Below are 46,486 nucleotides of genomic sequence, written 5' to 3' on the forward strand. Positions count from 1 at the left end.
ATCATGATCGGCAACCTCAGCGATGCGGGCGCGCTGCAGCGCACCAAAGATGTGGAGCAGGTGGTGGCGAAGTATCCCAATATGAAAGTGGTGCTGAAGCAGACCGCTAACTATGCGCGCAATGAGGGGATGGATTTAATGCTCAACTGGCTGTCGAACGGTGAGGATATCGATATTGTCGCCGCGAACAACGACGAAATGGCAATTGGCGCCACGATGGCCATTGCTCAGGCGAAGCCGAAGAAAACCATTCTGGTGGGCGGGATTGATGCCACGCCGGATGGCCTGAAAGCGCTGGCCAGCGGTAAACTGGCCGTAACCGTGTTCCAGGATGCCGTGGGTCAGGGCAAAAAATCGGTTGATGTGGCGCAGCAGATGATCAAAGGCCAGAAGGTAGATTCTCACCAGTGGATCCCGTTTGAGCTGGTAACGAAGCAGAATATGCAGCACTACAGCAATAAAAATCCGTAATGCAACATGGAGCGGCAGCGATGCCGCTCCGGTTATCACTGCTCGTGCAGCAGCTTCGCCATCATCACCACGTCGCGGAGCTGACCGTCGCGGAGTGCCGCCTGCCGCATCACCCCTTCCCGCTCAAAGCCCAGCCGCTCATAGAGCCGCAGCGCCCGTTCGTTGTCGTGAAACACCTCCAGCTCCATACGTGTAATGCCCAGCCAGTTGCGGGAGTAGTCCATTGCGGTGCGGATCAGCCGCTCACCGACCCCGCGACCGCCGAAATCGGGATGGACTCCCAGTCCAAAACTGATGCAGTGGCGGGTGCGCGGCTTGTTATCGACAAACAGCGTCAGCTCACCGACCAGCTCACCATCAATTTCTGCCACAAAGGCGATAAACCCCTCGGCGTCCATTCGGGCAATTTTTTTCTCCCAGGTCGCAACGCTGGGAAATGGCAGTTGCAGTGTCCAGGGATAGACATCGGGATGACTGTAGAGGCGCTGATAGGCGGCAGCATCCTGCGGTTCCCGTGCCCGAATAATGATTTCCATATTTTCTCCTTTTAGCCGAACGGGGTTCATGCACTAAGCTGTAGCTCTTTACCGGACGGAAAGAGTATCGCTATGTTGTATCGTCGTTTTGAGCGTTTTATCAATATATTTCATGACGCACCCACCGATTCGCCGCCCTCAACGGTCTGGTCGTTTTACCTCTACTACCTGCGCCAGGTCTGGCCCAGTTTCGCAGCACTGCTGGTGGTGGGGCTGGCGTCAGCGCTGATCGAAGTGTCGCTGTTCAGCTATCTGAGCCGCATTATCGATATGGTGAACCACTCCACACCCGCCAGCCTGTTTCAGGATAACTGGCCGATACTCCTGTGGATGGGGGCAGTGGCGCTGATTCTGCGGCCGATTTTTATCGCCCTGCACGACATGCTGGTTCACCAGAGCATCAGCCCGGGTATGACCAACCTGATCCGCTGGCAGAATCACAACTATGTGCTGCGCCAGAGCCTTAACTTCTTCCAGAACGATTTTGCAGGTCGTATCGCCCAGCGCATCATGCTGACCGGCAGTTCACTGCGTGATTCCGCGGTGCAGCTGGTCGACGCTATCTGGCACGTACTGATCTACGCCGTGACGTCCTTGGTGTTGTTTGCCGATGCCGACTGGCGGCTGATGATCCCACTGATTATATGGATGGTCGCTTACAGCGCCTCGCTGCGTTTCTTTGTGCCGCGCGTCAAAGCCCGTTCGGTGGTCTCTTCAGAATCGCGTTCGAAGCTGATGGGCACCATTGTTGATGGCTATACCAATATTGCCACCATCAAGCTGTTTGCCCACAGCGATCTGGAGCGTAAGTATGCGCGTGAGGCGATGCAGGAGCAGACGGAAAAAACTCAGCACGCTGGCCGCATGGTCACCAGCATGGATCTGACGCTGTCAGCACTGAACGGCCTGCTGATTGTCTCAACATCCGCGCTGGCGCTGTGGTTGTGGAGCCAGTCGCTGATCAGCGTCGGCGCCATTGCGCTGTCGACCGGTCTGGTCATCCGCCTGGTCAATATGTCTGGCTGGATCATGTGGGTCGTCAATGGCATCTTCGAAAATATCGGTACGGTTCAGGATGGCCTGAAAACCATTGCGCAGCCGCTGAGCGTGCAGGATGCGCCGCAGGCTAAACAGCTTAAGGTGACGCGCGGCAACATCCGATTCGAGGATGTGCGCTTTGACTATGGCGGTGGCCGTCAGGTGATTAACGGCTTTAATCTCGACATTAAACCGGGCGAGAAGATTGGTCTGATTGGTCCTTCGGGGGCCGGTAAATCGACGTTAGTGAACCTGCTGCTGCGTCTTTATGACCTGAACGGTGGACGGATTGTGATCGACGATCAGGATATCGCCGCGGTGACGCAGGAGAGCCTCCGTAGCCAGATTGGCATGATTACGCAGGACACCTCGCTGCTGCACCGTTCGATTCGGGAAAACCTGCTCTATGGTCGCCCTGACGCCAGCGAGGAGGAATTACAGCTTGCGATTCACCGCGCCCGCGCCGATGAGTTTATTCCGCTGCTCTCCGATTCACTGGGCCGCACCGGGCTGGATGCACACGTGGGGGAGCGCGGCGTGAAACTGTCGGGTGGTCAGCGTCAGCGTGTGGCGATTGCCCGCGTGCTACTGAAAGATGCGCCGGTGCTGATCATGGATGAGGCCACCTCGGCGCTGGACTCCGAAGTGGAAGCGGCGATTCAGGAGAGCCTGGAGTCACTGATGGAGGGTAAAACCGTTATTGCGATTGCACACCGCCTGTCGACCATCGCGAAGATGGATCGACTGGTGGTGCTGGATAAAGGCGGTATTGCTGAGATGGGCAGCCATCACGAGCTGCTGGCGCAGAACGGTCTGTATGCCCGTCTGTGGCAGCATCAGACCGGTGGCTTTGTCGGCATCGATTAATCGCCGCGTCGATAGGGTAAGGCGTCGCGTGCTTCTTCCGCCCAGCCGCGCACGCCTTCCCGCTCCTGCACCAGAAAATCGGCCACGGCATCGCGCAGGCCGGGATGCAGCAGATAGTGCCAGGAGTGGGTAATCTGCGGCTCAAAGCCGCGCACCAGCTTGTGCTCGCCCTGCGCACCTGCATCAAAGCGCGTCAGCCCTTCATCCAGGGCTAAATCCATTCCCTGATAGAAACAGGTTTCGAAGTGCAGCCGGTCAAACTCCGCCAGACAGCCCCAGTAGCGGCCATAGAGCGAGTGGCTGTCCCGCAGATAAAAAGCCATTGCCGCCGGTTGCTGCTGTAAGCGGGCGATCACCACCACAATATTCTGCGGCATTCGTTCCGCCAGCAGACTGAAGAAGTCGCGCGTGAGATAGGGCCGCTGACCGCGCACCGCATAAGTGTTGGCGTAACAGGTATAGACAAAATCCCACTGATCTTCGCGCAGCTCATCACCGCGATAGCGGTCAAACACAAAACCGCTCTGCGCCACCTGTTCACGCTCTTTACGCAGCTGTTTGCGCTTGCGCGACATCAGCGTGTCCAGGAAATCCTGAAAATCGCGGTAGCCACGGTTATGCCAGTGATACTGACAACCGAGCCGTAAGAGCCAGTCGGGCTGATCGGCCAGCAGCGCGTTAGCCTGCGCATCGGTAAAGTTGATGTGCGCGCCGCTTAAGCCTTGCTGCAACAGGCTTTCCGGCAGGGCTGAAACCAGCTGAGACGCGGCAGAGGCTTCTCCCAGCAGGCGTGCACCGGTGACCGGGCTGAAGGGTATCGCGCCCAGCCATTTCGGGTAGTAGCGGATGCCGGCGCGCTGGCTGGCATCCGCCCAGGCGTGATCAAAGACATATTCGCCCTGTGAATGGCGTTTGCGGTAGCCCGGCAGCGCGGCGCGGGTCACGCCCTCTTCCCGCCACAGCAGATGGTCAGGCTGCCAGCCCGCCTCAAACCGTACGCTGCCACTCTCTTCCAGCGTCAGCAGAAAGGCGTGGCGCAAAAATGGCTGGTCATCAGGCAACAGCGCATCCCACTCGGCGGCCGGAATCTCCGCCAGTGACGTCAGGTGAATCAGCGACATGAAATACTCCAGTGAACGTCGGGCAGAGAATCAGTCAAGCAGGTTTTCCGCGCCAGCGAAAGGGTTAAGGCACGCAAAGTGAAGGCTGCATCGCCTGGCCACAGCCCCTATACTGCGACTTTACCTCCTCAGGACTTCGCCATGGATCGACTCGATTGTGACCGGATGTTTGTCACGGTGCTGGAAACCGGCAGCTTTTCTGCCGCGGCGTTGCGTCTCGGCACCAGCAGCAGTCAGGCATCAAAACTGGTTTCAAAGCTGGAGCAGCAGCTCGGCGTGCAGCTGTTTAAGCGCAGCACGCGCGCGCTGTCGCCCACCGATGTCGGACGCAGCTATTATGAGCGGGTGAAGAATCTGCTCGATGCCTTTGAGGCGCTGGATGCCAGCGTGCGTGAAAGTGCGACGACGCCCACCGGCAGGCTGAAAATCAGCGCACCCGGCTCCTTTGGCACGGCGGTATTGTCTCAGGTGCTGGTGACGTTTGCCCGGCGCTATCCGTTGATTGAGCTGGATATCAGCTTTTCAGACCGGGCCGTGAACATCGTCGATGAGGGTTTTGATATGGCGATCCGCATCGGCACGCTCAGCGACAGCAGCCTGGTGGCGCGCAAGCTGAGCGAAGTACATGTGCGTATCGCCGCATCACCGGTCTATCTGGAGCAGTTCGGCACGCCGCAGCACTGGCGTGACATGGCACAGCATCAGTGCATTATCGACACCAATTTTCGCGATCCCTGGCACTGGCCGTTTACCAGCGGGGACGGCAGCAGTGAAATTGTGACCGTGCCGGTGCGTGGACGTTTGCGCTTCGCCAATACTGAAGCCTGTCTGCAGGCCGCCATCGCCGGTCTGGGCATTGCGCGTTTGCCCGGTTTTATTGTGGCCCCGGCGCTGCAACGTGGGGAGATTGTCCGGCTGCTGGAAAACTTTGAGACGCCACCGCTAGGCTTGTTTGCGGTTTATCCGCCCGCCCGTCATCTGCCACATCGGGCACGCCTGCTCATCGACTTCCTGGTGACGCATTTCACGCACGCTCCACCGGCGTGATTTCTTCCATATTGGAAGAAATCATTGTCTTACAGACCCGATTATCAGTCGTTTAGTCATCAGTTAAGCTGCTTCTCTCACCACAGAGGAGTTGCGCGATGTTAGTAGAAGGCAAATGGAGTAGTGACTGGCATCCGGTGCAGGCTACCGATAAACAGGGCGGATTTGTTCGCCAGACATCCGGTTTCCGGCACTTTATCAGTAGCGATGGCTCGACTGAATTCGCCGCCGAACCGGATCGTTACCACCTCTATGTGGCGCTGATCTGCCCGTGGGCGTCACGTGCACTGATGGCCCGCAAACTTAAAGGACTGGAGTCGCTGATTAGTGTCACGGTGGTTGAGCCGCAGCTCGAGGCTCAGGGCTGGCGCTTCGGCACGTTTCCCGGCGCACAGCAGGACCCGCTGAATAACGCGCAATACCTGCATGAAATCTATACCCGTGTCGCGCCCGATTATACCGGTCGCGCCACCGTGCCGGTGCTGTGGGACAAGAAAACCGGCACCATCGTCAATAATGAGTCCGCTGACATTGTGCGCATGTTTAACAGCGGCTTTGGCGATCTGGCCGATAACCGCATCGATCTCTATCCCGCCGCGCTGCGCCAGGAGATTGACGCGCTGAATGAGAGTCTCTATCCGCGTCTGAATAACGGTGTTTATCGTGCTGGCTTCGCCACCACCGCCCTCAGCTATCAGCAGGCATTTAATGACGTCTTTAGCCAGCTCGATGAACTGGAAGCCCTGCTCAGCGATGGTCGCACCTTCCTGCTGGGGGAACGGCTGACTGAATCCGATATTCGCCTGTTCGTGACGCTGATTCGCTTTGACGCCGCCTACCATGGCCTGTTCAAATGCAACCTGCGCCGGATACGCGACTATACGCTGCTGAATCGCTATCTTAAGAGCATGTTATCGGTCTCCGGGGTACGTGAAACGGTCAGTATCGATCACATCAAACAGGGTTATTACTCGATCAAGGCGCTGAATCCGAACGGGATTGTTCCGGCTGGCCCGGATATGAGTGAATACAATTTGTAAGGGCATAAGCTAAAGGAGCAATGATGGCAAAAGCACTGGTAATTTTTCTGCATGGCGTGGGCAGTAACGGCGACGATCTGGCACCAATTGGCCGTCACTGGGCGACGCTGTTGCCGGATGTGATTTTTGCCTCTCCCAATGCGCCTGAACGTTTTCCCGGTGGTTTTGGCTGGCAGTGGTTCAGCCTGGCGGACATCACACCTGAGAACAGGCCTGCCCGTGTTCGGGCAGCACGGGCGGCATTTGATGCAACCCTTAGCGAGATTATCGCGCAGCACGGCTTCGCGGAACGCTGGCAGGATGTGGTACTGGTCGGCTTCTCGCAGGGATCGATCATGGCACTGGATGCCCTGGCGTCAGGCCGTTATCCGCTGGCTGGCGTGGTCGCCTTTTCCGGGCGTCTGGCGGTTGACGGTGAATTAACCCCGCAGGCTCATGTGCCCGCGCTGCTGATTCACGGTCAGGCCGATGAAGTGATCCCGTGGCAGGAGAGCGAATCTGCCGCAGCACGACTCCGGGCCGCACTGGTGCCGGTCGACGCGCGCTTTGAACCCGCCACCGGCCACACTATTTCCGCTCAGGGTGCCCTGCACGCCGCCGGATTTATCGGCCAGTGTTTACAGGATTAACCCCAGTAGCGGTTTAACGCCTGCCAGGCATGACGTGCTGCGACGTCGGGCGGCAGGCGTTTCAGCGTATCATTAAAGACTTCGATGCCCACCGGCCCCTGATAGCCCGCACTTTTCAGCTTATCGACGAAGCGTTCAACATCAATAATGCCATCGCCGGGCAACTGACGATGGTGTTTTGCCATCGCCATCAGGCTCTGCTTATCCTGCGCGGGAACCGCGGCCATATCACACAACTGCACTTCATAAATACGGTCGGCAGGAATGCCGTCCAGCTGCGAGGCGTCACCGCCCAGTGCGCAGATATGGAAAAGATCAACCACCAGCCCGATATTGGGCTGATCGAGCCGCTGCAATCGCTGCCACGCCAGCGGCAGCGTATTGTCCACGCTGCACCAGGCCATCGGCTCATACATAATGCGCATGTTGTAGCGTGCAGCTTCAGAGGCCATCCAGCGCAGGTCATCATCAATCTGGTCGGCGCAGCAATCTTCACGGGTGCTGGCCGGTGCCTGAATTGTGTCGCAGCCCAGCGTCCGGGCAATCTGTATAAACTGGCGCAGCTCTTCGCGCTTCTGGCACCGTAGCGCACCAGGTGCGCCGGTAAAATCGCGCAACACCTGCAGATTAGTAAAGCCAGGCCCCTTCAGTGCGCTGATCTCAGCCAGTGCTGCTGCACCGCCCTCGTACGCGTCAACATCCTCGCGCCAGATCTCGACCTGATCAAAACCGGCGTCGCGCGCCGCCTGCAGTTTCTGGTCGGGTTCACCGTTTAACAACACCAGGTTAAGGAAGGTAGGATTGGTTCGCATGGCTCGGCTCCTTAATCGTCCGGAATAATCGGTGACGTTCAGCGTTACGCCCGCAATAGCCATGCGGGCGTAAAACCTGAAACAGTATCTACCTCTTAAGCGTTAAGACAAGCGCCGATTAGCCCAGTAGCGTGACCAGCGCAAAACCCGCAAACGCCATCAGCAGTGAGCCGATCACATGCACCAGCGCGCTGGCCATCGCCCACATATATTTTCCGGTCTGAAGCAGCCCCATTAATTCCGCGGTAAACGAGGAGAATGTTGTCAGGCCGCCGCAAAGTCCGGTGACGATCAGCAGTTTCCAGATCGGGTCCACGTCGGGATGGCGGACAAACCAGGCCATCGCCCCGCCGATCACCAGCCCGCCGATCAGATTCACCAGCAGCGTGCCCGGCGGCAGATTGGGAAAGAGCGCATTAAAACGCATCGCGAACAGCCAGCGCAGTACACAGCCGGCAGAGCCGCCGATCATCACAGCCAGTAACGGTTTAAACATGTGTTGCTCCTGATGACAGAGTAATGCCGGGCTGAGGAGGGAAAGGCAGAGATAAACTGCGCCTGACGCCTCAGCTCCCGCGAAAGGATTGAGTGTCAGGCGTCATCAGCCGGTGTTAAGCCCACCGGCGGTTGGGAAAGGTGGCACGCCATCACCTTGAGCCGGTGATAATACGACGCCCGTTTCAGGCTGGCAAGCGTGTGCGCATGGCGGATGAATCGCTTGACGCCCTGCCCGCTGGCGGGGTAATGCTGAGCGTTTACAGCCTGTTGCGGAGAGCCTATGCGTACCCTGATTTTTGATACTGATATCGGCGTGGATGATGCCTTTGCGCTGGCTTATGCGGCGCGGACACAGCATCTGCTGGGAATTACCACGGTGTCTGGCAACGTGGCGGTGGGTCAGGCGGTGAAAAATGCCCGGCTGTTCTGCGACAAAATGGCGATTAATGCGGAGGTCTATCGCGGCTGTTCACGGCCGCTGGCGCTGGCACCCTCTGCGCCCGCCAGGCTGCACGGTGAAGATGGGCTGGGCGATGCGTTTGATAACGCCTGCAGCGATGAGGCGCCAGGCGCGGTGCAGTTTATTATCGACAGCGTGCGGGCGCAGCCGCATCAGATCACCCTGGTGGCGATTGGCCCGCTGACCAACATCGCCACAGCCATTAATCAGGCGCCGGATATTATTCCGCTGGTGAAAGAGCTGGTGATCATGGGCGGCGCGTTTGGCACCGATGGTCACAGCGGCAACGTGACACCCTTCAGCGAATTTAATATCTGGAAAGACCCGCATGCCGCCGATCAGGTGCTCGCCTCGGCGCTGAACGTGGTGGTCATCCCGCTGGATGTCACGCACAAGGTACTGATCAGCAGTGATGAGGTTCAGCGTCTGAACCAGCCGGTTTTGAGCGCTATCTGTCGTCCTTATCTGGCTTACAGCTTGGCAAAAGAGGGGTTTGCCGGTATGGCGCTGCACGATACCCTGGCAGTGGCGTGGCTGACACTGCCGCAGGCCTTTACCCTCACTGAAAGTCCGCTGCGGGTCATCACCGAAGGCATCGCCTGCGGTCAGACTGTGCGTAAGCTGAGTCCACTGGCGTCGCGCGATGATCCCTTTGCCGGTCTGCCCTCCCAGCGTATCGCGCTCGGCGTGGATGCCGACGCGGTGCGGGCGCACTTCTTTGAGACCCTCACCGCGCCCTGAAACGCCGCGTTAGCGGTCGAAATGAATCACGCCTTTGATCAGTTCGCGATTATTGATGACTTGCGACTCAAAGGTTTCATCCAGCGTGGAGAAAGCCAGGTGATGATTCAGCATCATTTCAGCACGCAGCTGGCCGCTGGCCATCAGTGCACTTACCCGATCAAAATCTTCGCGGGTGGCATTGCGGCTGCCCATCAGCGTGGTCTCTTTTTTGTGAAATTCACTGTCAGGGATAACCAGATCGCCTTTGTGCAGGCCGACATAGACGATTGTGCCGCCGTGCCGCATCAGGTTAACCGCATTGTTCATCGCCGCCGGGCTGCCGGTGGCGTCGATCACTTTCAGCGCCAGACGACCACCAAACTGATCCCGTAGCGCGCTGTAAAACGCCTCATCCGCCGGATTCAGTGCCGCCAGACCCAGCTGATCAGCGACATGCTGGCGACGGAATTCGCTGGTGTCCGCCACCACGACCTGCGCGCCACTGGCGGCGGCAATGGCGGCGACACCCAGCCCAATCGGTCCGGCACCCACCACCAGAACCTGCTCATCCGCCACAATGCCTGCACGACGCACCGCATGGGCGCTGATGGCAAAGGGCTCAATCAGCGCGGCCGCTTCCGGGGCCACCTCATCCACCGCCAGCAACGTGCTGACCGGCACGCTTAAGTAGTCGCAGAAACCGCCATCCTGATGCACGCCTATCACCGAGATCTGTTCACAGCAGTTGGTCTTGCCACTCTGGCAGGCGTCGCAGCGCAGACAGGAGATGTAGGGCATTAACGCCACCCGCTGGCCTGCCTGAAAGCCCTCGGCGCCACTACCCAGCGCCACCACTTCCGCACAGATTTCATGGCCCAGCACCCGTGGATAGCTGAAGAACGGCTGATTGCCGGACCAGGCGTGGATATCCGTGCCGCAGATTCCGGCGGTGAGAATTTTAATCAGCGCCTCGCCAGCGGCAGGCGTGGGGGTGTCGCGGGTGGCCCAGACCATCTTACGTGGTTCAGCGATGACCAGTGCTTTCATTGTTGTCATGGTGATTCTCCGGTTGTCCTGCAGGCAGTTACGGCGAATCCTGCCTGATGCGCAGCGTTCGTTTACGGGAAGTGTGAAGCACGGCGATTTTTTTGGGCTTTGAATGGTTTTTAATGCATTAAAAACCGGAGAGTCAGATGAGCCGCAGCCAGAATTTGCGCCAGAACGTCATCAACCAGATGCTGGAGAGTATCGCTCAGCGACATATTCGTTCGCCCCTGCCACCGCAGGCGGCGCTGGCGGAGATGTTCAATATCAGCCGGACCACGGTGCGACATACCCTGCACTATCTGCATCAGTGCGGCGTGCTGGATAAAGTGGATCAAACCTACGTTATCGTGCGTGATCCCCGCGATGAGGACAGTTTTAGCGCCTTAACGCCGCCGATTGAGCAGCAGGCCAGTCACTTTGAGCAGATGTTTTTTAATATGATCAATCAGCGGCAGCTGGTGCCCGGCGACACCTTCAGCGAGCTGCAACTGGCGCAGCAGGTGAAAGTCAGTCCGGTTGTGGTGCGCGAATTTCTGCTGCGCTTTATGCGCTATGACCTGCTGGAGCCGGTGAAACGCGGTCAGTGGCGCATGAAAAAATTCACTCAGGATTATGCCGAGAAGCTGTTTGAACTGCGCGAGATGCTGGAAACCCACGCCCTGAGCCGCTTCCTGAATCTGCCCGCCAGCGATGAGCGCTGGGTGCAGGCGCGGGATCTGCTGGATCGTCACCGATCCATGCGCGACACCATCGCCAGCAACTATCGCCACTTTGCTGCGCTGGACCGTCAGATGCATTCGCTGATTTTATCCGCCGCCAATAATCCATTTTTTAATCAGTCGCTGGAGATCATCTCAGTCATCTTTCACTCGCATTATCAGTGGGATGAAAGCGATCTTAAGCAGCGTAACATTGTCGCGCTGGAGGAGCATATGGCGATACTGACCGCGCTGATTGGCCGTCAGGATATTGATGCGCTCTGTGCATTACATAACCATCTGGCGACCGCTAAAACCTCAATGGTGCGCTCAATCGGTCAGTACAATTAAAAACCGATTAAAAACCACAAAGCATTAGCTCCCGCACGATTCAGAAACATCTTTGCAACATCCTTAACCCTTTGCTCTTAGTCTCGACTGCAACGTCACGGCGGCCTTTTGCCGCTGCGCGCAGACCCCTTCTCACCATAACGATAAGTACCCAGTTTCGGGAGAGTGCAATGGAAAAGACCTCAGTAACCGGTCGCGACAGCGTGACCGGCGACACGCCACCAGGCCAGGATTTCGTGCCAATGCGCAGCGATGTGGTGCGTTCACCGCGTATCCGCAAAGTGCAGATTACGGCGATGCTGCTGTTGCTGTTCGCCGCCATCATCAACTATCTGGATCGCAGCTCGCTGTCGGTCGCGAACATGACCATCCGCGATGAGATGGGGCTAAGCGCCACCGAAATCGGCTTCCTGCTTTCTGCTTTTTCGCTGGCGTATGGCCTGGCGCAGTTGCCGTGTGGCGCGCTGCTGGATCGTAAAGGGCCGCGCATTATGCTCGGCATCGGCATGTTTATCTGGTCGCTGTTCCAGGCCGCCTCGGGTCTGGTGCATAACTTTACCCAGTTCATCCTGGTGCGCATTGGCCTGGGTATTGGCGAAGCGCCGATGAACCCGTGCGGCGTGAAAGTGATCAACGACTGGTTCAACATTAAAGATCGCGGCATGCCAATGGGGATGTTTAATGCCGCTTCAATGATTGGGCTGTCGGTGGCCCCGCCGATTCTGGCGGCGATGATGCTGGTGATGGGCTGGCGTGGCATGTTTGTCACCATCGGTATCCTCGGCATGTTCCTCGCTATCGGCTGGTATATGATTTACCGCGACCGGGATAACAACACCCTGAGCGCCGAAGAGATCCACTATCTGCAGGCGGGCAGCGTGGCGTCGCGGAAAGAGCCCATCAGCTTCAAAGAGTGGCGTGGCCTGTTTAAGCAGCGCACCATGTGGGGCATGATGATTGGCTTCAGCGGCATCAACTACACCGCGTGGCTCTATATCGCCTGGCTGCCGGGCTACCTGCAGTCCACCTATCATCTCGATCTGAAAAGTACTGGCCTGCTGGCGGCGATTCCGTTCCTGTTTGGTGCAGCGGGAATGCTGCTGAATGGCTATGTGGTTGACTCGCTGGTGCGTCGTGGCTTTAACGCCGTAAAAACCCGCAAAGTCTGCATCGTTAGTGGGATGCTGCTGTCAGCCGGATTCACCGCCGTGGTGACCCGCGCGACCGACACCACCAGCGCCGTGACGCTGATTGGCATGGCGCTGTTCTGTATCCACTTCGCCGGGACCTCGTGCTGGGGATTGATCCACGCTAACGTCACCGCCCGCATGACCGCTTCGGTCGGCAGCATCCAGAACTTTGCCAGCTTTATCTTCGCCTCGTTCGCGCCAGTGATCACCGGCTGGGTGCTCGACACCACCAAATCGTTCAGCCTGGCGCTGATGATCTGTGCCTGCGTCACGCTGGTTGGCGCACTCGCCTACCTGCTGCTGGTGCGCCAGCCCATCACCGACGGCGAATAATCGCAGGACGGCGTGGCGGCTACGTCAGCGCCGTCAGCGTGACGCCATGTTTTGCACCGTAACGTTTAATACCTGCCATCACCTTCTCTGAATTAAGCGGAGGCGGCGGTGGCAACAGCGGTGCCCGTTCACGCAGCGCCGAGTCGAAGCGGGCAAACGTCGCGAAGTCACGCGGGTAGCGGGCTTCATCCACACCAATTAAAACTCCCTCGTCACGCGCATGGGACAGCAGCGCCCGCCAGCGATCAATCTCCGCCAGCCCGATACTGTCGGTACCATGAGAAAAGAGCATCATATCGATGTTACGGAATGGCGGCTGTTTTTCCAGGAAACGTTGCAGCGCTAATGCCGAGGATTCGCTGCTAAAGCTCAGCCAGAACGGAATCGACTGCTGCTGCTGCGTACACCACGGATCCATCAGCAGGAAACTGTCCACCGTCAGCCGGGCCGGTAAGATTCCCGCCGCCAGATACCAGTCGCGGTAGATCTCCGCCACCACATAACTCATTGCTTCCGGATTCTCGTAGCGAATCTCCATCAGCTTCCAGCTCTGCGCTTCGGCAAGCTTTTTCAGCGGTGCGATCAGATAACCATCCAGCCCCCACTCCGCTTCCGGCACCCGGTCGGTAATGGCTGGCGGCGTCCAGCGCTCACGATCCACACCGTAACGTGCCAGATATTCCGCCACGCGCGGACCGCCCTGCATAAACTCTTTTTCGCTGGCTCCGCCCGGCGCACCAAACTGAAAGAAAGAGCGATCGCTGGTGCGCGTTACCGGCCATTGCTGGGTGCAGTGATTGATAAACAGCGTGGAACCGGCGGGCAGACTGCCCATCAGGAATTCGTTAAAAGCCAGCGGCAGTTCGCGCAGTTTCAGCCGGAAATAGCGCATCTGGTCGAGCATCAGGCGATCCTGATTCGGATCGTGCATGTGGTGAACCGCCAGCCGTGGCCAGGCAGCCAGCAGCGCGGCGGCCACCTCTTTACCCTGCTCAAAATTCGCTTCTGCATCATCCGGATCGTTACTGGCGGCGCGCACCGGACAGAGAAACGTCTGCGGCAGCCAGGGCACGTTCATTGCCGACGCCAGATGTACCAGCGCGCCGTTCGACGAACCGATAAAGGCCGCCGGATAATCCTGCTGTGGGTACTCACTCACCATCCATTCAGCAATGCCTTCTATATCCAGCTCACCCGCCTGGCGCAGGCTGATGCCTTCTGCCATGCCGCCCAGCGCATAACCCCACTCACGTAGCCCGGTCGGCAGACGATTCAGCGAGGGCAGTAACCGGTCAAGCGTCGGTGACTGGCTCGGACTGGCGAAGGGACGATCGTGAAGCGCATTTGCAAGCGCCAGAAGCATGGCGGCAGCAGAGTCAAAACGGGCGATGCCCTTGGGCGGTTTACTCATGCTGATTCTCCTGCTGAATGCGCGCCACGAACGGGCGGATGGCGTTGCAGAAACTCCACGGATAGACGTAGTGCAGCGTGTGGGTACCATCGCGCAGCGTCAGACGTTCGCTGCGCGGCATCAGCGCGGCGAGCTCATCCAGCCAGCGTGCCGGGCAGACTGGATCACGCGAGCCACGCAGCAGCAGTGTTGGCGCGTTGATGTAAGTGAGGCGATGCTCAATATGGTCGCGCATCATGACGCGTAATGTGCCGAACGCGCGCCATAGCCCGGCCTTGGCGTAGTCGATGCGCGCCAGCGAACCCGGCGAGCGATGCTCCTCCAGACCACGATTGCGCCAGTTGCGCCAGAACTGGCGTGTCAGACTGCGCGCATGGCGATCCACCGTCGGCCCTTGCAAGACCAGCCCCGCTACCGCCTGCGGATATTTCACCGCCAGCGCAGCCAGAATCTGGCAGCCAAACGCATTGCCCACCCAGATGGCACGCTGAAACCCGTTGTGCTGCAGCCAGAGCCAGAGCGCATCAGCCTGCTGATCCACCGTCATGATGGGTGCGGAAGGTGGCAGCGTGCTGGCCCCAAAACCAGGCAGATCCGGCACCAGTACGTGATAGTCGCGGCCCAGTGCCAGTGCGAGCGGCTCCATCGCCCGGCCCGACATCACCAGCCCGTGAATCAGCACCACCGGCAGTCCCTGATCCTCATTAGGTGTGACACGCGTAAACATGCGCCAGTCGCCCACCTGCTGGAAATAACCCGCCAGCCCGGCGTGGTGACTGCGCGGCAACACCGGCGGCGTCTGCTTCAGTTGCTGCCAGCGTTTCATACCCCAAAGCGTAGCCGCTACACCTAATCCCACGCCTGCCACAATCGCTGCCTGTTTTCGTCGATGCTTCTGGATCATCCGCTGCTCCTGATTTGGGGAGGATAATTCAGTGTAGGACGGGATTGGGTTGAAGGCGGGTTAATGGTGGGTTGAAGGTTTGGCGTAAGAGGTAATTTCTTAGAGAATGGCAAAATTTGCTGTGTAGCGTCGCTTGCTGTTTTGCGGACAACATGACCCCGACCGTACACTATATTGCAGATGGCAAGTAGCGCACTGCTGCATAATCCTGTTTACGAGTGCTTCGCGCTTTAGAGCTGGATATCAGACATAAAGAGTAGTTATCAGAAAGAGTGCCCTTTGCGGGATTTTTAGTGCCATTATCAGGTAAAGTTATTTAAGCTACACAGGTAATTTTAAGGATAAAAGTCTATGAAATTGAACGAAAAGGCGCTGCTGGATTCCGGCTTTAACTATGCAGATCTTCAGAAGCTTAAAAACAACATTGCTAACTATGGCGGCTCTCTGGATTCGGTTATCCATGACCTTGCTAACCGCTTTATTGCTGCAAAGTGGATTACTATCGTTGCCTTAGCCATTCTCGTTCTCACGTTAGTGCTGGCATCCTCAGATACCAGCATCACGCTCACAGGTACACTTGCAATTGTATTACCTTTTATATGGTATCTAACGCCAGCAACACTTGCCTATAAGGCATGGCGCTATCGTAAATTAACAACTAATTCTTAACAGCGCCCTTAACAGATATAAGGTCAAATATGACTTTGGCCGTAACACCATAACCGACTATGTGCATTGTGAGTTTGGCGCGGCTCATTGTGTTAACTTTTCGGAAATAATCGGATGGCATGTATCTGAATAAACGCCAGGTTCCGGGGCGCCTGAAGAGGCCAAATACGGTATAAGCATTTGCGACCAGCGAGACTGATTTATAGACTGCCAGCCCGCTGTTTGGACTGAACCCCATAAATTGAGCGGAAGACATGGCAGCATCAGCCACTAAACCTTCGGTGTTTTTTATACCCATAACGTAGTTCGAAAATTCTTTGCTTATGCCGTTAGCGCCGTCAATAACCAGCACTGCACCGGCCAGAATACCCATAGGCGTCATAGAACCTATAAGGGTTAGGCCAGTAGCTATTTCGGCACCGGCCATAACAACATTTACAGCAGAAATCACATACCCAACGATTTTATTGTTTTCCTTAACAAACTCCACTTTGGCGTAGAGTTTCGCAGCTTTCATGCGCAGCATTCTGTCCTGCTCCTGAAGGTTTTCCATTTCTATCCGCAAATTTCTAATACATGCCACGCACTCTTCGTCAGATTTTGCACGTCGTGCAGCGGCAAATTCCTTCTCAATGAGATCTCTAATCTCCTGAACGAAATTTACCTGAGTCATGCCATTTGAAAGATGGGCCGAGGACACATGATTAGCCGTATTGATCAGCTTTCTGGCCTCAAGATTAATCATTGTTTCAGCCCAGTGCTTATTTCGGCCTGAGCGCATCATATCGAGCAATGCTGCATCCATTTATATTCTCCCTGAACATTATATCGCCGATAAGACCTCATATATTCAGCTATAAGCCGTCGATTACGAAAGAATTAAGCTACATGAGATAGCATATTAAAGGATGACCTATCAGAAAAAATTTACAACTTAGAGCGGCACTAAATCATGACACTTTTGCCATGATTCTCACGTTGACGCAGAGACAATCAGCATGAAATCGAAAACCAGGTTACATAAACAAGGAATTACAACCAGCACATAACGCACGGCTGCAAAGGCGTCATTTTGTCGCCAGAAAGTGTTTTTAGCGGAAAGACAACAAGAAGAGTGGCAGAAGCAGATTAGACGCACCAGGAAGTGCAAAACGCGGGTTTACTCAGAAGAAAGCAAAAGCAAAAGGTGATAATCACAGGTCGATCCCTGACCGCGATTATCGAGGGTTTCTTGCGGGGTGCTTAGTACATGGCACCCGGCGGTACGTGTTTGAACGTCTCAACATAAGCGCGGAACACGTGTTTAATGATGCGTTTCATAAAATGCCTGATTCAAATTTAGTTGAACATATACTGAAAAAGTATAGCCGCTGTGCGTTTTAACAGCAAATAAATTTGAAGCAGATCACAAAAATACCGCTTTTATGTGCAAAGGCCCTAGGCGGTGTAGCCAAGATGCTGCAACAGAATGGTGGAGCCGACGGCGATTAACACCACGCCACCCAGTACTTCCGCCCATTTGCCCAGTACCGGACCGATAAAGCGTCCGACTAATACGCCGGTCGTCGCCATCACTGTGGTGGCGGCACCAATGGTCAGCGCGGTGGTGATGATATTCACCTGTAAAAAGGCCAGACCAACGCCGACCGCCAGTGCATCCAGGCTGGTCGCGACGGCAGTGGTCGCCAGGACCATAAAGCCATGACTTTGCGGGGCTTCACAAGGTTCTGCGACGGCTGTCTGACGAAAACCTTCCATCATCATACGGCCACCCAGAAAGGCCAGCAGGGTGAAGGCAACCCAGTGATCCCACGCCATGATGTAACGACTGGCCGCCAGGCCAAGTGCCCAGCCAATCAGCGGGGTCAGCGCTTCAATAGAGCCGAAGATCAGACCGGTACGCAGCGCTTCTTTAAAACCAGGACGATGCAATGTGGCACCTTTGCCCAGCGCAGCGGCAAACGCGTCCATCGACATACCCAGCGCAAGAATTAAAGTGGCAATAAAGGTCATGATTTATTCACCTGGGGCGAAAAAGCGGCAATTCACGCTGAATTCACCACACAAAGTGTTCAGTTATGAAAAAGTGGGCGCAGTCTACCACGCAAACCTCAAGATAAAAAGACAGTAAAATCAGGGATTTAAGTATAGCAAAGGCTATAACTCTTATCATTCGCTATGAATGGCGCTAAGTCGATGGTGGCAAAGCATTTTCTGGCCGTTTTCCCTGCCCTGCACTACGCCGTGTGGGCGGATTGCCGCACACCACCATTGAACCCTGTCGGCGATTACCGGAAAATGCCGGGCTGATAAATATGGGAAACCGGTTATGAATAGCCCTTTTGAAACGTTGGTTGTGCCTGGTGGCATTTTGCTGCTGGGCTTTCTCTCGGCGCTGCTGCTGCCCGCGCCCGCTTTTAGCGTGACAGTAGCGCAGCATCTGTTGCAGATGTTCCATTTACAGGATCTGAATCAGCTCTACACAGTGGTGTTTTGCGTCTGGTTTTTGCTACTGGGCGCCATAGAGTTTTTTGTTATCCGCTTTGTCTGGCGTCGCTGGTTCAGGGGCTGACCGCCTGCGCATCGACCAGCGCTTTTAGCCGTTCAGCGCTGCGCGCGTAACCTTCACGCGGCAGATGCGCCGCACCCAGTACCAGACCCGCACCGCGCTGCCCGGCCTGCTGATACCAGACCGACAGCGGCGAGGGGGCCATGCCCCACTCCACCGCCTGCTGCGCAATGGCCTCATCCGGAGTACCGGCGGGTAAGCGGACAATCACCGCCAGCCCGGCGCGTTGCAGGTCGGGAAAGTAAGGATGGAGCGCCGCGATCATCTGCTCCAGTCGCTCATGATAAACGCGCTTCATGCGCCGCAGATGCCGCATAAAGTGTCCGTCCCGCAGAAACTCCGCCACCGCGTTGTGTAACAATCCTGAGGATGCAGGCGAAAGCAACGCGCAGACCTCACCGAAGCGCGCCGTCAGCGCCGGCGGAACCACCATAAAACCGAGCCGCAGTTGCGGCGTCAGCGTCTTGCTGAAGGTGCCGATGTGCAGCACCCGCCCTTCACTGTCGAGCGCGGCAAGTGCAGGAGCCGCGCGATTACCGGGCTGAAGCTCGCCGAGATAATCATCTTCGATAATCCAGCGCTGCTCCCGGCTGGCCCAGTTCAGCAATTCATGACGGCGTACCAGACTCATGGTGATGCCAAGCGGCGCCTGCTGTCCCGGTGTGACCAGCGCGAAAGCGGCATCCGGCGCGCGGAAAATCCCGGTCGACACCTGCAACCCTTCGGCATCAACCGGCACGGCAACCGGCGTGACGTGTAGCGCTTCAACCGCGCGACGTGCCACCCAGAATCCGGGGTCCTCCAGCCAGGCCTTTTTGCCCTGAAAATTCATCGCCAGCCCAATCAGGCCCATCGCGCCCGCATAACCGCTGGTGATAATGATCTGATCCGCCTGACACCGCAGGCCGCGTGCCACCGCCAGGTAGGCCACCAGCGCCTGACGCAGCGCTAAGCTGCCGCGTGGATCGGGATAACTCGCCGGTCTGCTGACCTGCATGCGCGTCTGACGCTGCAGGATGCGCAGCCAGACTTTTGCCGGAAACGCATCGCTGGCCGGAATGCCCATCTGAAAGGTCAGCGGTGGCGCTTCATACTCTTCAATTCCATCAGGATGGAGTGACTTGCAGTTGGCATCATTGCCGGCCGGTTTTAACGGTGGTAATGGGCTGACGAAGGTGCCTGCTGCGCCTCTGGCCTGCAGAAACTGTCCATCAACCAACATGTCATAGCTGGCACGCACGGTGCCACGTGCCACGCCGAGCTGCGCCGCCAGATCGCGGCAGGAAGGTAAACGCGTACCAGGCTGTAAACGCCCTTCACTAATCGCCTGTTCAATCAGCAGTCGCAGCTGCTCGCTGAGCCCCCGTGATGCACCGCGTTGCAGTGTCAGCGTAGAAAGCGGCGATGGGCCAGTCAGACTCTCATTTTTTGGCACTTTATCTGCTCCATTGAAAGGCCGAAAATCACCTCATCAATCCCAGGAGGCAATAAGATGAGCGAACGTATCGATTTTCATAGTGCAGCACCGACAGGCATGAAAGCGCTGGGCGGCGTATACAGTTATCTGGCACAAACCGATCTGCCACTCACTTTACTGGAACTGCTGTTCCTGCGCATTTCCCAGATTAACGGCTGCGCCTACTGCATTGATATGCATACTAAAGCGCTCAATAAATCGTGTATGAGCTGGGATAAGATCGTGCTGACCCCAGTCTGGCATGAATCGGGGACGCTGTTCAGTGACAAAGAGAAGGCCGCTCTCCACTGGGCTGAATGCCTGACGCTGATTGCTCAGCAGGGTGCGCCAGACGCCTGCTATGCGGCACTGACAGCCGGGTTCAGTGAAAAAGAGATTGTCGATCTGAACATCGCGATTGGCCTGATGAACACCTATAACCGCATGGCGATAAGTCTGAAAAAGCTGCCTGCCAGCGCGAATCAGTCATAGGTGAATCCGATGCGCGGGCCGATGCCCACGCATTTTCACACTCACAAAAATGTAACATTATTTTTACACAAGCGGCTGTTAAGGCCCTGCCATCCTGATTCCTGTTATTCCTTACTGCGCAATAAATCGCTAAATTTCAGCTAATTAAATAATTCCGCACTGTTCACATCCTTTCCGGCACTGCACCAGCATGGGGCTTTTCCGCAACATCCGCTTTTAGTTAACTCACTGACTTCACTCTAAAAAATCACTAATACGCCGCGCATCGTGATGATTAATTCTTATGCTGAATCATTTCTGCATTTAAAAAATAAACTAATGTTTAATTCAGATGCGAGAATGTTATATTCGGATGACTAAGCATAACGTTCAGTTAACGCGTTATCACCGCTTTAACCCTATACCTGAGACTTAACCTTTGAGAAATAGCGCAACGCGCTCGTAAGAAGCGTGACTATTTCGCCTGCGAAACTGTTGGGCTTCAGGTCAACAGAAGAGGAGATGTCGCCTCATGAGCAATTCAGCTGTAAACCTTGCGCTCGCGATGAGTGCCATGGCAAAGGACACCACTACTGCGCAGGAGCGCAAAGACGTTGACGTGCTGCTGATTGGTGCTGGTGTGATGAGCGCTACCCTCGGTGCATGGCTGCAGGATTTAGAGCCGGACTGGTCCATCGAAATGGTGGAGCGGCTCGATAGCGTGGCCGAAGAATCCTCCAACGGCTGGAATAACGCGGGCACCGGTCATGCGGCGCTGGCGGAGCTGAACTATACGCCTCAGCAGGCGGATGGCAGCATCGACATCTCTAAAGCGATAACGATCAACGAATCGTTTCAGATTTCCCGCCAGTTCTGGGCTTATCAGGTTCAGAAAGGCAACCTGCGCAATCCCAAAAGCTTTATTCATAGCACGCCGCACATGAGCTTTGTCTGGGGCGACGACAATGTCGACTTCCTGCGCAAGCGCTTCAAAGCGTTGCAGAAAAGCACTCTGTTCCGCGGCATGGCCTACTCCGAAGATCCGCAGCAGATTGCCCGCTGGATCCCGCTGGTAATGAATGGCCGTGACCGTCGCCAGAAAGTGGCCGCGACCTGGACAGAGATGGGCACCGATGTGAACTTCGGTGAGATCACCCGTCAGCTGATCGCCTCGTTAGAGAAGAAAGCGAATTTCCAGCTGCGTCTGCGTCAGGAAGTGCGGGATCTCAAAAAGCTTGCAGATGGTCGCTGGCAGGTGACGCTGCAGTGTCTGAACAGCGGCACGCGTCGCACGCTGACGGCGAGCAAAATCTTTATTGGTGCGGGTGGCGCGGCGTTACCACTGCTGCAGAAAGCCGGTATCCCGGAAGCGAATGGTTACGCCGGTTTCCCGGTAGGCGGTTCATTCCTGGTCACGGAAAACCCGCAGGTCGTTGCGCAACACATGGCTAAGGTTTACGGCAAAGCCAGCGTCGGTGCGCCGCCGATGTCCGTGCCGCACGTTGACACCCGCGTGCTGGATGGCAAGCAGGTGCTGCTATTTGGCCCGTTCGCCACCTTTTCGACCCGGTTCCTGAAACAGGGATCATTGATGGATATGTTCACGTCCTTGAACAGCAGCAATATGTTGCCAATGGTTAAAGTGGGGCTGAAAAGCTTCGATCTGGTGAAATACCTGATGGATCAGGTATTGCAAAGCGACAGCGACCGGATGGAGGCGCTGCGTGCTTATGTGCCGCAGGCGAAGCAGGAAGACTGGCGCCTTGTCACAGCGGGTCAGCGTGTGCAGATTATCAAGAAAGATGAGAAAGAGGGCGCCGTGTTGCGTCTGGGCACCGAAGTGGTCGCCTCGCAGGATGGTACGATTTCCGCTCTGCTGGGTGCCTCGCCAGGCGCCTCAACGGCGGCACCCATCATGCTGGAGCTGCTGCACAAGGTCTGTCCTGAGCAGATGGCTTCACCGGAATGGCAGAACAAAATCCGTGCGGTGGTCCCCTCCTGGGGACGTAAGCTTAATGGCGACGTGGCGCTGACAGAAAAAGTGTTAGCCGAGACCAGTCGTGTTCTGCAGCTCGACTATTCGCCGGTTACGCCGATGGCGGCCAACGATGAAGGACGGGAAACCGCGTTCGTCGTCGGCAAGTAATACAGTGCCGTTGATAAAAAGGCTCCGCATAGCGGGGCCTTTTTTATTGGGCGGTTGCCTGGTCGTCCTGAGGATTCTCTATTAGGGTTAAGGCATCTTTTAGCCGAACGATCAGGAGGAACCCGCATGTCTTACTCCCCTGCGTCACCCGAATTTACCCTGCTCGACCGCTACTGGCGGGCAGCGAACTATCTCTCAGTTGGACAGATTTACCTGATGGATAACCCGCTGTTGCGCGAGCCACTCAGGCCGGGACATATTAAACCGCGTCTGCTGGGTCACTGGGGCACCACGCCAGGTCTGAATTTTATCTATGCCCACCTCAACCGTGTTATCCGCAAACAGAACCTGGATATGATCTATATCTGCGGGCCAGGCCACGGCGGTCCCGGCATGGTGGCGAATACCTGGCTGGAGGGCAGCTATAGTGAGATTTATCCGCACATCTCGCAGGATGCGGCGGGTATGCAGCGCCTGTTTAAACAGTTCTCCTTCCCTGGCGGCATTCCCAGCCACGCGGCACCGGAAACGCCGGGCTCAATTAATGAAGGCGGCGAGCTGGGCTATTCGCTCTCTCATGCCTTTGGTGCGGCCTTCGATAATCCCGATCTGGTGGTGCCGTGCGTGATTGGCGACGGCGAAGCGGAGACCGGGCCGCTGGCCTCCAGCTGGCACGGCATCAAATTCCTCAATCCTGAACGTGACGGCGCAGTGCTGCCGATTCTGCATCTTAACGGCTACAAGATTGCTAACCCGACGCTACTGGGCCGCAGCAGCGATGAGGATCTGCACCAGCTATTCAGCGGCTACGGCTATGAGCCGCTGTTTGTCTGCGGGCATGAACCGGAAAAAATGCATCCGCTGATGGCGGAGACGCTGGATACCGCCTTCAGTAAGATCGCTGCGTATCAGCGTGAGGCGCGCAGCGGCAACGCCAGCAACGACGTGCCGCGCTGGCCGATGATTATCCTGCGTAGCCCCAAAGGCTGGACCGGCCCTGAAACGGTCGACGGCAAGAAAGTGGAGGATTTCTGGCGGGCGCATCAGGTGCCAGTCGCGGCCTGTCGTGAAGATGAAGGCCATCGCCAGATCCTTGAAACGTGGATGCGGAGCTATCAGCCCGACGATCTGTTTGATGAACAGGGTCGCCTGAAGCCGGAACTGCAGGCGCTGGCACCGGAAGGCGATAAACGCATGGGGGCTTCGCCATATGCCAATGGCGGCCTGCTGCGCCGTGAGCTGGATGCACCTGACATCGCGGAGTTTGCCTGTGATATCAGCGAGCCAGGCACGGAGATAGCGCAGGCCACAGAGCATCTGGGGCGCTATCTCAGCGTGTTGTTCCAGCGTAACCGCGATAATTTCCGCCTGTTTGGCCCGGATGAAACGGCCTCTAACCGCCTGACGCCGGTCTTTGACGTGACCAGCCGCACCTGGCTGGAACGAATAGAGCCGTACGATGAGCAGCTGGCGCGGGATGGCCGGGTGATGGAAATCCTCAGTGAGCATCAGTGTCAGGGCTGGCTTGAAGGCTATCTGCTGACCGGCCGCCACGGGCTGTTCAACTGCTATGAAGCTTTTATTCACATCGTCGATTCGATGTTTAACCAGCACGCTAAGTGGCTGAAAGTGACGCGCAAGCTGGGCTGGCGTAAACCGATTTCGTCGCTGAATTACCTGCTCTCTTCGCACGTCTGGCGTCAGGACCACAATGGCTACAGCCATCAGGATCCGGGCTTTATCGATCATGTTGCCAACAAGAAAGCAGACATCGTGCGCATCTATCTGCCGCCCGATGCCAATACGCTGCTTTGGGTGGGCGATCACTGCCTGCGCACCTGGGACCGCATCAATGTGATTGTGGCGGGCAAACAGCCTGCGCCGCAGTGGCTGGATATGGCCAGTGCCGTGACCCATTGTGAAGCGGGTATGGGCGAGTGGCGCTGGGCGGGCACCACGCCGGCACATGACCAGCCAGATGTGGTGATGGCCTGCGCCGGTGATGTCCCAACTATGGAGACGATGGCGGCGGTCGATCTGCTGCGTGAGATGCTGCCTGAACTGCGCATCCGCGTGGTGAACGTGGTCGATCTACTGGCACTGCAGCCGGAAGATCAGCATCCGCATGGCAAATCTGATGCGGAGTTCGACGCGCTGTTTACCCAGGATAAACCGGTGATTTTTGCTTTCCACGGCTATCCGACGCTGATACAGCGCCTGACCTATTCCCGAACCAACCACCGCAACTTCCATGTGCGCGGCTTTAACGAAGAGGGAACCACCACCACGCCATTTGATATGACGGTACTGAACGAGCTTGACCGCTATCATCTGGCGCAGGAGGCGATTCTGCGCGTGCCGGGCCTGGCCGACGCGCATCCTGAGCTGCTGGAGGATTTACAGCAGCGTCTGGCGGAACATCATCGCTATGTCCGTGAGCATGGCGAAGATTTGCCGGAGGTGCAGAACTGGAAATGGCCGTCGGCCACTGCACCGGGTGTGCCCGATTAAGCGGCCAGCAGCGCGTCGGTCAGCATCCAGACGGTGGTCGCCACCAGCGACAGCGCCATCAGGCTGTTAAACAGCTGGCGCTTCCAGGCAATCTGCAGATGGCTGCGCAGGCGATCGCCCAGTGCTGCCCAGATCAGGATGCAGGGCAGATTGAGCAGCATAAAGCCGATCATCACCGTCAGGACGCCGCTGCTGCCGCTGTAGAGCAGCGCGACGTTGGTGGCCATCAGCCAGGCCTTGGGATTGATCGCCTGGAAGCAGGCGCCGCCCACCATCGTCATAGGCTGAGGACGGGTACGCACTTCGGGTGCGGCAGCGCGAAAAATTTTCCAGGATAACCACATCAGATAGGCACAGCCTGCCAGCGTCAGCGGCAGGCGAATCGCCGCCATCCAGTGCAGCAACACCTCCAGCGCCATCCCGGCAATCACCGTCTGCACCGCACAGCCCACCAGAATACCGAACACCATTGGCAGGGTGCGCCGCATACCAAAATTGACCCCGGAGGTCGCCAGCAACAGATTGTTCGGGCCTGGCGTAATTGACATCACGGTAACGTAACTGAAGAAAGAGGGATCAAGCATGGTGACTCTCCTGAAGGTAGACAGAGTTCTATGCTACGGCGGGGAAAGAGATGGTAACAGTGACACAAAATCACTATTGTTATGGTTACAGTTATCGTTAACAGAAATTGTACCCATTCAGGCCGGAGGCTATTGTGTCCCTTGCTCCCACGACCGAACAACCGCTCTATCAGCAGCTGGCAGAAAGCTTCGCTGAGGCCATCCATCAGGGCACGCTGAAACCCGGTAAACGCCTGCCGGCGATCCGCCGTGTTGCGCAGTCACATCAGGTCAGCGTTAATACGGTGCTGAATGCCTGGCAGATGCTGGAAGATCGCGGGCTGATTGAGGCGCGTCCCCAGTCGGGCTATTACGTGCGTGGCGTATTGCCTGCCGTCACCCGTCACGGTCAGCATAAGACACGGGTGCGCGACCCGAGCAGCGGCAAGCTCGACCTGATCGATAAGGTGTTTGCGGCGCAGAATCATCCCGACTACACCAATATCTCACTGGCCTGCCCGCAGGACAGTGAGCTTTTCCCGGCGGCACGCATCGCCCGGATTACCGCCTCATTGTTGCGTCGTGATCCCAACATGATCGGTCGCTATGCGCTTCCGCCCGGTAGTGAGCGCTTACGGGAGGAGATAGCGCGACGGGCGCTGCACGCCGGACAGACAATTACCGCCGATGAGATCACCCTGACCCACGGCTGCATGGAGGCGCTTCAGCTGGCGCTCAGAGCAGTCACGCAGCCTGGCGACTGCGTCGGGCTGGAGTCGCCGACCTACTTCTTCCTTTTCCCGCTGCTGGCCTCGCTCGGCCTGAAAGCACTGGAAATCCCCACTGACCCGCAGCATGGGCTGTCGCTGGATGCACTGGAGATGCTGCTGCAGGAGCAGCGTATCAAGGCGCTGATTGCGATGCCGAGCGCGCAGAACCCGCTGGGCTGCGGCATGTCACTGGAGAACAAAAAACGGCTGGCAAAGTTAGTGAATACTTACCACGTTCCGCTGATAGAAGATGGGCTGTATGACGAGTTGCAGTTCGACTGGCCGCTCTCACCCGCCGTGAAAGCCTTTGATCGCGATGGCTGGGTGATCTACTGCACCAGTTTCACCAAAACCGTGGCACCCGATTTTCGTATTGGCTGGACCGCCGCAGGCCGTTTTCATGATGCGATTGCCCGACTGAAAGCGGTCTCCTCAATGGCTGAATCTGCCCTGCTCTCCGAAACGCTGGCGGAGTTTCTGGCTTCCGGCGGTTACGACCACCATCTGCGCACGCTGCGCCGTCGCTACGCGGCTAATCTGGATGAGGCGCGGGGTCTTATCGCCCGCTACTTCCCGGAAGGCACGCGCGCAACACTGCCGCGCGGTGGCTTCGTTTTCTGGGTTGAGCTGCCGGGCGGCGTGAATACCACCGAGATGTTTGATCGGCTGCTGCAGGAGCAAATTTGCGTTACGCCTGGCGCGCTCTACTCACTGAGCGAGCGCTACAACCATGCGCTGCGACTCTCCTGCTGCTATCCGTTTGATGCGCGCTACAGCCGGGCGATTCAGCGCGCAGGCGAAATCGCCTGTGAGCTGGCAGGAATACCGTGCGGTGAGGCTCAGGGTGTGCCGTTGCGGCCCCAGACGGTATAGCCGCGACGTTCAGTCAGGCGCTCGTAATAAGTCCGCACCGCAGGGTAATCGGGATGGTCGAGCGGGGTCTCAAACCAGCGGTTCACCGCCAGGCCAATCGGAATGTCTGCCAGCGTGAAATTACGTCCGGCAACATAGCGGCCGGTTTTTTCCAGCTGCTGATTGAGAATGCTCATGGTGTGCGCCCAGCCTTTACTGGCCGCGGCCAGCAGACGCGGATCCTGATGAGCCGGGGAGTTTCGCACCAGCGACATAAATGCGTAGCGCCATGAGGTGTTGAGTTCGGTAGCTTGCCAGTCTATCCACTGATCGACAGGCGCTCGCGTTTGCGGATCATGAGGATAGAGCCACTCGCCGCCATAGGCGTTCGCCAGATAGCGCAGAATGGTATTGGATTCCCACAACACAAAGTCATCATCTTTCAGAACCGGCACCATCGCATTGGGATTCAGTGCCATGAATTCGGGTAGGTGGGTTGAGCGGAAGCCATCGCCCCACTCTTCGCGCTCAAAATCAAGGTCAAGTTCGTCACACAGCCATAGTACTTTGCGCACGTTGATTGAGGAGGCGCGTCCCAGGATCGTTAGCATTCAGAGTCTCCGGTAAAATCTTTAACTTATTGATAACGCTGTTAGCTGTTATAAGCAATCATCCGGCAGAGAAAAGGCCACACTGAACCCAGAGCAAGGAGTCACAATGAAGGTCGCGTTTAAGCAAGTCGATGTGTTTACCTCATCCGCCTTTAATGGCAATCCGCTGGCGGTGATCATGGATGCTCAGGGGCTAAACGACAGCCAGCTGGCGGCAATTGCCCGCTGGACGAACCTGTCGGAAACTACCTTTGTGCTGCCGCCGCAGCACGAAGAGGCGGATTATCGGGTGCGTATTTTTACCGTTGAAGGCGAACTGCCGTTTGCCGGTCATCCGACGCTGGGCACCGCACATGCGCTGCTGGAGGCGGGCTGGCCTACCCGCACGCCGGGTGAAATCGTGCAGGAGTGTGGCGTCGGAAACGTGACGGTGAAGATAGGTGAGGCGGGCGAACTGGCATTTGCCGCGCCGGCGGCCACCCTGATGCCGTGGCAGGATGCGCTGATGGGGAACGCTTTAAACAGCGACGCGTTCGATCTGACGCAAAGCCCGACGGTGGTCGATATGGGGATTCGCTGGCTGCTGGTACCGATGGTCAGTGCCGACGCTGTGCTGGCGCTGCAGCCCAATGTCAGCGATTTGCAGCGTCTGGTTAAGCATGCGGGTGTTTCGGGAGTGATGCCGTTTGGCCGGTTGCCTGAGGGCGAGCCTGAGCAGTATGAAGTGCGTGGCCTGCTGGTAGAAAATGGCAGCCTGACCGAGGATCCGGTGACCGGCAGCGCCAATGCCTGCCTGGCGCGTTACCTGGCCATGGCGGGTGAAACGACGTCCTATCGCGTTCGCCAGGGCACAATCCTGCAGCGTGCCGGTCGGGTGAACGTGACCTTTGCCGGTGAGACCATCTGGATTGGCGGCAATACGGTTACCGTCATCGACGGCACTATTACGCTGTGAAAAGCGGCGGCGTCGTGTTTTCAACGACGCCGCCCGCGGTTAAATCCCCTGCCCGCCTGAAGCCTCAATCCGCTGCGCGGTGATCCAGCCGGTTTCGTCACTGAGGATCGCGCTGATGGCGTCGCCAATATCATCCGGCAGTCCGACCCGACCCAGTGCCGTCAGTCCGGCTATCTGATCGTTAATCTCGCGGGTATCACGCACCCGGCCACCACCAAAGTCAGTCTCTATCGCGCCAGGTGCCAGGATATTGACGCGAATGCGCCGTTCGCCCAGCTCTTTCGCCTGGTAGCGCGTCAGGACTTCCATCGCCCCTTTCATCGACGCATAGGTCGAGGAGCCAGGGTAGACCAGCCGGGTCAGCCCGCTGGAGATGTTCAGGATGCGGCCACCGTCATTGATCAGCGGCAGCAGCTTCTGGGTGAGAAAGTAAGGCCCTTTAAAATGCACATTCACCAACGCATCAAATTCCGCCTCAGTGGTGTCGGTAAACGGCTTGTAGTGTCCGTGTCCGGCATTGTTCACTAAATAGTCAAATCGCTCCCGTTGCCATTGCTGCTGCAGTGCCTGTTTCACCTCTCCGACAAAGCGGTCAAACTGGCCGGTTTCGCCGACATCCAGCGCCAGCGCCACGGCGCGCCTCCCCATCGCTTCAATTTCCTTTACAACCGCCTGCGCCTCATCGGCATGGCTGCGGTACGTCAGAATGATATCGGTGCCTCTGGCAGCAAGTTTTAAGGCTCCATTACGGCCTAAACCACGGTTTCCACCGGTAATTAACGCCACTTTCTGATTCATCGCTCACACCTGTTGAAAAATTGAACACGGGTTAAGGATATTCGCGAATTATTGATCTATAAACAGGGTTAAACGCGCATCACTGTTTCAATAAAAACAACAATCGGTGAACAACATGGACAAAATTCACGCAATGCAGGTCTTCGTGCGGGTGGCAGAAATGGGCAGTTTTACCCGCGCAGCAGAAAGTTTAGGTGTGCCGAAAGGCAGTGTATCCCGGCAGATCCAGGCGCTGGAGAATCAAATGGCAACACGTTTGTTGCATCGCACCACGCGCCGGGTGCAACTCACCCAGGATGGATTAGTCTATTACGATCGCTGTCTGGATTTATTGTCGATGATTGACGATATGGACAGCCTGTTTCAGCACGAACCCGCCTCGCTCAGCGGTAAACTCCGGGTGGATATGTCCGTTGCAATGGCCACCGGTTTTATCCTGCCACGGCTGCCCGAATTTTTGCAGCACTATCCCGGCATAGAGATTGAGCTGAGCAGCAGCGATCGTCAGGTGGATGTGATCCGCGAAGGGTTTGACTGTGTCCTTCGGATTGGCGAACTCAAAGATTCGGGGCTGATTGCGCGAAAAATTGGTACCCATACCTTGATCAACTGCGCCAGCCCTGGCTACCTTTCGCGGTTCGGCATGCCGACCCGTCTGGAAGAGCTGTCGCAGCATGCGATGGTGCATTACAGCCAGCAGCTCGGTCAGGCCTCACCCGGGTTTGAATATTTTGATGGCAGGCAGTGCCATTACGTTCATACCGGCGGCGTGGTGACGGTGAACAGCACCGAAACCTATCGCGCCGCCTGTCTGGCGGGCTTAGGGATTATTCAGGTGCCTGCCGCCGGCATTCAGACATTGCTGGAAAGGGGTGAGCTGGTGGAAGTGCTGCATCGCTTTCCCGCCAGGCCGATGCCGATCCATCTGCTCTATCCGCACCGGCGCAATGTGGCACGTCGCGTGCGGGTATTTATGGAGTGGCTGAGTCAGGTGTTACAGGAGTACGTCACCTGAGCGGCTATACTTTGATTTTAATGATAAACAGGACAGTGAAGGTCTATGACAGACAAGCAGGAAAACCCGCAGGATTTGCAGCCACAAAAGCCGCTTATCGATATTAAAACCGGCAACCACACCGTAGATGAATCTATTGTTCGCGTGTCGCGTTTCGCCACCTGGTTTCAGGCTATTCCGGCGGTGGCGCATTTCATTCGCGCCCTTGACCGCTTTAACGATCGGCTCGGCAGCCAGTTTGGCGCGGCGATTACCTATTTTTCGTTTTTATCGCTGATTCCCATTCTAATGGTGTCGTTTGCCGCCGTGGGTTTTGTGCTGGCATCGAATCCTGATTTGCTGACCGATATCATCAACAAAATCGTCAGCAGCATCAGCGACCCGACACTGGCAACCACGCTAAAAAATACGGTGAATACCGCGATTCAACAGCGTGCCACCGTGGGGATTACCGGTTTACTGCTGGCGCTCTACTCCGGCCTTAACTGGATGGGTAATCTGCGTGAAGCGATTCGTGCCCAGTCGCGCGACGTGTGGGAACGCAAACCGGATGACAAGGAGAAGATCTGGAAGCGCTATATTCGCGATCTGCTGTCGCTGGCGGGTCTGATGCTGGCGCTGGTGATTACGCTGTCGCTGACCTCGGTAGCCGGCTCTGCGCAGGCCTCTATCGTGAGTGCGCTGGGCCTGGATGGCATTGACTGGTTGCGGCCTGCCCTGACCATTATCGCCACCTCGATTTCCGTTATGGCGAACTATCTGCTGTTCCTGTGGATTTTCTGGATCCTGCCGCGTCATAAGCCGCGTAAGAAAGCGTTGTTCCGCGGCACTCTGCTGGCGGCAATCGGCTTTGAGGTAATTAAGTTTGTGATGACGCTGACACTGCCGAAGATGGCGACCTCGCCTTCCGGTGCCGCCTTTGGTTCGGTGCTCGGCCTGATGGCGTTCTTCTACTTTTTTGCCCGTCTGACGCTGTTCTGTGCAGCGTGGATCGCCACCGCCAAATATAAAGACGACCCACAGATGCCTGAAGCGGGCAGCGCGTCACGACACAAATCATCGTAATCCGTTAACAACAGCGGAAAATATCACCCCTCGGCTATTTTTTAATCAGATAACAGGATGAATTGCTGAGGGGTCACTTTTATTTAGCCCTTTCTTAGAGTATCCCGCCATATATCGTCCGGTTTACCCCGGTATCACCCGGTATTCGCAGCACCACAGAAATTATCCTCTTTTTGCCCTCTGAAGCCAGACGCGGCGCGGGTTTTCATCATTGAATGCGCCCTGGCAGATGCGTAAGATTCTTTGTCTGTATTTACAAATAAGAAACAGTTATGCAAGCCTCCCTCACAGACACACTCGACAAACAGCAGGATCCCACGCCGGTTAACTCACGCAGTAAAGTGGTGATTGCCTCGCTGGTCGGTACGGCCATCGAATTCTTCGACTTTTATATTTATGCCACGGCTGCGGTAATTGTTTTCCCGCACATTTTCTTCCCGCAGGGTGATGCCACGGTCGCAACGCTTCAGTCGCTGGCCACGTTTGCTATCGCTTTTATCGCGCGTCCGATTGGTTCAGCGGTGTTTGGTCACTTTGGCGATCGCGTCGGGCGTAAAGCCACGCTGGTTGCCTCGCTGCTGACCATGGGTATTTCCACCGTGGTGATTGGTCTGCTACCCAGCTATGAGACGATTGGCGTGATGGCGCCGCTGCTGCTGGCGCTCGCGCGTTTTGGTCAGGGACTGGGGCTGGGTGGAGAATGGGGTGGCGCGGCGCTGCTGGCGACAGAAAATGCGCCGGCGAAGAAGCGTGCGCTTTACGGTTCGTTCCCTCAGCTGGGTGCGCCGATTGGCTTTTTCTTCGCTAACGGGACTTTCCTGCTGCTTTCATGGCTGCTGACCGACGAGCAGTTTATGCAGTGGGGCTGGCGCGTGCCGTTTATTCTCTCTGCCGTGCTGGTGCTGATTGGTCTGTATGTGCGCGTTTCGCTGCATGAGAGTCCGGTGTTTGCCAAAGTGCAGAAAGAGAAGAAGCAGGTTCGGGTGCCGATTGCGGCGCTGCTGAGCAAGCATCTGACCGCCACGATTCTCGGCACTTTTATCATGCTGGCGACCTATACGCTGTTCTATATCATGACCGTCTATTCGATGAGTTATGGCACCACGGCAGCACCGGCGGGTCTGGGCATTCCGCGTAACAGTATGCTGTGGATGCTGATGCTGGCGGTGATTGGCTTTGGGGTGATGGTACCGATTGCTGGTTTGCTGGCTGACCGTTTTGGTCGTCGCAAGACGATGATTACCATTACGCTGATGATTATCGGTTTTTCGTTCCTGTTCCCGGCAATGCTTGGTTCAGGTTCACAGGCGCTGGTGATGGCGTTTCTGCTGCTGGGTCTGAGCATTATGGGGCTGACGTTTGGCCCGATGGGCGCGCTGCTGCCGGAGCTGTTCCCGACTGAAGTGCGTTATACCGGCGCATCGTTCTCCTATAACCTCTCCTCGATTCTGGGTGCCTCCGTTGCGCCTTATATCGCGACCTGGCTAAATGCCAATTATGGTTTGCAGGCGGTGGGACTGTATCTGGCGTCAATGGCAGTACTGACGCTGATCGCGTTGCTGGCCTGTAAAGAGACGCGTCACCAGACGCTTTATGACGTGTAATCCGGTTGGATGAAGGTCAGTGAAACCCGGCAGATGCCGGGTTTTTTTATGGCGCAGGCTTACAGAGTACAACCGCTCTGAAAGGCTAAACAAAGCATCGCCTTATGTTCAGTCGCCAGGCTCAGGGAGCAGGTTAGCTGTCTGTTTGAAGATCTTGCATAGTGCTAATGAGGCAGGGTGATTCTGGCAGCAATGAAGAAGCTTGATGGCACTGGCAACACGGGGAGAGCAGGAAAGCGTCCCGCGCCAGGGACGGCGCGGGCCGAGCATGCCAGGGATGGCGGGTTTTGCGTCTTTCCGATCTGACCGTATTGCCTGTGCAGACTCGATCTTACAGCGAAGCAGGCAGTGCAGGCACCGTTCCTACAGCGAACCTTCCAGGCAGTGTTCACAAACAAAAAACCCCGGCGAGCCGGGGTTTGTTTTGCTGAAAACTGTGAAGAGGTTTATTAGCCCGCGACAGCGATACGCTTCATGTCGGTCATGTAGCCACGCAGTTTGCGGCCAACGGTTTCAATCGGGTGCTGGCGAACGGCTTCGTTGACGTCACGCAGCTGTGCGTTATCAACCTGCGTGCCTTCAACCGCTTTACCCAGATCGCCTGGCTGCAGCGTGGTCATGAACTCTTTCAGCAGCGGCACCGCGGCGAAGGAGAACAGGTAGTTACCATATTCGGCAGTATCAGAGATAACCACGTTCATTTCATACAGACGCTTACGGGCGATGGTGTTCGCGATCAGCGGCAGCTCGTGCAGTGATTCGTAGTAAGCAGACTCTTCAATGATGCCGGCGTCTACCATGGTTTCAAACGCCAGCTCAACGCCCGCTTTCACCATCGCAACCATCACAACACCTTTGTCGTAGTACTCCTGCTCTTCGATTTTGCCTTCATACTGTGCGGCGGTTTCGAACGCGGTCTGACCGGTCTCTTCACGCCAGGTCAGCAGGTTTTTATCATCATTTGCCCAGTCAGCCATCATACCGGAAGAGAATTCACCAGAGATGATGTCATCCATGTGCTTCTGGAACAGCGGCGCCATGATGGTTTTCAGCTGCTCTGACAGCGCATAGGCGCGCAGTTTCGCCGGGTTAGAAAGACGATCCATCATCAGGGTGATGCCACCAAACTTCAGTGACTCGGTGATGGTTTCCCAGCCGAACTGAATCAGTTTTTCTGCGTAAGCCGGATCGGTACCTTCAGCCACCAGCTTGTCGAAGCAGAGCAGTGAACCCGCCTGCAACATGCCACACAGAATAGTCTGCTCACCCATCAGGTCAGATTTCACTTCCGCAACGAAGGAGGATTCCAGCACGCCAGCGCGATCGCCGCCAGTCGCTGCAGCCCAGGCTTTAGCAATCGCCATGCCTTCGCCTTTTGGATCGTTTTCCGGGTGAACCGCGATCAGCGTCGGCACACCAAAGCCACGTTTGTACTCTTCACGCACTTCAGTACCCGGGCACTTCGGTGCCACCATCACAACAGTGATGTCTTTACGGATGCTTTCGCCCACTTCAACGATGTTGAAACCGTGTGAGTAGCCCAGTGCAGCGCCATCTTTCATCAGCGGCTGAACAGCCTGAACCACAGCAGAGTGCTGCTTGTCTGGCGTCAGGTTAACCACCAGGTCAGCCTGCGGGATCAGCTCTTCGTAAGTACCCACTTTGAAACCGTTATCGGTTGCTTTGCGCCATGAAGGGCGTTTCTCCGCAATCGCTTCAGCACGCAGTGCATAAGCAACGTCCAGACCGGAATCGCGCATGTTCAGACCCTGGTTCAGGCCCTGCGCACCACAGCCAACGATAACGACTTTTTTGCCTTTCAGGAAACTGGCACCATCCGCGAATTCATCACGCGCCATGAAACGGCATTTGCCTAATTGCGCCAGCTGGTTGCGCAGGTTCAATGTGTTGAAATAGTTAGCCATGGGTACTCCAGTAAGGTTGTGTTTGCTTTTTTTGTTCAGGAACGGCGAATCATGCAGCGCCGCGAATGACCCCATCATATGACAGGAATTCTGTTGCTTAAATTGATATATTAACAACGTCACATTGCAATAAATGCAACACCACTCAGAGGCGACGCGCACATGGATTTACGGGATCTGAAACTGTTTCTTCATCTGGCAGAAAGCTGCCACTTCGGGCGCACTGCGCGTGCTATGCACGTCAGCCCTTCCACGCTGTCACGCCAGATCCAGCGGCTTGAAGAAGATGTCGGCCATGCGCTGTTTCTGCGTGATAACCGCACCGTGACGCTGACGGAAGCGGGCGAACGCCTGCGCCAGTTTGCCCAGCAGACGCTGTTGCAGTATCAGCAACTGCGCCATGTGATGGATCTTAACGGCCCGTCACTCAGCGGCGAACTGCGACTGTTCTGTTCTGTGACAGCGGCCTACAGTCATCTGCCGCCCATCCTTGACCGCTTTCGCGCTGAACATCCGCAGGTCGAAATCAAACTGGATACCGGCGATGCCGCGGATGCGGTGGAAAAAGTGCACTCCGGCGATGCCGATCTGGCGATTGCCGGGCGGCCTGAAACCCTGCCCGCCAGCATTGATTTTATGCCACTGGGGCTGATCCCGCTGGTACTGATTGCGCCTGCACTGCCCTGTGCTGTTCGCACTCAGGCCACACAGCCGCAGCCCGACTGGTCAAAAATTCCCTTTATTCTGCCGGTGCAGGGACCTGCACGGCGGCGTATCGATCTCTGGTTCCGTCGTCAGCGCATCCCGAATCCGGTCATTTACGCCACCGTATCGGGGCATGAAGCGATTGTCTCGATGGTGGCGCTGGGTTGCGGTATTGCACTGTTGCCGGATGTGGTACTGGAGAACAGCCCGGACCCGGTGCGAAACCGCGTGCTGCTGCTGGAGAATATTGACTCGGTTGCGCCGTTCGAACTCGGCATCTGCGTGCAAAAAAAGCGGCTCGGAGAGCCGCTGATCAGTGCTTTCTGGAGCCAGCTGTAATCAGTGGCCTGACAGGAAGAAGCGGAACGCCGGGTTCTGGCTTTCGTCATGAAAGTCGTAACCCAGATCGGTGAGATGCTCCTCGAAACGTGGCTCATCGCTGCCGAGTTCAAACGCCGCCAGCACACGACCGTAGTCGGTGCCGTGGCTGCGGTAGTGAAACAGCGAGATATTCCAGTGAGTGCCCAGCGTCTGCAGGAACTTCAGCAACGCGCCAGGTGCCTCCGGGAATTCAAAGCTGAAGAGCCGTTCACGCAGTGGCTTGGAGGGACGTCCGCCCACCATGTAGCGCACGTGCAGTTTCGCCATCTCATCATCTGAGAGATCGACTACCTGATAACCGCCGCTGGTGAGTTCGCTGATGATCTCACTGCGCTCTTCCACGCCACGGGTCAGACGTACACCCACAAAGATGCAGGCTTTGTCCGCATCGGCGTAGCGGTAGTTGAACTCGGTGATGGAACGTCCGCCCAGCGTCTGGCAGAAGCGCAGGAAGCTGCCCTGCTGTTCCGGGATGGTGACAGCCAGCAGCGCTTCACGCTGTTCGCCCAGCTCACAACGCTCGGAGACGTAACGCAGGCCGTGGAAGTTGACGTTGGCACCTGATAACACATGCGCCAGCCGCTCGCCTTTGATCTCATGTTGCTGGATATACTTCTTCATCCCTGCAAGCGCCAGCGCGCCAGACGGCTCCGCCACAGCACGCACATCTTCAAACAGATCTTTCATCGCCGCGCAAATCGCATCGCTGTCGACGGTAATGATGTCATCGAGGTAGGCCTGACAGAGCCGGAAGGTCTCGCTGCCAATCCGTTTGACCGCGACGCCTTCGGCAAACAGCCCGACGCGCGGCAGATCGACCGGATGACCCGCTTCCAGTGCGGCTTTCAGGCAGGCTGAATCTTCTGACTCCACCGCAATCACTTTGATTTGCGGCATCAGCTGCTTGATCAGCACCGCCACGCCCGCGGCCAGACCGCCGCCGCCAACCGGGACAAAGACCCGGTCAAGGTGCGCATCCTGCTGCAACAGCTCCATCGCCAGCGTGCCCTGTCCGGCAATGACAGCCGGATGGTCAAACGGCGGCACGAAGGTGTAGCCGCGCTGTTCAGCGAGCTCTATCGCTTTGGCTTTCGCCTCATCAAAGTTGGCACCAAACAGGAAAGCCTCACCGCCAAATGCGCGCACTGCATCAACCTTGATGTCTGCGGTCGCCAGCGGCATCACAATCAGTGACTTGATGCCCAGTTTCGTCGCGGAGAGCGCCACGCCCTGCGCATGGTTACCGGCTGACGCCGTCACCACGCCGCGCGCTTTCTGCTCTTCGTTCAGACCGGCAATCATCGCGTAAGCACCGCGCACCTTGAAACTGTGCACCGGCTGGCGATCTTCCCGCTTCACCAGAATGGTGTTGCCGAGCCGCGCTGAAATTTTTTCCATAACCTGCAGCGGCGTCACCTGTGCCACTTCATAGACCGGTGAACGCAGCACTGCGCGCAAATATTCGGCGCCGCCAGGCGCGTCAGGTAGCGGTTGAGACTCGGCCATTTTTAGCCTCCCAGCTTGCTCTTATCGCGGACGGCGCCTTTGTCAGCACTGGTCGCGAGTAATGCGTAAGCACGCAGCGCAAAGGAGACTTCACGCTGACGATTGACCGGCGTATAGGCCGCATCGCCACGTGCCTGCTGCTCTTCACGGCGGGCGTGCAGTTCGTTATCCGGCACAGCGAGTTTGATGCCGCGATTAGGGATATCGATTTCAATGGTATCGCCATCTTTGACCAGCGCAATGGTGCCGCCGTTAGCCGCTTCCGGCGAAGCGTGGCCGATAGAGAGGCCAGATGTGCCGCCGGAGAACCGACCGTCGGTGATCAGTGCGCAGCTTTTGCCCAGGCCCATCGATTTCAGATAGGTGGTCGGATAGAGCATTTCCTGCATGCCCGGCCCGCCTTTTGGTCCTTCGTAGCGGATGACGACCACGTCGCCTGCCACAACTTTGCCGCCCAGAATCGCTTCTACCGCGTCATCCTGGCTTTCATAGACTTTAGCCGGACCGGTGAAGGTCAGGATCTCTTTGTCTACGCCCGCCGTTTTAACGATACAGCCATCTTCGGCGATGTTGCCGTAAAGCACGGCCAGACCGCCATCCTGCGAGTAAGCGTTTTCGCGGGTGCGGATACAGCCTTCGGCACGATCATCATCCAGCGTGTCCCAGCGGCAGTTCTGTGAGAACGCCTGGGTGGTACGGATGCCTGCCGGGCCAGCGCGGAACATATCTTTCACCGCCTGATCTTTGGTCAGCATGATGTCGTACTGATCCAGCGTTTCACGCATCGTCTGCTGCAGAATATTACGGGCGCTGCTGTCGAACAGGCCTGCGCGATCCAACTCGCCCAGAATCGCAAAAACACCACCCGCGCGATGCACATCTTCCATGTGATATTTCGGGGTACTTGGCGCGACTTTACAAAGCTGAGGCACTTTACGTGACAGGCGATCGATGTCGGAGATATTAAAGTCGATGTCGCCTTCCTGTGCCGCCGCCAGCAGGTGCAATACGGTGTTGGTGGAACCGCCCATGGCGATATCCAGCATCATGGCGTTCTCGAAAGCGGCCTTGTTAGCGATGTTACGTGGCAGCATGTTGACGTCATCCTGCTCGTAGTAGCGCTTGGTCAGACTGACGATGCGCTTACCGGCATTGATGAACAGTTCTTTGCGATCGGCGTGCGTGGCCAGCAGTGACCCGTTGCCAGGCTGCGACAGGCCCAGAGCTTCGGTCAGACAGTTCATCGAGTTGGCGGTGAACATACCGGAGCAGGAGCCACAGGTCGGGCAGGCAGAGCGTTCGATCTGATCGCTGTCGGCATCGCTGACGTTCGGGTTGGCACCCTGAATCATCGCATCCACCAGATCCAGCTTGATGATTTTGTCAGAAAGCTTGGTTTTACCCGCTTCCATCGGTCCGCCGGAAACAAAGATCACAGGAATGTTCAGGCGCAGTGACGCCATCAGCATTCCCGGCGTGATTTTATCGCAGTTAGAGATGCAGACCATGGCGTCGGCGCAGTGCGCGTTGACCATGTACTCGACCGAATCGGCAATCAGTTCGCGCGAAGGCAGTGAATACAGCATGCCGCCATGACCCATGGCAATACCGTCATCCACCGCGATGGTGTTGAACTCTTTAGCCACACCACCTGACGCTTCAATCTGCTCAGCGACGAGTTTACCCAGGTCGCGAAGGTGAACGTGGCCAGGGACAAATTGGGTGAATGAGTTAACCACAGCGATAATCGGCTTGCCGAAATCGTCGTCGGTCATTCCTGTCGCGCGCCATAAGGCACGGGCACCCGCCATATTGCGGCCGTGGGTGGTAGTGGCGGAACGGTACTTAGGCATGCTCTATTTACTCCAGTAAGAATAAGCTCGCGGACGTCAGATGACGCCCGCGCTGTATCTGATTATGGGTTAACCGGATCTAACCAGCCCCATTTGTCTTCTGTTTCGCCAGTGAACAGACCAAAGAAGGCCTCCTGGATGCGTTTGGTGACCGGACCACGTTTGCCTTCGCCCACCTGAATGCGATCCACGCTGCGTACCGGCGTGATTTCTGCGGCGGTGCCAGACATAAAGACTTCGTCAGCCAGATAGAGCGACTCACGCGACAGCGTCTGCTCACGCACTTCAATGCCCATATCGCGCGCCAGCGTGATGATGGCATCGCGGGTGATACCCGGCAGTGCAGAGGAGGTGAATGGCGGCGTAAACAGCACACCATCTTTAACTTCAAACAGGTTCTCGCCAGCGCCTTCTGAAATCAGGCCATTGGTGTCCAGCGCGATACCTTCCTGATAACCGTGACGACGGGCTTCGCTGCCCACCAGCAGTGAGGAGAGGTAGTTACCACCCGCTTTCGCGGCGGTTGGCAGGGTATTTGGCGCAACGCGGTTCCATGAGGAGACCATCGCATCGATGCCGTTTTCCAGCGCTTCTGCGCCCAGGTATGCGCCCCACGGGAAGGCAGCAATGATCACATCGGTGGTGAAGCCGTCTGGCGGGTTCACGCCCAGGCCCACATCGCCAACAAAGGCCAGCGGACGGATATAAGCACTTTTCAGTTTGTTCACGCGGATGACTTCGCGGCACGCTTCCATCAGCTCATCAACGCTGCTTTTAATCGGGAAGCGGTAGATTTTGGCGGAGTCGTGCAGACGTTGCATGTGTTCGCGATGACGGAACACAACCGGTCCTTTGTGAGAGTCGTAGCAACGCACGCCTTCAAATACCGACGTACCGTAGTGCAACGCGTGAGACATGACGCTGACCTTCGCATCTTCCCACTTAACCATCTCGCCATTGAACCAAATAAAGTCTGCTTTCTTCGTGCTCATTGTTATTTCCTCTCGCGGCTACGCGCGGATTTGTTGTGTTGTCTGTTGTTGAATCTGAACGCATGCAACGTCGATCAATTTACTTAACTGCGAAGACAGTAAATCGACGGAGCGCTGGCTGGCAACGGTCATTTCAATATTAATGTTTTCTGCGTTGGCGACTGAGGCCATGTTCATAGAACAGACCTGAAAACCGCGGTGACGCACGACGCGTAAAATGCGCTCTAATATTTCAGGGCGGAAACGGGCTTCGATAGACAATTGATGCTGGTTCATACGGTTTTCTCCATCATGTTTGCATTGCTGGCACCCGGCGGTACCAGTGGCCAGACGTTTTCATGCTCATCTATTGCAACATGCAGGAAGTAAGGACCTTCGCTGTTCAGCAGAGCATCAAGGGCGGCGTCGACCTGATCTTTACGGGTAATGCGCTGGCCAGGAATGTTGAACGCGCTGGCCAGCGTGAGGAAGTCGGGATTATCGGACAGGTTGGTTTCGCTGTAACGACCATCAAAAAAGAGCTGCTGCCACTGGCGCACCATGCCCAGACGCTGGTTATCCATCAGTACGATTTTAACCGGCAGCTTGCCGCGCTTGATGGTACCCAGTTCCTGAATGTTCATCATGATGGAGCCATCACCCGAGACACAGATAACCGTATCTTCCGGGCGTGCAACCTGTGCGCCGATAGCGGCAGGCAAACCAAAGCCCATGGTGCCTAAACCACTGGAGGTGATGAAGTTCTCCGGCGCGCTAAATGCCATGTGCTGTGCCGTCCACATCTGATGCTGACCAACGTCGGTGGTCACAACAGTATTGGCCGGTTTGCGATCGGAAAGCTGCTTCAGCAACAGCGGCGCATAGATCGCTTCGCCTGGATGGTCATAGCGCCATGAGTGACTGGCTTTAAGCGCTTTCACCTCATCACGCCAGGCGTTGATGTGCAGCGGCTGACTCAGAGCAGGCAGCAATTCGTTGAGATCACCCTGCAGAGAGACGTGTGCGCGACGTAATTTGTTTAACTCAGCGGGATCGATGTCGAGATGAATCACGCTGGCGTGGGGGGCAAAAGTATCCAGCTTGCCGGTGACGCGGTCGTCGAAGCGTGCACCGACCGCGATCAGCAGGTCACATGCCTGTACGGCCAGATTGGCAGCTTTCGTGCCGTGCATCCCCAGCATGCCCAGATAGACCTCACTGTGTGGATCCACGCTGCCTAAGCCTTTCAGGGTAGCCACTGCCGGAATACCGGTCTCTTCTGCCAGCGCACGCAGTGCCGGAACAGCCTGCGCCAGACCGACGCCACCGCCAACGTAGAGCATGGGTTTTCTGGCCTGCGCCATCAGTGCACGTGCTTCGTGAATTGCCTGATGTGGCAGCGCGCTTCCCTCTTCTACCGGCACCAGATGCGGTGCGGGCTCACCCTGCGCAATCTGAATATCTTTCGGGATATCGACCAGCACCGGGCCCGGACGACCCGACTGCGCCAGCGCAAAGGCTTCCGCCATGATAGCGGGCAGCTCATCCAGCGACTCGACCAGGAAGCTGTGTTTGGTGCAGGCCAGCGAGAGTCCCAGAACGTCGATCTCCTGGAAAGCATCGGTGCCGATGAAGGCAGAGGTCACCTGACCGGTGATTGCCACAACCGGAACCGAATCCATCATGGCATCTGCCAGGCCCGTAATCAGGTTAGTCGCGCCAGGGCCTGAAGTGGCGATACAGACGCCAGTTTTGCCGGTTGAGCGGGCATAGCCAATCGCCGCCATCACTGCGCCCTGCTCATGACGACACAGTAGGTGTTCCACGCCGCCATCATAGAGCGCGTCGTATACCGGCATGATTGCGCCGCCAGGGTAACCAAATACGGTATTAACCCCCTGCGCGCGTAAAGCCTGAACTACCCACTGTGCACCTGTCATCGCTATTCTCCTGTGTCCTGACCGGAACAACAGAATTTTATGCTACTGTTCATTGTTTGTTCCTTGTGGATTTACTGATATTTCCTCGGGTCGAAAAAAAACCCCCGGACCTTTCGGTGCGGGGGTTTTTTCGGATTCGAGGCTTGATTTTTAAGCCTTTCTTTCTCCAAGCGTTGCCCCGCACGGTAGGTTAATAACCACCACCACGCTAATCACGACCAGGCTAATCACTTGTAGAAGGGCTTTCATGTGTTGTTCAATTCTTTTACGTGTTCGAAGTAATGCCTACAGAGTTATCATAGTCAGGGGTTATGGCACAACTTTTTTTACAGACTTTTTTTAACCACAGGCGCTGGATAACGACCTATCAATCTGTATTACAAGAAATAATTACATGATGATAATTATTCATCACTTTAGTGGCGTAATCATGTTTTGATGAATTTGCGCGCAGTTTCACAAGGTTTCAATACGCCTTGAAAAAAACGCTGATGAGCTTGACGATGGCTCGAACTGTGCTGATCATCCCCTCGCTTTCGTTTGACGCTGTCACCAGACTGGCGGCAACAAGGAGCGAGTATGTCATTATCAAAAGTTCTGACCCGGGCAGCATTAGGCGTAGAAGCCCCGCTGGTGACCATTGAGGCGCATATCAGTAACGGCCTGCCAGCGTTAACACTGGTGGGTTTGCCTGAAACCACCGTGAAAGAGGCACGTGAGCGGGTCCGCAGCGCAATTATCAACAGTGGTTTTACCTTTCCGGCAAAGCGCGTCACCATCAATCTGGCCCCGGCAGATTTACCCAAAGAGGGCGGGCGGTATGACTTACCTATGGCGATCGCCATTCTGGTCGCCTCTGAGCAGCTTCCTGCCGATAAGCTGACGCACTATGAGTTTCTGGGTGAGCTGGCACTCGATGGCGCAGTGTGCGGTGTACAGGGCGCGATTCCAGCGGCTATGGTGGCGATACAGGCTGGAAGGCAGCTGGTGCTCTCCGTTGAAAATCAGGGTGATGCCGGACTCATCCGTCAGGGGTTGTCGCTGGTCGCCTCTCACCTTAGCGAGGTATGCGCCTTTCTGCGTAATGAACTCACATTACCGACGGCCCAATACCCTGAACAGCAGGGCGACACGCCAGCTGATGATCTCGCTGATATCATTGGTCAGGAGCAGGGGCGCAGAGCACTGGAGATCACGGCGGCAGGCGGTCATAACCTGCTGCTGATTGGGCCACCTGGCACGGGTAAAACGATGCTCGCCACCCGACTGCCTGGCATAATGCCTTCCCTTAGCGATCAGGAAGCTCTGGAGTGCGCGGCAATCGACAGCCTGGTGAACAACAATACCCTGCACCGACAGTGGCGCACGCGGCCTTTCAGGTCACCTCACCATAGCGCATCTCTCTATGCTTTGATTGGTGGCGGATCATTGCCACGGCCCGGTGAGATATCCCTCGCCCACAATGGCGTACTGTTTCTGGATGAGTTACCGGAATTTGATCGCAAGGTACTGGACTCCCTGCGCGAGCCATTAGAGTCGGGCGTCATCGCTATTTCCCGTGCCCGGGCAAAAGTTACCTATCCGGCACGGTTTCAGTTGATCGCTGCGATGAATCCCAGTCCAACCGGGCATTATCAGGGACAACACAACCGCTGCTCACCCCAACAGGTTTTGCGATATCTCAGTAAGCTATCAGGCCCTTTTTTGGATCGTTTTGATCTTTCGCTGGAGGTGCCGCTACCGCCGAGTGGGATGCTCAGCGGTCAGCGCACCAGAGCGGAAGCGTCTGAGCAGGTACGTCATCGGGTGGTCGCGGCACGTAACATTCAGCTGGCCCGCACAGGCAAGATCAATGCGCATTTAAACAATGCAGAGATTATGCGCTGGTGTCAGCCTGCCAAAGAAGACGCGGAGTGGCTGGAGTCCGTGCTGGAGAAACTGGGTTTGTCTGTGCGGGCATGGCAGCGGATTTTGAAAGTGGCGCGTACCGTTGCCGATCTCGCGGGGGATACGGATATTAGCCGGTCACATCTGCAGGAAGCGGTCAGTTACCGTACAATAGATCGATTAATGATTCATCTGCACAACAGCCTGCAATAAAAAAAGGGGCTTTCGCCCCTTCTCTGTTAATCGTCGCTGTCGGTAAAGTCTTCAACGGTGTCCATCTGCGGTTTACCGCCAGAGAGCGTATGAAAACGCTTAGGACGCTTAATGCGGGTCATATACTTAGACCATACGCGCTCAGCTTCTGTTTGCGGCTCACGCACGCCACGACACACTTCAATAAACAAACGTTCTTCTTCAGTTACAGGCTCACGCTTTGATAAATCCAGCTCATTAAAAGCAAAACCGTGGCGTTCAAGAAGCTGAGCTTCTTTAATAGTAAAGTCACCGTGGCGTGAGAAACCACGCGGGTAATGTTTGTTATCAAAGAAACGATTCTCTGTTGAGAAGCTTTCCGCCATGTTACACGCTCCTGATTTTCTAATGCCGTGCTGTTAATGGCGCGGAGTATTAGATAGGCTTGACAGAGTGTAAAACAAAACATTTAAATCTATACGACAAACATTTTTTGGGAGAACGCTGTGGATACGGAATTACTGAAAACTTTCCTGGAAGTGAGCAGGACACGTCATTTTGGGCGTGCTGCAGAAGCACTTTACCTTACGCAATCTGCTGTCAGTTTTCGCATCCGTCAGTTAGAGAATCAGCTTGGCGTTAATCTTTTTACACGGCATCGCAATAACATACGTCTGACGGCGGCAGGAGAGCGACTGCTTCCCTATGCTGAAAGCCTGATGAGCACCTGGATGATGGCGAAGAAGGAGGTTTCTCATACTCAGCAGCATCATGAGCTTTCTATAGGTGCCAGTGCATCTCTATGGGAAGCCTATCTGACGCCATGGCTACAGACGCTGTATGAGAATCGGGAAAGCCTGCATTTAGAAGCGCGCGTGGCACAGCGGCATCTGCTGGTTAAACAGCTTCATGAGCGCCAGCTGGATCTGTTGATCACCACTGAAGCGCCTAAGATGGATGAGTTAACCAGTCAGCAGATTGGTCATATTTCACTGGCGCTGTTCTGCGCCCGGCAGAGCGAAAAGCGCGAGAAATATGATTACATTAAGCTGGAATGGGGAGCTGATTTTCATCAGCATCAGAGCTATCTCTCGGGGGCTGATGATGTGCCGGTGCTCTCCACAACGTCAGCGCATGTCACCCGTGAACTGCTGCATACCACCGGCGCATGCGCGTTTCTGCCGGACTTCTGGCAAAGTGTTTACAGTGAGTTGATGATGATTCCAGATACACCCGTTGCCGTTCGTCCTCTCTATGCTGTCTGGTTGCAGAACAGCGATCAGCAGGCACATATCCGCCAGTTGCTTAAATTCCCGATTCTGGTCAGGCAAAACAGCTGAATTTACGGGAAAAAGAGGTGAGCAGGGAAGATCAGAGGCCAGTTAGCGTTAGCTGGTTTTTCTTTTTTGCTTTTTTAAAGGCAAAAAAAATCCTTTGCCGAAGCAAAGGATCGTTTTCTGGCAGGGGCGGAGGGACTCGAACCCCCAACACCCGGTTTTGGAGACCGGTGCTCTACCAATTGAACTACGCCCCTAATAGGGTGGCGGAACGGACGGGGCTCGAACCCGCGACCCCCTGCGTGACAGGCAGGTATTCTAACCAACTGAACTACCGCTCCACCGATTCTTTCACGGTTCTCAGCAACCGGCTGAGAGCCGTCTGTTCCTGTTACTTTCCTTGTCAGGGGAAAAGGAACGAATTTGATGCCTGGCAGTTCCCTACTCTCGCATGGGGAGACCCCACACTACCATCGGCGCTACGGCGTTTCACTTCTGAGTTCGGCATGGGGTCAGGTGGGACCACCGCGCTAAAGCCGCCAGGCAGATTCTGTTCTCCGCGCCGCCCCTGAAGGCCGCGCAGATTATTATCCGGTACAGGCTGAAAATTGTGTCTCT

The 46,486-nt window shown here is 56.4% G+C and carries 42 protein-coding genes, 2 tRNA genes, 1 rRNA gene and 1 riboswitch (1 of these 46 running past the window's edge); of the genes, 21 read left to right on the forward strand and 24 right to left on the reverse strand.

All coding sequences use genetic code 11. The annotated features are described in order from the left end of the window. On the forward strand, window positions 1–471 hold the 3' portion of the coding sequence (locus tag P2R09_RS15915) for a sugar ABC transporter substrate-binding protein (RefSeq protein ID WP_275771168.1). It extends 447 nt beyond the left edge of the window; 471 of the gene's 918 nt are visible here — the last part of the coding sequence; its start codon lies beyond the left edge, outside the window; it ends in the stop codon at window positions 469–471. A gap of 35 nt (window positions 472–506) precedes the next feature. Here P2R09_RS15915 and P2R09_RS15920 read toward each other — a convergent pair whose 3' ends face one another. Continuing rightward, window positions 507–1,007 (reverse strand): GNAT family N-acetyltransferase, encoded by a 501-nt coding sequence (locus P2R09_RS15920; RefSeq protein ID WP_275771170.1) that lies wholly within the window; start codon window positions 1,005–1,007, stop codon window positions 507–509. Window positions 1,008–1,079: 72 nt separating this feature from the next. Here P2R09_RS15920 and P2R09_RS15925 point away from each other — a divergent pair, with 72 nt between their 5' ends. Beyond that, window positions 1,080–2,912 (forward strand): ABC transporter ATP-binding protein, encoded by a 1,833-nt coding sequence (locus P2R09_RS15925; protein ID WP_275771172.1) that lies wholly within the window; start codon window positions 1,080–1,082, stop codon window positions 2,910–2,912. Here P2R09_RS15925 and P2R09_RS15930 read toward each other — a convergent pair. Next, the gene (locus P2R09_RS15930; protein ID WP_078805100.1) at window positions 2,909–4,033 is read right to left on the reverse strand and encodes a GNAT family N-acetyltransferase; all 1,125 of its coding nucleotides are present in this window, start codon (window positions 4,031–4,033) and stop codon (window positions 2,909–2,911) included. The two genes, P2R09_RS15925 and P2R09_RS15930, sit on opposite strands and share 4 nt — an antisense overlap. Window positions 4,034–4,174: 141 nt before the next feature. Here P2R09_RS15930 and P2R09_RS15935 point away from each other — a divergent pair, with 141 nt between their 5' ends. The 3 genes from P2R09_RS15935 (at window position 4,175) to P2R09_RS15945 (ending at window position 6,749) form a co-directional block, all read left to right on the forward strand. Further along, on the forward strand, window positions 4,175–5,080 hold the full coding sequence (locus tag P2R09_RS15935) for a LysR family transcriptional regulator (protein WP_275771175.1): 906 nt from the start codon (window positions 4,175–4,177) through the stop codon (window positions 5,078–5,080). Window positions 5,081–5,178: 98 nt separating this feature from the next. Then, window positions 5,179–6,120, forward strand: a complete 942-nt coding sequence (locus P2R09_RS15940) for a glutathione S-transferase family protein (protein WP_275771177.1) — start codon at window positions 5,179–5,181, stop codon at window positions 6,118–6,120. A 23-nt stretch (window positions 6,121–6,143) separates the two neighbouring features. Next, entirely contained in the window at window positions 6,144–6,749 is a 606-nt protein-coding gene (locus tag P2R09_RS15945) for a prolyl oligopeptidase family serine peptidase (protein ID WP_275771227.1), read from the forward strand. On the opposite strand, the gene P2R09_RS15950 is transcribed toward P2R09_RS15945, so the two are convergent. Together P2R09_RS15950 and crcB are read right to left on the reverse strand one after the other, a co-directional pair. After that, window positions 6,746–7,561, reverse strand: a complete 816-nt coding sequence (locus P2R09_RS15950) for a sugar phosphate isomerase/epimerase family protein (protein ID WP_039661130.1) — start codon at window positions 7,559–7,561, stop codon at window positions 6,746–6,748. The genes P2R09_RS15945 and P2R09_RS15950 overlap by 4 nt on opposite strands. A gap of 118 nt (window positions 7,562–7,679) precedes the next feature. Next, entirely contained in the window at window positions 7,680–8,057 is a 378-nt protein-coding gene (gene crcB / locus P2R09_RS15955) for a fluoride efflux transporter CrcB (protein WP_275771179.1), read from the reverse strand. An 89-nt stretch (window positions 8,058–8,146) separates the two neighbouring features. Next, a riboswitch (Fluoride riboswitch) is annotated at window positions 8,147–8,222 on the reverse strand. A 117-nt stretch (window positions 8,223–8,339) separates the two neighbouring features. Between crcB and P2R09_RS15960 the strand changes: the two genes are divergently transcribed. Continuing rightward, entirely contained in the window at window positions 8,340–9,260 is a 921-nt protein-coding gene (locus P2R09_RS15960; protein WP_275771181.1) for a nucleoside hydrolase, read from the forward strand. 9 nt (window positions 9,261–9,269) lie between these two features. Here the strand turns inward: P2R09_RS15960 and P2R09_RS15965 are convergent, their stop codons facing one another. Further along, entirely contained in the window at window positions 9,270–10,298 is a 1,029-nt protein-coding gene (locus P2R09_RS15965; RefSeq protein ID WP_110410928.1) for a zinc-binding alcohol dehydrogenase family protein, read from the reverse strand. A 137-nt stretch (window positions 10,299–10,435) separates the two neighbouring features. On the opposite strand from P2R09_RS15965, the gene P2R09_RS15970 reads away from it, so the two are divergent. Next, on the forward strand, window positions 10,436–11,338 hold the full coding sequence (locus tag P2R09_RS15970) for a GntR family transcriptional regulator (protein ID WP_008926343.1): 903 nt from the start codon (window positions 10,436–10,438) through the stop codon (window positions 11,336–11,338). A gap of 170 nt (window positions 11,339–11,508) precedes the next feature. Further along, entirely contained in the window at window positions 11,509–12,861 is a 1,353-nt protein-coding gene (locus P2R09_RS15975; RefSeq protein WP_003852047.1) for an MFS transporter, read from the forward strand. 19 nt (window positions 12,862–12,880) lie between these two features. On the opposite strand, the gene P2R09_RS15980 is transcribed toward P2R09_RS15975, so the two are convergent. Both P2R09_RS15980 and P2R09_RS15985 read right to left on the reverse strand, forming a co-directional pair. Next, the gene (locus tag P2R09_RS15980) at window positions 12,881–14,272 is read right to left on the reverse strand and encodes a hypothetical protein (RefSeq protein WP_275771184.1); all 1,392 of its coding nucleotides are present in this window, start codon (window positions 14,270–14,272) and stop codon (window positions 12,881–12,883) included. After that, window positions 14,265–15,176 carry an alpha/beta fold hydrolase gene (locus P2R09_RS15985; protein ID WP_275771187.1) on the reverse strand — a complete coding sequence of 304 codons (912 nt, stop codon included), beginning with the start codon at window positions 15,174–15,176 and terminating at the stop codon, window positions 14,265–14,267. Before P2R09_RS15985 ends, P2R09_RS15980 begins: the two co-directional genes overlap by 8 nt. Before the next feature lie 351 nt (window positions 15,177–15,527). Between P2R09_RS15985 and P2R09_RS15990 the strand changes: the two genes are divergently transcribed. After that, the gene (locus P2R09_RS15990) at window positions 15,528–15,845 is read left to right on the forward strand and encodes a hypothetical protein (protein ID WP_275771189.1); all 318 of its coding nucleotides are present in this window, start codon (window positions 15,528–15,530) and stop codon (window positions 15,843–15,845) included. On the opposite strand, the gene P2R09_RS15995 is transcribed toward P2R09_RS15990, so the two are convergent. Together P2R09_RS15995 and mntP are read right to left on the reverse strand one after the other, a co-directional pair. Further along, complete coding sequence (locus P2R09_RS15995) at window positions 15,835–16,650, reverse strand: DUF4225 domain-containing protein (RefSeq protein ID WP_275771191.1); 816 nt, start codon at window positions 16,648–16,650, stop codon at window positions 15,835–15,837. The genes P2R09_RS15990 and P2R09_RS15995 overlap by 11 nt on opposite strands. Before the next feature lie 632 nt (window positions 16,651–17,282). Then, the gene (mntP, locus tag P2R09_RS16000) at window positions 17,283–17,858 is read right to left on the reverse strand and encodes a manganese efflux pump MntP (RefSeq protein ID WP_003852038.1); all 576 of its coding nucleotides are present in this window, start codon (window positions 17,856–17,858) and stop codon (window positions 17,283–17,285) included. A 316-nt stretch (window positions 17,859–18,174) separates the two neighbouring features. On the opposite strand from mntP, the gene P2R09_RS16005 reads away from it, so the two are divergent. Beyond that, window positions 18,175–18,417 carry a DUF1158 domain-containing protein gene (locus P2R09_RS16005; protein WP_003852033.1) on the forward strand — a complete coding sequence of 81 codons (243 nt, stop codon included), beginning with the start codon at window positions 18,175–18,177 and terminating at the stop codon, window positions 18,415–18,417. Here P2R09_RS16005 and P2R09_RS16010 read toward each other — a convergent pair. Further along, window positions 18,407–19,849 (reverse strand): PLP-dependent aminotransferase family protein, encoded by a 1,443-nt coding sequence (locus P2R09_RS16010; protein ID WP_275771195.1) that lies wholly within the window; start codon window positions 19,847–19,849, stop codon window positions 18,407–18,409. The genes P2R09_RS16005 and P2R09_RS16010 overlap by 11 nt on opposite strands. Window positions 19,850–19,906: 57 nt before the next feature. Here P2R09_RS16010 and P2R09_RS16015 point away from each other — a divergent pair, with 57 nt between their 5' ends. The 3 genes from P2R09_RS16015 to P2R09_RS16025 all read left to right on the forward strand — a co-directional run bounded on the left by P2R09_RS16015 (window position 19,907) and on the right by P2R09_RS16025 (window position 24,998). Then, complete coding sequence (locus P2R09_RS16015) at window positions 19,907–20,362, forward strand: carboxymuconolactone decarboxylase family protein (protein WP_275771197.1); 456 nt, start codon at window positions 19,907–19,909, stop codon at window positions 20,360–20,362. Between the two features lie 511 nt (window positions 20,363–20,873). Beyond that, on the forward strand, window positions 20,874–22,487 hold the full coding sequence (gene mqo, locus P2R09_RS16020) for a malate dehydrogenase (quinone) (RefSeq protein ID WP_003852028.1): 1,614 nt from the start codon (window positions 20,874–20,876) through the stop codon (window positions 22,485–22,487). A gap of 126 nt (window positions 22,488–22,613) precedes the next feature. Further along, on the forward strand, window positions 22,614–24,998 hold the full coding sequence (locus P2R09_RS16025) for a phosphoketolase family protein (RefSeq protein ID WP_275771199.1): 2,385 nt from the start codon (window positions 22,614–22,616) through the stop codon (window positions 24,996–24,998). Here the strand turns inward: P2R09_RS16025 and P2R09_RS16030 are convergent. Further along, a complete protein-coding gene (locus tag P2R09_RS16030; RefSeq protein WP_275771201.1) occupies window positions 24,995–25,582 on the reverse strand; it encodes a LysE family translocator in 588 nt (195 codons plus the stop codon). The genes P2R09_RS16025 and P2R09_RS16030 overlap by 4 nt on opposite strands. A 134-nt stretch (window positions 25,583–25,716) precedes the next feature. Between P2R09_RS16030 and P2R09_RS16035 the strand changes: the two genes are divergently transcribed. Continuing rightward, window positions 25,717–27,204 carry a PLP-dependent aminotransferase family protein gene (locus tag P2R09_RS16035; RefSeq protein WP_078805091.1) on the forward strand — a complete coding sequence of 496 codons (1,488 nt, stop codon included), beginning with the start codon at window positions 25,717–25,719 and terminating at the stop codon, window positions 27,202–27,204. Here the strand turns inward: P2R09_RS16035 and P2R09_RS16040 are convergent. Continuing rightward, window positions 27,171–27,794, reverse strand: a complete 624-nt coding sequence (locus P2R09_RS16040; protein ID WP_003852022.1) for a glutathione S-transferase — start codon at window positions 27,792–27,794, stop codon at window positions 27,171–27,173. The two genes, P2R09_RS16035 and P2R09_RS16040, sit on opposite strands and share 34 nt — an antisense overlap. Window positions 27,795–27,900: 106 nt before the next feature. On the opposite strand from P2R09_RS16040, the gene P2R09_RS16045 reads away from it, so the two are divergent. Beyond that, window positions 27,901–28,749, forward strand: coding sequence for a PhzF family phenazine biosynthesis protein (locus P2R09_RS16045; protein ID WP_275771204.1), 849 nt, complete (start codon window positions 27,901–27,903; stop codon window positions 28,747–28,749). 39 nt (window positions 28,750–28,788) lie between these two features. Here the strand turns inward: P2R09_RS16045 and P2R09_RS16050 are convergent, their stop codons facing one another. Beyond that, complete coding sequence (locus tag P2R09_RS16050) at window positions 28,789–29,547, reverse strand: SDR family oxidoreductase (RefSeq protein WP_275771206.1); 759 nt, start codon at window positions 29,545–29,547, stop codon at window positions 28,789–28,791. A 115-nt stretch (window positions 29,548–29,662) separates the two neighbouring features. Between P2R09_RS16050 and P2R09_RS16055 the strand changes: the two genes are divergently transcribed. The 3 genes from P2R09_RS16055 to P2R09_RS16065 all read left to right on the forward strand — a co-directional run bounded on the left by P2R09_RS16055 (window position 29,663) and on the right by P2R09_RS16065 (window position 33,231). Next, window positions 29,663–30,562, forward strand: coding sequence for a LysR family transcriptional regulator (locus P2R09_RS16055; RefSeq protein WP_275771208.1), 900 nt, complete (start codon window positions 29,663–29,665; stop codon window positions 30,560–30,562). Between the two features lie 45 nt (window positions 30,563–30,607). After that, the gene (gene yhjD / locus P2R09_RS16060) at window positions 30,608–31,627 is read left to right on the forward strand and encodes an inner membrane protein YhjD (protein ID WP_003852018.1); all 1,020 of its coding nucleotides are present in this window, start codon (window positions 30,608–30,610) and stop codon (window positions 31,625–31,627) included. Window positions 31,628–31,899: 272 nt separating this feature from the next. Then, a complete protein-coding gene (locus tag P2R09_RS16065) occupies window positions 31,900–33,231 on the forward strand; it encodes an MFS transporter (protein ID WP_275771211.1) in 1,332 nt (443 codons plus the stop codon). 449 nt (window positions 33,232–33,680) lie between these two features. Here the strand turns inward: P2R09_RS16065 and ilvC are convergent, their stop codons facing one another. Continuing rightward, complete coding sequence (ilvC, locus tag P2R09_RS16070) at window positions 33,681–35,156, reverse strand: ketol-acid reductoisomerase (protein ID WP_008926354.1); 1,476 nt, start codon at window positions 35,154–35,156, stop codon at window positions 33,681–33,683. A gap of 162 nt (window positions 35,157–35,318) precedes the next feature. On the opposite strand from ilvC, the gene ilvY reads away from it, so the two are divergent. Then, complete coding sequence (gene ilvY, locus P2R09_RS16075) at window positions 35,319–36,200, forward strand: HTH-type transcriptional activator IlvY (RefSeq protein ID WP_008926355.1); 882 nt, start codon at window positions 35,319–35,321, stop codon at window positions 36,198–36,200. Here the strand turns inward: ilvY and ilvA are convergent, their stop codons facing one another. The 6 genes from ilvA to ilvL form a co-directional block, all read right to left on the reverse strand. Next, window positions 36,201–37,748 carry a threonine ammonia-lyase, biosynthetic gene (gene ilvA / locus P2R09_RS16080; protein WP_039661112.1) on the reverse strand — a complete coding sequence of 516 codons (1,548 nt, stop codon included), beginning with the start codon at window positions 37,746–37,748 and terminating at the stop codon, window positions 36,201–36,203. Window positions 37,749–37,750: 2 nt separating this feature from the next. Continuing rightward, window positions 37,751–39,601, reverse strand: a complete 1,851-nt coding sequence (gene ilvD, locus P2R09_RS16085; protein WP_008926357.1) for a dihydroxy-acid dehydratase — start codon at window positions 39,599–39,601, stop codon at window positions 37,751–37,753. A 62-nt stretch (window positions 39,602–39,663) separates the two neighbouring features. Continuing rightward, window positions 39,664–40,593 carry a branched-chain amino acid transaminase gene (locus P2R09_RS16090; protein ID WP_039661111.1) on the reverse strand — a complete coding sequence of 310 codons (930 nt, stop codon included), beginning with the start codon at window positions 40,591–40,593 and terminating at the stop codon, window positions 39,664–39,666. 18 nt (window positions 40,594–40,611) lie between these two features. Beyond that, the gene (gene ilvM / locus P2R09_RS16095) at window positions 40,612–40,869 is read right to left on the reverse strand and encodes an acetolactate synthase 2 small subunit (protein ID WP_008926359.1); all 258 of its coding nucleotides are present in this window, start codon (window positions 40,867–40,869) and stop codon (window positions 40,612–40,614) included. Then, window positions 40,866–42,512 carry an acetolactate synthase 2 catalytic subunit gene (gene ilvG / locus P2R09_RS16100; protein ID WP_078805089.1) on the reverse strand — a complete coding sequence of 549 codons (1,647 nt, stop codon included), beginning with the start codon at window positions 42,510–42,512 and terminating at the stop codon, window positions 40,866–40,868. Before ilvG ends, ilvM begins: the two co-directional genes overlap by 4 nt. Before the next feature lie 150 nt (window positions 42,513–42,662). After that, window positions 42,663–42,761, reverse strand: coding sequence for an ilv operon leader peptide (gene ilvL / locus P2R09_RS16105; protein WP_072101316.1), 99 nt, complete (start codon window positions 42,759–42,761; stop codon window positions 42,663–42,665). A 330-nt stretch (window positions 42,762–43,091) separates the two neighbouring features. Between ilvL and P2R09_RS16110 the strand changes: the two genes are divergently transcribed. Then, window positions 43,092–44,612, forward strand: coding sequence for a YifB family Mg chelatase-like AAA ATPase (locus tag P2R09_RS16110; protein ID WP_275771218.1), 1,521 nt, complete (start codon window positions 43,092–43,094; stop codon window positions 44,610–44,612). A 26-nt stretch (window positions 44,613–44,638) separates the two neighbouring features. Here the strand turns inward: P2R09_RS16110 and P2R09_RS16115 are convergent, their stop codons facing one another. Next, window positions 44,639–44,977 (reverse strand): DUF413 domain-containing protein, encoded by a 339-nt coding sequence (locus tag P2R09_RS16115; RefSeq protein WP_008926362.1) that lies wholly within the window; start codon window positions 44,975–44,977, stop codon window positions 44,639–44,641. A gap of 120 nt (window positions 44,978–45,097) precedes the next feature. Here P2R09_RS16115 and hdfR point away from each other — a divergent pair, with 120 nt between their 5' ends. After that, complete coding sequence (gene hdfR / locus P2R09_RS16120) at window positions 45,098–45,931, forward strand: HTH-type transcriptional regulator HdfR (RefSeq protein WP_008926363.1); 834 nt, start codon at window positions 45,098–45,100, stop codon at window positions 45,929–45,931. A 118-nt stretch (window positions 45,932–46,049) separates the two neighbouring features. Here hdfR and P2R09_RS16125 read toward each other — a convergent pair. From P2R09_RS16125 to rrf, 3 genes are all read right to left on the reverse strand, one after another. After that, window positions 46,050–46,125: transfer RNA gene (locus tag P2R09_RS16125), tRNA-Trp, on the reverse strand. Between the two features lie 7 nt (window positions 46,126–46,132). Next, a tRNA-Asp gene (locus P2R09_RS16130) sits at window positions 46,133–46,209 on the reverse strand. Window positions 46,210–46,296: 87 nt separating this feature from the next. Beyond that, a 5S ribosomal RNA gene (rrf, locus tag P2R09_RS16135) occupies window positions 46,297–46,412 on the reverse strand. Window positions 46,413–46,486 lie beyond the last annotated feature (74 nt).

Source organism: Pantoea sp. Cr_R13 (genome assembly GCF_029222565.1).
In the GTDB taxonomy this organism is placed as follows: domain Bacteria; phylum Pseudomonadota; class Gammaproteobacteria; order Enterobacterales; family Enterobacteriaceae; genus Pantoea; species Pantoea eucalypti.

Bases quoted from the DNA above. Each gene is read 5' to 3' on its own strand.
- P2R09_RS15925 (WP_275771172.1), top strand. From the start codon at position 1,080: ATGTTGTATCGTCGTTTTGAGCGTTTTATCAATATATTTCATGACGCA.
- P2R09_RS15985 (WP_275771187.1), bottom strand. From the start codon at position 15,176: ATGATCCAGAAGCATCGACGAAAACAGGCAGCGATTGTGGCAGGCGTG.
- ilvD (WP_008926357.1), bottom strand. From the start codon at position 39,601: ATGCCTAAGTACCGTTCCGCCACTACCACCCACGGCCGCAATATGGCG.
- P2R09_RS16030 (WP_275771201.1), bottom strand. From the start codon at position 25,582: ATGCTTGATCCCTCTTTCTTCAGTTACGTTACCGTGATGTCAATTACG.
- ilvC (WP_008926354.1), bottom strand. From the start codon at position 35,156: ATGGCTAACTATTTCAACACATTGAACCTGCGCAACCAGCTGGCGCAA.
- P2R09_RS16090 (WP_039661111.1), bottom strand. From the start codon at position 40,593: ATGAGCACGAAGAAAGCAGACTTTATTTGGTTCAATGGCGAGATGGTT.
- P2R09_RS16015 (WP_275771197.1), top strand. From the start codon at position 19,907: ATGAGCGAACGTATCGATTTTCATAGTGCAGCACCGACAGGCATGAAA.
- P2R09_RS15970 (WP_008926343.1), top strand. From the start codon at position 10,436: ATGAGCCGCAGCCAGAATTTGCGCCAGAACGTCATCAACCAGATGCTG.
- P2R09_RS15990 (WP_275771189.1), top strand. From the start codon at position 15,528: ATGAAATTGAACGAAAAGGCGCTGCTGGATTCCGGCTTTAACTATGCA.
- P2R09_RS15945 (WP_275771227.1), top strand. From the start codon at position 6,144: ATGGCAAAAGCACTGGTAATTTTTCTGCATGGCGTGGGCAGTAACGGC.
- P2R09_RS15975 (WP_003852047.1), top strand. From the start codon at position 11,509: ATGGAAAAGACCTCAGTAACCGGTCGCGACAGCGTGACCGGCGACACG.
- P2R09_RS16025 (WP_275771199.1), top strand. From the start codon at position 22,614: ATGTCTTACTCCCCTGCGTCACCCGAATTTACCCTGCTCGACCGCTAC.
- P2R09_RS15935 (WP_275771175.1), top strand. From the start codon at position 4,175: ATGGATCGACTCGATTGTGACCGGATGTTTGTCACGGTGCTGGAAACC.
- P2R09_RS16110 (WP_275771218.1), top strand. From the start codon at position 43,092: ATGTCATTATCAAAAGTTCTGACCCGGGCAGCATTAGGCGTAGAAGCC.
- P2R09_RS15960 (WP_275771181.1), top strand. From the start codon at position 8,340: ATGCGTACCCTGATTTTTGATACTGATATCGGCGTGGATGATGCCTTT.
- ilvG (WP_078805089.1), bottom strand. From the start codon at position 42,512: ATGACAGGTGCACAGTGGGTAGTTCAGGCTTTACGCGCGCAGGGGGTT.
- P2R09_RS16065 (WP_275771211.1), top strand. From the start codon at position 31,900: ATGCAAGCCTCCCTCACAGACACACTCGACAAACAGCAGGATCCCACG.
- ilvA (WP_039661112.1), bottom strand. From the start codon at position 37,748: ATGGCCGAGTCTCAACCGCTACCTGACGCGCCTGGCGGCGCCGAATAT.
- P2R09_RS15965 (WP_110410928.1), bottom strand. From the start codon at position 10,298: ATGACAACAATGAAAGCACTGGTCATCGCTGAACCACGTAAGATGGTC.
- P2R09_RS15940 (WP_275771177.1), top strand. From the start codon at position 5,179: ATGTTAGTAGAAGGCAAATGGAGTAGTGACTGGCATCCGGTGCAGGCT.
- mqo (WP_003852028.1), top strand. From the start codon at position 20,874: ATGAGCAATTCAGCTGTAAACCTTGCGCTCGCGATGAGTGCCATGGCA.
- P2R09_RS15995 (WP_275771191.1), bottom strand. From the start codon at position 16,650: ATGGATGCAGCATTGCTCGATATGATGCGCTCAGGCCGAAATAAGCAC.
- crcB (WP_275771179.1), bottom strand. From the start codon at position 8,057: ATGTTTAAACCGTTACTGGCTGTGATGATCGGCGGCTCTGCCGGCTGT.
- ilvL (WP_072101316.1), bottom strand. From the start codon at position 42,761: ATGAAAGCCCTTCTACAAGTGATTAGCCTGGTCGTGATTAGCGTGGTG.
- yhjD (WP_003852018.1), top strand. From the start codon at position 30,608: ATGACAGACAAGCAGGAAAACCCGCAGGATTTGCAGCCACAAAAGCCG.
- P2R09_RS15980 (WP_275771184.1), bottom strand. From the start codon at position 14,272: ATGAGTAAACCGCCCAAGGGCATCGCCCGTTTTGACTCTGCTGCCGCC.
- P2R09_RS15920 (WP_275771170.1), bottom strand. From the start codon at position 1,007: ATGGAAATCATTATTCGGGCACGGGAACCGCAGGATGCTGCCGCCTAT.
- P2R09_RS15930 (WP_078805100.1), bottom strand. From the start codon at position 4,033: ATGTCGCTGATTCACCTGACGTCACTGGCGGAGATTCCGGCCGCCGAG.
- P2R09_RS16045 (WP_275771204.1), top strand. From the start codon at position 27,901: ATGAAGGTCGCGTTTAAGCAAGTCGATGTGTTTACCTCATCCGCCTTT.
- ilvY (WP_008926355.1), top strand. From the start codon at position 35,319: ATGGATTTACGGGATCTGAAACTGTTTCTTCATCTGGCAGAAAGCTGC.
- mntP (WP_003852038.1), bottom strand. From the start codon at position 17,858: ATGACCTTTATTGCCACTTTAATTCTTGCGCTGGGTATGTCGATGGAC.
- P2R09_RS16005 (WP_003852033.1), top strand. From the start codon at position 18,175: ATGAATAGCCCTTTTGAAACGTTGGTTGTGCCTGGTGGCATTTTGCTG.
- P2R09_RS16050 (WP_275771206.1), bottom strand. From the start codon at position 29,547: ATGAATCAGAAAGTGGCGTTAATTACCGGTGGAAACCGTGGTTTAGGC.
- P2R09_RS15950 (WP_039661130.1), bottom strand. From the start codon at position 7,561: ATGCGAACCAATCCTACCTTCCTTAACCTGGTGTTGTTAAACGGTGAA.
- ilvM (WP_008926359.1), bottom strand. From the start codon at position 40,869: ATGAACCAGCATCAATTGTCTATCGAAGCCCGTTTCCGCCCTGAAATA.
- P2R09_RS16115 (WP_008926362.1), bottom strand. From the start codon at position 44,977: ATGGCGGAAAGCTTCTCAACAGAGAATCGTTTCTTTGATAACAAACAT.
- P2R09_RS16055 (WP_275771208.1), top strand. From the start codon at position 29,663: ATGGACAAAATTCACGCAATGCAGGTCTTCGTGCGGGTGGCAGAAATG.
- P2R09_RS16040 (WP_003852022.1), bottom strand. From the start codon at position 27,794: ATGCTAACGATCCTGGGACGCGCCTCCTCAATCAACGTGCGCAAAGTA.